The sequence below is a fragment of the Burkholderia sp. Ax-1719 genome (genome assembly GCF_011753055.1).
Taxonomy (GTDB): Bacteria; Pseudomonadota; Gammaproteobacteria; order Burkholderiales; family Burkholderiaceae; genus Paraburkholderia.
The window spans coordinates 114,489-162,557 of record NZ_VWWJ01000018.1 but is presented as its reverse complement, the minus strand read 5'-3'; the positions used below and the strand labels follow the sequence as shown (position 1 = coordinate 162,557).

45 protein-coding genes (1 of these 45 cut by a window edge) are annotated in these 48,069 nt (G+C 63.7%); 25 read left to right on the top strand and 20 right to left on the bottom strand.

The genetic code is table 11. The features are described from left to right. Positions 1-212: 212 nt before the first annotated feature. Together F3J17_RS25495 and F3J17_RS25490 are read right to left on the bottom strand one after the other, a co-directional pair. Entirely contained in the window at positions 213-881 is a 669-nt protein-coding gene (locus F3J17_RS25495; protein WP_167065612.1) for a DsbA family oxidoreductase, read from the bottom strand. 108 nt (positions 882-989) lie between these two features. Next, positions 990-1,463: a RidA family protein gene (locus F3J17_RS25490; protein WP_167065609.1), complete on the bottom strand. Its 474-nt coding sequence runs from the start codon at positions 1,461-1,463 to the stop codon at positions 990-992. A 372-nt stretch (positions 1,464-1,835) separates the two neighbouring features. Between F3J17_RS25490 and F3J17_RS25485 the strand changes: the two genes are divergently transcribed. From F3J17_RS25485 to F3J17_RS25475, 3 genes are all read left to right on the top strand, one after another. Continuing rightward, the gene (locus tag F3J17_RS25485; RefSeq protein ID WP_167065606.1) at positions 1,836-2,783 is read left to right on the top strand and encodes a LysR family transcriptional regulator; all 948 of its coding nucleotides are present in this window, start codon (positions 1,836-1,838) and stop codon (positions 2,781-2,783) included. 40 nt (positions 2,784-2,823) lie between these two features. Beyond that, a complete protein-coding gene (locus tag F3J17_RS25480) occupies positions 2,824-3,921 on the top strand; it encodes a nitronate monooxygenase (protein ID WP_167065603.1) in 1,098 nt (365 codons plus the stop codon). A 325-nt stretch (positions 3,922-4,246) separates the two neighbouring features. Then, entirely contained in the window at positions 4,247-5,713 is a 1,467-nt protein-coding gene (locus tag F3J17_RS25475) for a DNA-binding protein (RefSeq protein WP_167065600.1), read from the top strand. Between the two features lie 81 nt (positions 5,714-5,794). Here the strand turns inward: F3J17_RS25475 and F3J17_RS25470 are convergent, their stop codons facing one another. Together F3J17_RS25470 and F3J17_RS25465 are read right to left on the bottom strand one after the other, a co-directional pair. Continuing rightward, positions 5,795-7,087 (bottom strand): cytochrome c peroxidase, encoded by a 1,293-nt coding sequence (locus tag F3J17_RS25470; protein ID WP_240161160.1) that lies wholly within the window; start codon positions 7,085-7,087, stop codon positions 5,795-5,797. A gap of 106 nt (positions 7,088-7,193) precedes the next feature. Continuing rightward, the gene (locus F3J17_RS25465; RefSeq protein ID WP_240161159.1) at positions 7,194-9,842 is read right to left on the bottom strand and encodes an alkaline phosphatase family protein; all 2,649 of its coding nucleotides are present in this window, start codon (positions 9,840-9,842) and stop codon (positions 7,194-7,196) included. 233 nt (positions 9,843-10,075) lie between these two features. Here F3J17_RS25465 and F3J17_RS25460 point away from each other — a divergent pair, with 233 nt between their 5' ends. Beyond that, entirely contained in the window at positions 10,076-11,398 is a 1,323-nt protein-coding gene (locus F3J17_RS25460) for an MFS transporter (RefSeq protein WP_167065594.1), read from the top strand. Here F3J17_RS25460 and F3J17_RS25455 read toward each other — a convergent pair. From F3J17_RS25455 to F3J17_RS25445, 3 genes are all read right to left on the bottom strand, one after another. Beyond that, positions 11,395-12,420, bottom strand: coding sequence for a helix-turn-helix domain-containing protein (locus tag F3J17_RS25455; RefSeq protein WP_167065591.1), 1,026 nt, complete (start codon positions 12,418-12,420; stop codon positions 11,395-11,397). The two genes, F3J17_RS25460 and F3J17_RS25455, sit on opposite strands and share 4 nt — an antisense overlap. A 123-nt stretch (positions 12,421-12,543) precedes the next feature. Continuing rightward, on the bottom strand, positions 12,544-13,527 hold the full coding sequence (locus F3J17_RS25450; RefSeq protein ID WP_167065588.1) for an MDR family oxidoreductase: 984 nt from the start codon (positions 13,525-13,527) through the stop codon (positions 12,544-12,546). 36 nt (positions 13,528-13,563) lie between these two features. Continuing rightward, a complete protein-coding gene (locus tag F3J17_RS25445; protein ID WP_167065585.1) occupies positions 13,564-14,214 on the bottom strand; it encodes a TetR/AcrR family transcriptional regulator in 651 nt (216 codons plus the stop codon). A 149-nt stretch (positions 14,215-14,363) separates the two neighbouring features. On the opposite strand from F3J17_RS25445, the gene F3J17_RS25440 reads away from it, so the two are divergent. Both F3J17_RS25440 and F3J17_RS25435 read left to right on the top strand, forming a co-directional pair. After that, positions 14,364-14,624: a type II toxin-antitoxin system prevent-host-death family antitoxin gene (locus tag F3J17_RS25440; RefSeq protein WP_167065582.1), complete on the top strand. Its 261-nt coding sequence runs from the start codon at positions 14,364-14,366 to the stop codon at positions 14,622-14,624. Then, positions 14,621-14,887 (top strand): Txe/YoeB family addiction module toxin, encoded by a 267-nt coding sequence (locus tag F3J17_RS25435; RefSeq protein ID WP_167065579.1) that lies wholly within the window; start codon positions 14,621-14,623, stop codon positions 14,885-14,887. Before F3J17_RS25440 ends, F3J17_RS25435 begins: the two co-directional genes overlap by 4 nt. A gap of 175 nt (positions 14,888-15,062) precedes the next feature. Here F3J17_RS25435 and F3J17_RS25430 read toward each other — a convergent pair whose 3' ends face one another. The 4 genes from F3J17_RS25430 to F3J17_RS36060 form a co-directional block, all read right to left on the bottom strand. Continuing rightward, complete coding sequence (locus tag F3J17_RS25430) at positions 15,063-16,580, bottom strand: glycosyltransferase family 39 protein (RefSeq protein WP_167065576.1); 1,518 nt, start codon at positions 16,578-16,580, stop codon at positions 15,063-15,065. A gap of 60 nt (positions 16,581-16,640) precedes the next feature. Further along, positions 16,641-17,033, bottom strand: coding sequence for a GtrA family protein (locus F3J17_RS25425; protein ID WP_167065573.1), 393 nt, complete (start codon positions 17,031-17,033; stop codon positions 16,641-16,643). Between the two features lie 296 nt (positions 17,034-17,329). Then, positions 17,330-19,261 carry an SMP-30/gluconolaconase/LRE-like region family protein gene (locus F3J17_RS25420; protein ID WP_167065570.1) on the bottom strand — a complete coding sequence of 644 codons (1,932 nt, stop codon included), beginning with the start codon at positions 19,259-19,261 and terminating at the stop codon, positions 17,330-17,332. 233 nt (positions 19,262-19,494) lie between these two features. After that, positions 19,495-19,701 carry a hypothetical protein gene (locus F3J17_RS36060; RefSeq protein WP_205194953.1) on the bottom strand — a complete coding sequence of 69 codons (207 nt, stop codon included), beginning with the start codon at positions 19,699-19,701 and terminating at the stop codon, positions 19,495-19,497. A 217-nt stretch (positions 19,702-19,918) separates the two neighbouring features. On the opposite strand from F3J17_RS36060, the gene F3J17_RS25415 reads away from it, so the two are divergent. Then, the gene (locus F3J17_RS25415; protein WP_167065567.1) at positions 19,919-20,266 is read left to right on the top strand and encodes a hypothetical protein; all 348 of its coding nucleotides are present in this window, start codon (positions 19,919-19,921) and stop codon (positions 20,264-20,266) included. Here the strand turns inward: F3J17_RS25415 and F3J17_RS25410 are convergent. The 5 genes from F3J17_RS25410 to F3J17_RS25390 form a co-directional block, all read right to left on the bottom strand. After that, positions 20,208-20,570: a DUF971 domain-containing protein gene (locus F3J17_RS25410; RefSeq protein ID WP_167065564.1), complete on the bottom strand. Its 363-nt coding sequence runs from the start codon at positions 20,568-20,570 to the stop codon at positions 20,208-20,210. The two genes, F3J17_RS25415 and F3J17_RS25410, sit on opposite strands and share 59 nt — an antisense overlap. Then, the gene (locus F3J17_RS25405; RefSeq protein WP_167065561.1) at positions 20,567-21,526 is read right to left on the bottom strand and encodes a HEAT repeat domain-containing protein; all 960 of its coding nucleotides are present in this window, start codon (positions 21,524-21,526) and stop codon (positions 20,567-20,569) included. The genes F3J17_RS25410 and F3J17_RS25405 overlap by 4 nt, the downstream gene beginning before the upstream one ends. Before the next feature lie 64 nt (positions 21,527-21,590). Beyond that, positions 21,591-21,836: a ferredoxin family protein gene (locus tag F3J17_RS25400; RefSeq protein ID WP_167065558.1), complete on the bottom strand. Its 246-nt coding sequence runs from the start codon at positions 21,834-21,836 to the stop codon at positions 21,591-21,593. Positions 21,837-21,859: 23 nt separating this feature from the next. Further along, positions 21,860-23,599 (bottom strand): fumarate reductase/succinate dehydrogenase flavoprotein subunit, encoded by a 1,740-nt coding sequence (locus F3J17_RS25395; RefSeq protein WP_167065648.1) that lies wholly within the window; start codon positions 23,597-23,599, stop codon positions 21,860-21,862. A 25-nt stretch (positions 23,600-23,624) separates the two neighbouring features. Continuing rightward, a complete protein-coding gene (locus tag F3J17_RS25390; protein WP_167065555.1) occupies positions 23,625-24,392 on the bottom strand; it encodes a GntR family transcriptional regulator in 768 nt (255 codons plus the stop codon). A 225-nt stretch (positions 24,393-24,617) separates the two neighbouring features. Here F3J17_RS25390 and F3J17_RS25385 point away from each other — a divergent pair, with 225 nt between their 5' ends. The 15 genes from F3J17_RS25385 to F3J17_RS25315 all read left to right on the top strand — a co-directional run bounded on the left by F3J17_RS25385 (position 24,618) and on the right by F3J17_RS25315 (position 39,816). Beyond that, positions 24,618-25,613 carry a succinylglutamate desuccinylase/aspartoacylase family protein gene (locus F3J17_RS25385; protein ID WP_167065552.1) on the top strand — a complete coding sequence of 332 codons (996 nt, stop codon included), beginning with the start codon at positions 24,618-24,620 and terminating at the stop codon, positions 25,611-25,613. Positions 25,614-25,842: 229 nt separating this feature from the next. Continuing rightward, complete coding sequence (locus tag F3J17_RS25380) at positions 25,843-26,394, top strand: GNAT family N-acetyltransferase (RefSeq protein ID WP_167065549.1); 552 nt, start codon at positions 25,843-25,845, stop codon at positions 26,392-26,394. A gap of 62 nt (positions 26,395-26,456) precedes the next feature. Beyond that, the gene (locus F3J17_RS25375; protein WP_167065546.1) at positions 26,457-27,386 is read left to right on the top strand and encodes an ABC transporter substrate-binding protein; all 930 of its coding nucleotides are present in this window, start codon (positions 26,457-26,459) and stop codon (positions 27,384-27,386) included. A gap of 80 nt (positions 27,387-27,466) precedes the next feature. Then, positions 27,467-28,162 (top strand): energy transducer TonB, encoded by a 696-nt coding sequence (locus F3J17_RS25370; protein WP_167065544.1) that lies wholly within the window; start codon positions 27,467-27,469, stop codon positions 28,160-28,162. Positions 28,163-28,181: 19 nt separating this feature from the next. After that, positions 28,182-28,985 carry a MotA/TolQ/ExbB proton channel family protein gene (locus F3J17_RS25365; protein ID WP_167065541.1) on the top strand — a complete coding sequence of 268 codons (804 nt, stop codon included), beginning with the start codon at positions 28,182-28,184 and terminating at the stop codon, positions 28,983-28,985. An 11-nt stretch (positions 28,986-28,996) separates the two neighbouring features. Continuing rightward, positions 28,997-29,422: a biopolymer transporter ExbD gene (locus F3J17_RS25360; protein WP_167065538.1), complete on the top strand. Its 426-nt coding sequence runs from the start codon at positions 28,997-28,999 to the stop codon at positions 29,420-29,422. A gap of 57 nt (positions 29,423-29,479) precedes the next feature. Then, complete coding sequence (locus F3J17_RS25355; RefSeq protein ID WP_167065535.1) at positions 29,480-29,896, top strand: biopolymer transporter ExbD; 417 nt, start codon at positions 29,480-29,482, stop codon at positions 29,894-29,896. A gap of 111 nt (positions 29,897-30,007) precedes the next feature. Further along, positions 30,008-32,482 (top strand): TonB-dependent receptor, encoded by a 2,475-nt coding sequence (locus tag F3J17_RS25350; RefSeq protein ID WP_167065532.1) that lies wholly within the window; start codon positions 30,008-30,010, stop codon positions 32,480-32,482. A 189-nt stretch (positions 32,483-32,671) separates the two neighbouring features. Next, the gene (locus F3J17_RS25345) at positions 32,672-33,673 is read left to right on the top strand and encodes an LLM class flavin-dependent oxidoreductase (protein ID WP_167065529.1); all 1,002 of its coding nucleotides are present in this window, start codon (positions 32,672-32,674) and stop codon (positions 33,671-33,673) included. Between the two features lie 33 nt (positions 33,674-33,706). Then, complete coding sequence (locus F3J17_RS25340; protein ID WP_167065526.1) at positions 33,707-35,038, top strand: LLM class flavin-dependent oxidoreductase; 1,332 nt, start codon at positions 33,707-33,709, stop codon at positions 35,036-35,038. Between the two features lie 36 nt (positions 35,039-35,074). Beyond that, entirely contained in the window at positions 35,075-36,850 is a 1,776-nt protein-coding gene (locus tag F3J17_RS25335) for an amino acid ABC transporter permease/ATP-binding protein (RefSeq protein ID WP_167065523.1), read from the top strand. A 34-nt stretch (positions 36,851-36,884) separates the two neighbouring features. Continuing rightward, positions 36,885-37,829 carry an ABC transporter substrate-binding protein gene (locus F3J17_RS25330; RefSeq protein ID WP_345891250.1) on the top strand — a complete coding sequence of 315 codons (945 nt, stop codon included), beginning with the start codon at positions 36,885-36,887 and terminating at the stop codon, positions 37,827-37,829. Positions 37,830-37,860: 31 nt separating this feature from the next. After that, positions 37,861-38,910 carry an LLM class flavin-dependent oxidoreductase gene (locus F3J17_RS25325; RefSeq protein WP_167065517.1) on the top strand — a complete coding sequence of 350 codons (1,050 nt, stop codon included), beginning with the start codon at positions 37,861-37,863 and terminating at the stop codon, positions 38,908-38,910. 52 nt (positions 38,911-38,962) lie between these two features. Beyond that, positions 38,963-39,307: a DUF3088 domain-containing protein gene (locus F3J17_RS25320; RefSeq protein ID WP_167065515.1), complete on the top strand. Its 345-nt coding sequence runs from the start codon at positions 38,963-38,965 to the stop codon at positions 39,305-39,307. Further along, positions 39,307-39,816, top strand: a complete 510-nt coding sequence (locus tag F3J17_RS25315) for a GNAT family N-acetyltransferase (protein ID WP_205194950.1) — start codon at positions 39,307-39,309, stop codon at positions 39,814-39,816. Before F3J17_RS25320 ends, F3J17_RS25315 begins: the two co-directional genes overlap by 1 nt. A 20-nt stretch (positions 39,817-39,836) precedes the next feature. On the opposite strand, the gene F3J17_RS25310 is transcribed toward F3J17_RS25315, so the two are convergent. Both F3J17_RS25310 and F3J17_RS25305 read right to left on the bottom strand, forming a co-directional pair. Next, positions 39,837-40,535, bottom strand: a complete 699-nt coding sequence (locus F3J17_RS25310) for a carboxymuconolactone decarboxylase family protein (protein WP_167065511.1) — start codon at positions 40,533-40,535, stop codon at positions 39,837-39,839. Positions 40,536-40,760: 225 nt separating this feature from the next. Further along, positions 40,761-42,362: an APC family permease gene (locus F3J17_RS25305; protein WP_167065509.1), complete on the bottom strand. Its 1,602-nt coding sequence runs from the start codon at positions 42,360-42,362 to the stop codon at positions 40,761-40,763. Positions 42,363-42,911: 549 nt separating this feature from the next. On the opposite strand from F3J17_RS25305, the gene F3J17_RS25300 reads away from it, so the two are divergent. From F3J17_RS25300 to F3J17_RS25290, 3 genes are read left to right on the top strand one after another with little or no spacing between them, the layout of a single operon-like run. Then, a complete protein-coding gene (locus F3J17_RS25300; RefSeq protein WP_167065507.1) occupies positions 42,912-43,376 on the top strand; it encodes a (2Fe-2S)-binding protein in 465 nt (154 codons plus the stop codon). Continuing rightward, the gene (locus tag F3J17_RS25295; RefSeq protein WP_167065506.1) at positions 43,369-45,606 is read left to right on the top strand and encodes a xanthine dehydrogenase family protein molybdopterin-binding subunit; all 2,238 of its coding nucleotides are present in this window, start codon (positions 43,369-43,371) and stop codon (positions 45,604-45,606) included. Before F3J17_RS25300 ends, F3J17_RS25295 begins: the two co-directional genes overlap by 8 nt. A 47-nt stretch (positions 45,607-45,653) precedes the next feature. Continuing rightward, complete coding sequence (locus F3J17_RS25290) at positions 45,654-46,979, top strand: cytochrome c (protein ID WP_167065504.1); 1,326 nt, start codon at positions 45,654-45,656, stop codon at positions 46,977-46,979. A gap of 51 nt (positions 46,980-47,030) precedes the next feature. On the opposite strand, the gene F3J17_RS25285 is transcribed toward F3J17_RS25290, so the two are convergent. Next, positions 47,031-47,972 (bottom strand): ROK family protein, encoded by a 942-nt coding sequence (locus F3J17_RS25285; RefSeq protein ID WP_167065502.1) that lies wholly within the window; start codon positions 47,970-47,972, stop codon positions 47,031-47,033. 17 nt (positions 47,973-47,989) lie between these two features. Next, positions 47,990-48,069: the end of an APC family permease gene (locus F3J17_RS25280; protein ID WP_167065500.1), read on the bottom strand. Its footprint extends 1,393 nt past the window's final position; the window shows 80 of its 1,473 coding nt (coding positions 1,394-1,473); the start codon falls outside the window, past its right edge; its stop codon occupies positions 47,990-47,992.

The following is a 48,069-nucleotide window of genomic DNA, read 5'->3' as shown; positions in this document are numbered from 1 at the left end:
CGACGGGCGGCAGGCCCGGCGCGAAAGCCATCGCCGCGCCGCCGACCAGCAGCGCCGCGGCGGGCGGCAGTCGCAGCCGCCGCGCCAGCAGTTCCAGCGCGACGATGGCGATGAGGGAGAGCAGGACGAGCTTGAAAGCCGAGACGGCGGACATGATGGTTTCCCGGGATTCTTGTGTTTATCGCCAGTCGGGGCTTGGGGCTCGTGCGCGCTTAACCTTCCTGTTGAGGCTCAGCCAGAATCTGACGGATGGCGTTTTCGAACGTTTCGACCGGTTGGCCGCCGCTGATCAGATATTGCTGATTAAACACAATCGCAGGCACGGATTGAATGCCCATCTGCTGCACCTGAGCTTCTTCGGCGCGCACTTCATCGGCGTATGCGCCGCTTTCGAGCACCTTGCGCGCGGCGTCGCCGTCCAGACCGGCCGATTGGGCGGCCTGCACTAGCACGTCGCGATCGCTCACGTCCTGGCAATCGCCGTGATACGCGCGCAGCAGCGCGAGTTTGAGCGCGAGTTGCTTGCCTTGCTGGCCTTCAAGACCCGCCCAGTGCAGCAGACGATGCGCGTCGAACGTGTTGTAGACGCGCGTGCGCGGGCCAAACGTAAAGCCCACGGCCGCGCCGCGCTCGCGGATCGCTTCCTGGGTTTCGGCGATCTGCTCGGGCGTACGGCCATACTTCTTGCCAAGATAGTCGACCAGCGATGCGCCGCCTGCGGGCATGTCCGGGCTCAGTTCGAAGGGATGCACGGCGATCCGGGCGTCGACGGCATCGCCCAGGTTTTCGACTGCGCGCAACAGCGAAGAAAGACCGATCGCGCACCACGGGCAGGCGATATCGGAGATGAAATCGATTTGAAGCGGGGTGGCTTGCGTCATGGTGGTTCCGTAAAAAGGGGGCGCTGCGCGGCGCAGCGCGAATCCGCCGATTCTCTCATGTCGCTGCGTAGCGCGTGGTTAGCGGGTTGGCGCCGCGTCTGCCGTGAATCAGGCCGCGCGCAAAGACGCGATCACCACCAGCGCGACCGCCGCATTCGCGGGCAACTGCGAATGCGAGAACGCCGATCTCGCGTGCCCGGCTTGCTCGCCTAGCACCTGCGCAAACAGTTCCGACGCGCCGTCCAGCACGCCCGGCTGATCGTAAAACCCTTCGGCGCTGCTCACGTGGCCTTCCACACGCACGATGCGCTCCAGCCGATCCATCTTGTCTGCGCCGCCCAGATGCCGGGCGATCTGCGCGAGCACATTGAGGGCGGTCGCGCGCGCCGCTGCACGTCCTTGCTCGACGCTCAGGTCGCGCCCGACCTGGCCGGTGAACGCCATCTTGCCGTCGACGAGCGGCACCTGGCCCGAGATGAACAATAGGTTGCCCGCTTCGCTCACCGCCGTATAACTGCCGAGCGGTTGGGGCGGGTTGGGCAGTGTCAATCCCAGTTCGGCGAGTCGTGTTTCGATAGACATTCAGGGTTCCTCTACTTGTTGAATTGCGTGACAGGCATGGATTGCGGCGATCGGGTCCGCCGTTGCAACGCACTTTATCCACGCCATGTGGGGATCGCCAGTCACGCTCGCGCAATTGTCTTTGTACGCTGCGTAACAAGCGTATGCGCAGCTTTCGTGGTTATTCCGTCGTGTAACAAGTCATATGCAAAGGGCTGTGTTTATCGGCTCGTGCATTCCCCTTAAAGTGCGCTGCAGGGACGGCGCCACGGGCGCGCCGTCGGAACCGGAGGCTCGGTTATCATCATGACGCGCTTGTTCAGTTCGACCGATTCAGCCGGTTTGTCTGGCGACGCTCAGGCGCATGAACCGATGCCACGGCCGGAATACCTCATGCAACGCAACTTCGACGATTTGTTATTGGGCAGCATCGAACTGTTCTGCCTCGCCGCCGAACTGGGCAGCTTCACGCTTGCCGCTACCCAGGCGAGCGTGACGCCCGCTGCCGTGAGCCGCTCGGTAGCGCGCCTGGAAGCGCGGCTGGGCGCGCGCCTGTTCGTGCGCACCACGCGCCAGATCCGCCTCACCGACCCAGGCCGCCGCTACTTCGAGCAATGCCGCGAAGCGCTCGGGCAACTGCTGGACGCCGAGCGCGAAGTCACCGGCCAGCAAACCACACCGGCGGGCGTGCTGCGCATCAGCATGCCGACGCCCTACGGCCACTATCGCGTGCTGCCTTTGCTCGCAGCATTTCGCGCGCAATATCCGCAAGTGGAAGTGGAAACGCACCTGAGCAACCGCAATATTGATTTCGCCGATGAAGGCTTCGATCTCGCCATTCGCGGACGCGCGCCCGACGATTCCAACCTGGTGGCGCGCAAGCTCGAAGACGCGGAACTCGTGATCGTCGGCACACCCGCGTACCTGAAGCGCGTGGGCAAACCGCGCAGCATCGAGGATCTGCAAGGGCTGGATTGCATTCAGTTCGAACTGCCAAGCAGTGGTCGCAATATCCCCTGGCTGTTTACCGAAGGCGAAAGCGAACTGGAACTGGCGACCCAAGGAGGCTACGGCACCTCGGGCGATGTGCTGGCGGGCGTCACGCTCGCGCGTCATGGCGCAGGGCTGTTCCAGACGTATCGATTCATCGTCGCGGAAGACCTGGCCGCCGGTCGGCTGGTGGAAGTGCTGCCGGAGAAGGGCGGCCGCTCGCGACCTTTCTTTTTGCTGTATCCGCATGGACGTTACCTGTCGTCGCGCGTGCGGGTCTTCGTCGATTTCCTGGTCGATCAACTCGGGCCGAAGCCGCTTGGTGCGAAGCCTAAAAAGCGCACACGTTGATATTCCCAACGTTGCGCGCTCAATCCATTGAGGTGTTTCTATGAACGCATCCCGACTCCGCCTGCTCGACAGGCTCCAGATGACCTTGCCCATCGTGCAGGCGCCGATGGCAGGCGTGAGCACGCCCGCGCTGGCCGCAGCGGTCTCGAATGAAGGCGGCTTGGGGTCGCTCGGCATTGGCGCGATGAATGTGGAAGCCGCACGCAAAACGCTGCGCGAAACGCGCGCACTGACTGCGCGGCCCTTCAACGTCAACGTGTTCTGCCACCAGCCCGCGCGTCTGGACGCCGATGTCGACCGCCACTGGACTGAATGGCTCGCGCCGCGTTTCGCGCAGTTCGGCGCGCAGCCGCCCGCGTCGCTCAAGGAGATCTACGTGAGCTTCGTGGACGATGCCGCGATGCTGGCCATGCTGATCGAGGAGCGTCCGGCCGTGGTGAGCTTCCATTTCGGGCTGCCGCCGCAAGCGGCCATCGATGCACTGCGCGCCGCGGGCATTCTGCTGTTCTCGACCGCGACGAACCTGGACGAAGCGGCGCAGGCCGTGGCGGCGGGCGTGGACGTGCTGGTCGCGCAGGGCATCGAGGGCGGCGGCCATCGCGGCGTGTTCGACCCCGACGCGCGCGACCCGCTGCTCGGCACCTTCGCGCTCACGCGGCTGCTGGCGACGCAATTCGACGTGCCGGTGATCGCGGCGGGCGGCATCATGGACGGCGCGGGCATTGCGGCGGCGCTCGCGCTGGGCGCGCAGGCGGCCCAGTTGGGCACGGCTTTCGTCGCGAGCACGGAAACCGCGATCGACGACGGCTACCGCCGCGCGCTGCTGGGCGAGGGCGCGCGCGCGACTACGTTCACCTCGGCGATTTCGGGGCGCACGGCGCGCAGCCTCGTGAACCGCTTCACCGAACTGGGCGAGGCGGCGGACAAGCCCGCCGTCCCCGCCTATCCGGTGGCCTACGACGCGGGCAAGGCCTTGCACGCGGCGGCGAAGGCGCACGGCGAGTTCGGCTACGGCGCGCAATGGGCCGGGCAGGCCGCACCGCTGGCGCGCGCCTTGCCCGCCGCCGAACTGGTGCGCACGCTGCATCAGGAAACGCAGGCGGCGCTGGCCGATGTGCGCAAGCGCCTTGGAGAGTGACGCAAACGCTGGCGCTGACGCTAGAATCCTGGGTTTATCAGGCTGGCTGCGGGTATCGGGCGGGTCGGGCGGATCGGGCATATCAGGCGGCGCGAAATAAGATGCGACCCTGAAATCGGCTCTATCGGCGGCAATCCCGGCTCCATCAGGTCTCGAACTTGCGCCCATCTCGCGAATAGCTCCCTGTAAACCCGGCTTTTCGGTCGATCAAGCGGAACGCGCTTCCCCGACAATCTCCCGTATTGCGCGGATCAGACTGCGCTCGCTCCAACCACTGATCGACGAAAGGTCTTCGTCACCCTACTTACGCGTTATTGAGGCGGATATGTCTAGCAACAACATTGCGATCACCGATGAACTCGTTGCTGAAATCGCGGACCGCATGGCCGAGGAAGGCCAGCCGGTGTCGCCCGTGGCCATCTGGTCCGAAGTGCATACCGGATCGGTCGTGTCGGTCGCCGCATCGCTGCGCAAATGGCGCGAAGCGCGCGCACCGCGCCCGCCGCAGGTCGTCGAGCGTCCCGCTCTGCCCGAAGCCGTGACCGATACGATGCGCGATGCGCTGGACCGCCTGTGGACTTCGGCGCAGGACGAAGCCGAGCGCGCGGTGGCTCGCCGCCTGGGCGCAATGCGCCAGCGCGTGGACGACGCATCGAGCGAACGCGATGACGCGCTCGCCGAACTGCAGAACACGGTGCAGGAACTGGACACGCTGCAAGGCCAGCTCGACCGCGTGACGACCGCCTACGAGGCCAAGGTCGACGTGGTGGCCGGTCTGGAAGAGGACATCGCCCTCGCGGTGCAGCGCACCGATGCCGCCGAAAAGCGCGTGCAGGAACTCGCCGATCGCGTCGCGGCTCTGGAAGCTGAGCTGGAAAAGGCCATGGCCGAACTGAGCGCCGAGCGCGAAGCGCGCGCCGCCGCCGAAGCGAACATTGCAGCCGCACCGCAGGCCGTGCAGGAAGAGGCGGTGGCGGAAGAGCCCGCAGCGGTCGAGGCGATCGAGCCCGTTGAGGCTGTCGAGCCGGTTGAAGCGGTTGAGGCCGTCGAACCGGTCGAAAGCGTCGATCACGAAGCGCAACGCGCCGAACTGGAAGCTGCCCATTCGGAAGCCGTGGCCCGCCTTGAAAGCGAAGTGGAAGCGATCCGCGCCGCACTGCAAGCCGAACAGGAAGCCCACGCGGCCCAGCGCGACGAAGTCAGCGGCGCCCAGGCTGCACGCGACGCCGCTGCCTCCGAACTGCGCAACGTGCAGGCGCAGATGGCCGCTCTCGCTGACGAACGCGACGCTGGCGCGAGCGAAATCGCCCGCCTGTCGGCCAGCCTGACGCAAGTGCAGGAACACGCCGCCGAACTCGCCCAGAGCGTGGCCGCGAGCCAGACGAAGGAAAGCGAAGAGCCGGCCGCAGCCGTTCATGTCGACGAAGAAGCGCTCGAAGCCCTGAAGGCTCAACTCGCGCTGGAAGCCCAGACGCACGCTGCCGCGCTCGCCGAAGCGCACGACAACCTGAAGAAGTGGTCCGACTACGCGAACGGCCTGAAGCAGCAACTGGTGCAGGCCAACGAGCAGATGATGCTCGTGCATGCCCGCGGTGTGGGCGAGGCGTCGCTGAGCCGCCGCCTGGCTGCGGAACTCGTCGAGCTGAACCCGGAAAACGAACTGCTGCGCAAGGAATCGCAGCAGCGCGTGATCGTCGAAACCATGAGCGCGCAACTGGCGCAGCAGGGCTATCACTACGATATGGCCACCGGCGCCGTCACCAAGCTGAGCACGGAAAACGCATCGGCTTGATGGGCTTGTAGCTGGGCCGGGTGCTGTATAGCCCGGCGAGGCAAGAAAACGCGCGGCGTAGTTGAGCCGCGCGTTTTTGCTTTAATGCGCCTCGTGAAGCGCCGGGCCGCCCGAGGTCGCTGAAAATCCGTCGTTCAGGGTTTTCATGAACGCGCTTAGATCCTGAATGTCGGCTTCGCTCAGCGGGGCCGGCTCGCCCGGGTGGTGATTGAGGAAGGGCGGGTCGAGCTGGTCGATATTGTCGCGATACTTCGGCGGCAGATCGTCGTATCGCACCAGCTTGCCATTCTTGCGTGGATACCACTTCTGCGGAGCCGTATCGCGCTCGGCGTAGAAGTGCAGCACCTCGTCCAGCGAATGGAAGCGGCCATTGTGAAAGAACACCGAACGCGTCGCGACGTTGCGCAGCGTGGCGTCCTTGAACAGGCCGCAGAAGTCGGTTTCATCGGCGAGATCGCGACGATAGGGGCCGCATAGCCCCATGTCGTAATACTTAGGATTGCGATTCGCTGGAATCTCCGCGTTGCGTGGTACGCCAAGCGCCGCATACTGGAAGTCCGAGAATTGCGCCGGGCGACCGCCGGGGCCCGGCTGGTCGAAATGGCATTTCGCACAGTTGCCCTTTAACGGGTTGTTGAATAACTGGTAGCCGCGCAGCTCCTGGGCGGTGAACAGCGCATTGCCCGACATCACCGAATCAAACTTGCTCGTGTAGGGGTGAAAGCTCGCGTCCTCGGTTTCGAAGGCCTGCAAGGCCATGCCGATGCTGTCAAAGGCCGTGTCTACGTTAGCGAAAATCTGTGCGCCGAATACCTGCCGGAACGTGTCCGCATAGGCGCCACGCTGCACCTTGTCGACCACCACGGCGCGGCTGGTGTTGGCCATTTCGTTGGGGTCCAGCATCGGATGGCCGGCCTGTTCGTGCAGCGAGGCAATCGAGCCGTCGCGCATGAAGCCGCCTGCGGGGCCTTCGTCTTCGGTGTCTTCGGAGCCGGGGAAATAGTAGTGCCGTGTAAATTCCGGCGTGAACGTCATATAGCGCAGCGTGGGCACCGCACGCGTGCCGGGGCGTTTTAGATCAGGGCCGCCAAGCTGCACGGCGAGTCCGTTGGGCGGTCCGTAGGCGTGTTCGGGGCTGTGGCATGACGCGCAGGCCATCTTGCCCGACGCCGAAAGCGTGGCGTCGAAGAAAATCCGCTTGCCAAGCGCGGCCTGTGGGCTCAATTGCGTGGGCACGGCCGGATAGCGCACCCAGCGGCGCGTAGGCAGCTGCATGGGCGGCGGGGCGGAAAGATGCGGTGTATCGGCGAGACTGGGCACACAGGTGAGCGCGCTGGCCACGAAGCCGCCAATCGTTAGCGCGGCTAACGCCATCCATCCGGCGCGAGGCGGGAGACCGTTTCGAATCATGGGTGTAGAGCGGAAAAGCAGGAAAGCGTGAGGCTTCGCGCCGGTACTGCGTGCGCGAAGCCTCGACGCATCAGAACGCGAACATCGTCATCAGATCGCCAATTGCCGGTGTGCCGTTGGCGGGCACGTACGACACGGCCTGCATCGACGGATTCGGCAAACGGTCGCGGCTGCGCGACGACAAGGCCGTGAGACGCCAGTTGCGCTCGATGAACTTGAGAATCGACGCGTGATCGTTGTACGTGTGATCGACGGACGCCTTGCGCGCGTAAGGCGAAATCACCAGCATCGGGATGCGCGGGCCGTCGCCGAAGAAGTCGAGCGGCTGGATCGGGCCGGTGTCGAAATGGCCGCCGCCTTCGTCGGTCGTCACGAGAATCGCGGTGTTCGACCATTGCTTCGACGCGGTCACGGCTGCCACCACCTGGCTGAGCCACTGCTCATAGGCCGCGGGCGAAGAGAAGCCCGGGTGGCCGCTGAAGGTGTTCGGCGGCACAACGAAGGACACGGCCGGCAGATTGCCCGACTTCGCGGCGGTGATGAATGCCGTGAGGTCCTGCAGATTGCCCTTGAGCGAGGACGTCATGACCTTCTGCGAGCCAACCAGCGGATCGCCGATGTTGTTGTACTCGGCCTGCTGCAGCAGACCGGCGAGGCTCGACGCAAGCGTCGTGCTGCCCGTCAGGCTGGTCGCGAGCGAAGTGGCCTGCGCCTGCACATCGGTGGTGTCGCGCGCCGTGGTGTACCAGCCCCACGACAGCCCCTTGGCGGACAGCGCCTCCGCGATGGTCGGCACGCTTTGCGGCGGATAGTTGTAGTTGTTTGCGCCGATCGGCTGGGTGTTGCCGCTCAGGTCGTAGCCGGGGTTGTAGTTGTTGACCAGATAGTACTTGCCGGCGTCGCAGTTGCTCGCCACATGCTTCGACGACAGAAAGCCGAGGATCGCGCCCACGCCCGGCTGCGAGCTGTCCGAGCAGTTGACCCACGAGCCGCCCTGATAGCCGTCCTGGGTGTAGAAGTTCGTGGTGCCGGCGAGCGGATTCGGGTTCTCGATCTGGTTGGCAGGCGGCGTGGCGATCGCGCCGCTGCTGTTGAACCAGGGCAGGTCGCCCGTGGCGATCGAGAAGAAGTTCATGCCCGTGCCGCCCATCACCGCCTGGTGATAGTTATCGCTCAACGCGTATTGCTGCGCGAGCGATTTGAGGTACGGCGCGTCGCCTGCCGACATGTTCATGAAGCCCATCAGCTCGCCGCCCTGGCCGGGGTTGGTCGGGCTGACCTGCGGGCCGCCGGGCACGTTTTCGACCGTATCGCCGCCTTGTCCCGCCGTGGAAGCGACCCACGTGAACAGATCGAGCTTCGCGTTGTCACCGCCGGTCTGCTGCCACATCTGGAAGAAACGGTGCACCGGGTCGCCTGTCGTCGCAACCAGGCCGAGGGACGAATAGAGCGTGCTGAGCGTGGCGTAGCTGGCGTTGGTGGCCGCCGTGCCGACCAGCGCCGGCGCGGGCTGGCTGTAGCTCACCAGCGACGAACTCGCCGACGACGAGGTGATCTGGAACGGCCCATTCTTCAGCGTGACCGGGAAATCCGCATCGGCTGCGCCGTAGAGATAGGAGGTCGGCGCGGCGGTCGGCGTCTTGCCCTGCGCGACCGAACTGATATACGCCGGCAGGTTGTTCAGCGTGAGCATGCCGGTGTTTTCCGGCGAAGGCAGCGAGCCGTATGCGCCCGCGCGGGTCGGGTTCAGCGTGTAGGCGCTGGGCGCGGCGGCCTGGTTCTGCGCCGCGAGCGCGAAGTTGGGGCCGGGCGAGCCGTCCGCGTTGATGATGCCCTCGGACAGCAGGTTCTTCACCGTTTGCCCGGACGGCGGCGCGTAGGCGCCGAACAGGCCGTCGAAGGTCTGGTTTTCGCCGACGATCACGACGAGGTGCTGAATCGGCGTGGTTGTCGCGCTCTGGGTCTGCGCGAGCGCGGCGGCGACCGGGCCGCTCGACAGCGGCGCGGGCATCGACCCGCTCACGGGCAACTGGAGCGTCTGGTAGGTGGCGGAATTCTGCGTCGGCGCACCGTTGTTATTGCCCACGTTGACCGTGGCGTTGTGCACGGTGAAGCGCGTGTTGTCGAACAGGCTGTCGAGCGCATTCGACGAATTGGCCTGGTAGGTGGCCGAGCCGATTGGGTCCGCCACGAGCGCGGCGGGCACATTCAGCGCGGTGAAAAGCGGCTGCAACACGGCATCGACGGCCTGGACCGCCTGGCTGATGCTCGCCGCGCTGACATTGGCCGAGGTGATCTGCGAGGCGGTGGGCGCAGTGGTCAGCGCCGCGCCAAGCGCACGCTGCGTGATCAGCGAGGTGAGCGGATTCAGATTGACGTTGAGCGTTTGCGTACCGTCGCCCGTCGATGGATCGATGATCGAGGACAGCACGGCGGGCGTGCCGTCGGCATCGGTGACGGGAACGGTCAGCACGAACGGGGCGTGTCCCGAGACCGCAACGGAGAATTGCCCGTTGGAGTCGGTCACGGCGGATTGCGTGACAGCGCCGGTGCGGTCCGTCACCGTGACGGCTACGCCGACCACGGCCGTACCCTGGCCCGCGATGCCCGAAATCTGCAGATGGGCGGTGTCGCTGATGCTGCTGCCGCAAGCCGCGAGACTTGCCGCGATCCCCGAAAAAGCCAACCTGCAGGCGAGCGTCATGGCGCGCGTTTTCATGTCAGGTTCCTGTAATTGTTGTGAAATCGTAGGTGTAGTGCGCCGATCGCCGCACAATGGAGTTGGTTGCGCGCGCAATCGATCGCGACGTGATGGTGTCGGATCGATATGACATGCATATGCGATGGACAAGCAGAAAATCAGAGCAATACTTCTAGCAGCGGCGCTGCGTGGTATCGTGCAACGCTGCGCGGTTCATCGCGACCGCTGAATCACCGGGTTTTTTGAAAAGCATGCTCACGCCACTTTCCGCGCCGCGCGAACGGCCTGCGGGCAATCAACAGGATGGGAACAACCTGGACGATCGCCGCGAACTGATTAAAACCGTTGTCGCTTCATCGCTGGTGACGGGTCTGGAAATGTTCGATTTCACCGTCTTCGGATTCTTCGCGGTGATGATCGGCGATCAGTTCTTTCCTGCGAGCGATCCGCTCACTTCGCTGCTCTGGGCCGTCGGCACCTTTGGCGTGGGTTTTTTCATGCGGCCGGTCGGGGCGATGATGATCGGCGCCTACGCCGATCGTATGGGCCGCCGCGCGGCGCTCACGCGCACCACCGGGTTGATGGCGCTGGGCACGGCCGCGCTGGCGCTGTGTCCGTCGTACGCCAGCGTTGGCGTGCTTGCGCCGTTCGTCATCATCGTAGCGAGATCGTTGCAGGGTTTTGCGGTGGGCGGCGATATCGGCGTGGCGGCGACGTTCGTGCTGGAGGCGGGACCGGCGTCCCGTCGCGGCTCGCGCGTGTGCTGGCAGCCCGCGAGCCAGGGCGCGGCAGCGCTGCTGGGCGCAAGCCTGGGAATCCTGATTATCCACACGCTGTCCCCTGCGGCGGTGGCGTCGTGGGGGTGGCGTATTCCGTTCTGGATTGGGCTGCTGATCGCGCCGCTTGGGCTCTATGTACGGCGGCGGCTTCGCGATGTGCCGATGCCGGAGCGATCTGCACAACCTGCCCGCACGCCGCTGCGCGAGTTGTTCAGCGACCACGGCAAGACGATTGTGCTGGGGATGCTGATGATCATGGGGCAGACCATCCCGGTCTATTCGATCGTCTATTTCATGCCGAGCTACGCGACGCGCGTGATGCATATGCCGGCTCTGACGGGCTATCTGGCGTCGGCCTCGTCGGCGTTCCTGTTGATGGCGATTCCGCCGCTGGCTGGGCGTCTGCTCGACCGCCTGCCGCGTCGCAAGCCGGTCGCGCTGGTGGCGTCGGGCTGCACGACGCTGATGGTCTTTCCGGTCTTTCTGATGGCGACCCGCGCCACCAGCGCGCTGCCGATCATCGCCGGCGCGGCGCTCGTGAGTGTGACGATGGCGTTCAGCGCTGTCGCAATCGCGTTGCTGGTGCTGGAGGCCTTGCCCGCACGGGTGCGGGCGAGCGGCATGGCGGTCGCGCAGGCGTTCAACGTGGCGCTGTTTGGCGGAACCGCCCAGTTCATCGTGACGGGTCTGATCAAATGGACCGGCGATCCGCTCTCGGCCGCGTGGTATGTGGCGCCCGCGTGCGCGACCAGTTTCTGCGCAATCGTGCTGTTCAGGGAGCGACGCGGCAGCTAGGCCGCCATTCTCCGGCTCACCAGCGCCCGGAAATCCAGCGGCGCCATTTCGAAGGCGCGCCGGAACGCGCGCGTGAAATCGGACGCGCTTTTGAAGCCCAGCCCATAAGCAATCTCGACGACCGCGAGGTGCGGATGCCGAATCAGGTCGTCGGCGGCGCGGCGCAGACGCTGCTGGCGGATATAGGCATTCACGCCGCCTTCGTGCTGGAACAGGCGATAGAGCGTCGGGCGCGGAAATTCGAAGGCGGCCAGCACGCTTTCAGGGGATAGTTCATCGTCGGTCAGATGCGCCTGAATATAGCGCCGGATCTGGCCAAAGGTCGCTGCCCGCGCCGCTGCGCGCGCGTCGCCGCTCAGGCGCGCCTGGCGGCCGAAGGCGGCAACCGTCAGCCGTCCCGCGGCGCGGATCGCATCGTCTGCTTCCAGCGCGTTCATCGAGCCGATGGTCTGGCTCAGCGTCGCGACGTGGTCGAGAATCAGCCGTTCGAGCGGCAGGGAACCGTCGAGCGTGCGGCCGTGGATGGCCTCGGGATCCGGGAAAACTTCCTGCACCAGCGTGGCCGGCACGAAAAACGTGATCAGCCGGCATGCGTGCCGCTGCATGCGAAAGGGCTGATTCATATCCAGCGCGAGAATGCGGGCGCGCGCGTCGGACGCGTCGCGGGACGCCGCCGACGAGGCGCGCACGGAAACGTTGTCTGCGCTACCTTCCAGGAAGACGTGAAAAACGAAGTCGCGCACCCGGTCCGTCGAGATGCGGGCGAGCGAGCGGTCGAGCAGCATCAGATCCGAGCGGCAATCGGTCATGACCAGATCGCCCACCTGAAAGCGGTCGATTGACGCCTGAAACGGCCGCTCCAGATCGGCGCGCGAAGGCAGTACGTCCACGATATGCCCAACCCGGTCCCGCCAGGCGAGCAGGCGCCGTTGCGGTGCTTCATCCGCCACGCTGAAGCGACTATGGGCGATGTCGCGCGCGGGCTGGGCGAGCACATCGAACGAAGGGACGCGGGAATTCATGCAAAAAAGTGCTGTGCTGGAGTCGACGCCTTGGGAATGTAGCCGAAATTTTCGCTCCGGTGTTTTTTTGAAAAACGGGGCCGAGGCGAATTTCAGACGTCGACTGAGGTGAAAAAGGCGTCTTCAGCGATTGACGTCGACGACAATGCGCCCACGCACGCGACCTTCCAGCAGATCGTGCGCGGCGGGAATCGCCGCTTCCAGGCCGATTTCCGTCGTGATGGTGTCGAGTGCCGCCAGGTCGAGCGTGTCGGCCAGCGCTTGCCACGCCTGCTGACGCTCGGCAAACGGGCGCGTCACGCTGTTGATGCCCAGCAGGCTGACGCCGCGCAAAATGAAAGGCGCGACGGTGGCCGGAAAATCCATACCCTGGGCGAGGCCGCAGGCGGCAACGGCGCCGTCCGCGCGCAGGCTTGCGCATACGTTGGCGAGCGTATGGCCGCCGACTGAATCGATGGCTGCCGCCCAGCGCTCCTTCTGCAAGGGCTTGCCGGGCGCGCCGAGCGTCGCGCGGTCGATCACTTCGGCGGCGCCAAGCGCATGCAGATAAGCGGATTCCTGCAACTTGCCCGTCGATGCCACCACGCGATAGCCGCGCCGAGCGAGCAGCGCAATCGCGAAACTGCCGACGCCGCCGCTTGCGCCCGTCACCAGCACATCGCCATGACTCGCGCCGACGCCATGACGCTCCAGTGCGAGAATGCACAGCATCGCCGTATAGCCCGCCGTGCCGACGGCCATCGTTTGCCGCGCCGTCAAACCCTTGGGCAGCGCAATGAGCCAGTCGCCGCGCACACGCGCCTTCTGCGCCAGGCCGCCCCAGTGCTGCTCGCCGACGCCCCAGCCGTTGAGCACGACCGCATCGCCCACGGCGTAGCGCGGATCGGCGCTTCGCGCGACCGTGCCCGCGAAGTCGATGCCCGGCACCATCGGAAAACTGCGCACCACCGGGCCTTTGCCCGTAATCGCGAGACCGTCCTTATAGTTCAGCGTGCTGTACTGCACATCGACGAGTACGTCGCCATCGGGCAGACGTGCTTCGTCGATATCGCTTACCCGGGCCGAATATGTTTCGGATTCCTTCTCGATGAGAATGCCTTTGAACATGATGAGTGTCTCGCTGTTGATGTGACGTCAGGCGATCTATTGCGCCGAAGCTGGACAACCGAGCCCGGCGATGAATCCCTGGAAAAAGGTCTGCAAGGGCGCGCCGTCGCGAACGACACGCGCGCGCAACACCGCGCCTTCCCAGCCGATCCAGAAAAACGCGGCCAGCGCGTCGAGGTCGGCGTTCCTTGCGATGCGGCCTTCTTGCTGCGCTTCGGCAAGACAGGTGCGTACGCGTGCCTGCCAGCCTTGCAACGCAGCCTCTAGCCGTATGCGGTAGTCGTCGGGCAGGACACCCACCTCCAGCCCCAGATTGCCGACGAGGCAGCCGCGGGTGTAGTCGTAGCGCGCCATGCCGGTTTTGGCGTTATCGACGAAAGCGGCCAGACGCTCCAGCGCGGGCCGCGCGTCGTCGAGCAGCCAGCGGTCGAGCATCGCGCAGAAATAGGCGTCATAGGCGTCCATCAGCGCGCGGCCGAAGGCTTCCTTGCTGTCGAAGTAGTGATAGAACGAGCCTTTGGGAATGCCCGCGAGCTTGAGCACGGTGTCGAGACCGGTGGCGGTGAAACCCTGGCTTGTCAGCAATTCCAGACCCGCGCGGATCAGCGTTTCGCGGGTATCGCTGTGCGCACGCGGATCTTTGGGCGGACGGCCGCGGCGCGGCTTCGTGGTGGAGATCGTGTCCATGTCGGGGATATTAGACCGATCGTCTCAATAAATCAACGGGGTGAGTTTCTGTACGAACTTATCTTGATATGTACGATAAATTGTACATGTCTGAGGTGTGTGATAGACTTGTACGAATACCAGTACAGGTTAATGGTGAAGGAGGAAATATGCGCACGATTCCCTTTTCTGACGCACGAGCCAACCTCAAGCGCGTGATCGATCAGGTTGTCGATGATGTCGACGTTACGCTCATTACCCGCCGCGATGCGCCGAACGCGGTGGTCATGTCGCAAGAGCATTACGACAGCTTGATGGAAACGGTTCACCTGCTGCGCTCTCCCGCCAACGTCGCGCATCTGGAGCGTTCAATTGCTCAGGCGAGGGCAGGCAAGCTCAAACCTCGCAAGCTGGTTGAAGACGGGCAATGAGTGGTGCTCTGAACATCATGTGGACTGCCGAAGCCTGGGATGACTATGTCTATTGGCAGGGGCAGGATAAGAAAACGTTAAGGCGTATCAATCAACTGATAAAGGATACGCAGCGTTCACCGTTCGAAGGTATAGGCAAGCCTGAGCCATTGAAAGAAAACCTGACGGGGTTCTGGTCGCGCCGCATCGACGAGACCAACCGCCTTGTCTACGAATTAAACGGCACTCAAATCAACATTGTTTCGTGTCGCTACCATTACTGACACGATGGAAATCGCTTCGTTTTTAGCTGAAGCGTGCGATGTACCGTGAACGGCCATGCGTTGCGGCACAGGTGACGTTAGCCATGGTACGGATGCGTTGGAGCCGCCCCAAAAACAAAAGCCGCCCGGAACCTTCATCCCGAACGGCCTGATCACATCCGCATCCGCATCCGCCTCAACTCTGCGGCGCCACCACAAAAAACACATAGTTGCGCGCCGCAAGCTCGCGTCCCCACGCGTGCTTGTGCACGCTAACCGGCTCTGGCTGCTCCCCACTGATCCAGCGCGCCTGCACGATGCAGCGCACGTCGCCCAGACGGCAGACGAACAACGCGCCGCGGCGGTCGAGGCCCGCGAGGTGCAGCCACGGCGTCGTTTGCGGCTCGCCCATATTCCAGTACTGCGTCTGCCCGCGGCTATAGAACGCCACCGACTGCGCTTCATGCGCCGATCCCGCCACAGCCGGCACATCGCGCCCGAAACGCTGGTTCCACATGCTTTGCGCAGCCGCTGCGAGTTCCGCGCGCGGTTCGGCGGCTTCGTCGCTGTTGTGGCGCGCGCCCAGATAGCCGATCGTCGCCGTGACCGCGAGTACGATGAGCCAGTAGCCGCCCAGCAGGCGCACCGCGCGCGCCGGCACCAGCGCGATACCTGCGCGATTGAGCACGGCGAGCCACAGCGGTGCGACGGCGAACCACTGCGCCATACCCCAGACCGATGCCATCTGCGTGCGCGCAGCGCAGGCGATCAGCCCGACAGCGAACAGCGGGGCCAGCGTGAGCCACCACAGGTCCGGATTGAGCGAGGGCTTCAGCACGCTGGCGGCCATCAGTCTGGCCGCTTCGCCGCGTCGCTCGCGCACCATCAGCAGCATGGCGACGAAGCTCAGCGCGAGATAGCCGATCTGTGCAAGCGTGTAGATACCGAATCGACCGAGCGCCGCGCCGATGGAGCCGCCCGTGCGTTTATCGGCGTAGGCGAAGGTCGGGAAATGATTGACCACGAGCCAGTACACATGCGGTGCGAGCGCGGCGCCGAAAGCCAGTGCAACCAGCAGCGTGCGGCGTTCGAAGAGGCGCGCGCGCCATGCCGGGCGTGCAAGCGTTGCGAAAACCAGTGCGGCCAGCAGCACCACCGAAAAATACTTGCCCAGCACCGCCGCCGCTGCAAATACGCCCAGGGCAAGCGCGTCGCGCGCTTCGCGCTTCTGCATGTAACGCACGAAGAAGTACGCGGTCCACGGCCAGATCGAGAGCAGCACCGAATTCGCGTTGAACTTGATGGCGAGGTTCGAGTAGAGCGGCGAGACCGCCATCGCCACGCCCGCGAGCAGCGCCAGGCGGCGCGGCACGAAGCGCCCGGCCAGCGCGACGATGCCGAACAGTCCCGCCATCGCGTTGAGCGAGGACAGCGCGAAATAAGCGATGTCCGTATGCGGAAACACGCGGAACCAGGCGGCCGTGATCCACGCGAACAGCGGCGGATGCTTGGCATAGCCGGCTTGCCATTCGATGCCCCAGACGTAGTTTTCGACCATGTCGCCCGGCGTGTCGAGATTGCTGCGCGAGAGCCACGCCGCGAGGGTCCAGACGATGGCGTGCAACGGCAGCAGCCACAGCAGTTTGCCGGTCTCGTTCGACTCGCGCAGGTTCGAGGCCGCAAGCGGCGGCTGAAGGGTAGAGGTCTGTGACATCGGTGATTCGTTCTACGTGACGGGATGCCGTGGCATGCGGCGTATGCCGCACGCGTGCCTTCAGGCGCGGCGGGTCTGGAACGTCCAGAGCGAATTGGCGCTGTAAGTCAGGATCAGCACGCAGGCCGTGGTGATGCATTGGGCCAGCAGCCATGCGGTCGCGAAGCGGTGGATCAGCAGGAACATGAGCGCGCTGTTGATCGCCACACCGACTGCCGCAACGGCAAAAAAGCGCGGCGCGGCTTCGCGGTGCGAACGCGTGGCGCGAAAGGTCAGACGATAGTTCAGAACGTAGTTGACGATGGCCCCGGCAATCGCGCCGATCGCCGATGCCGCCACGGCCCCGCATGCGTGCACCAGCACGAGCGCGCTGAGGACGCCGTACTGCACGGCAGTCCCAGCCGCGCCAACGCAGGCATAACCGGCAAAGCGCCGGATCTGGGCGAGCTTCATGCGGCGCGCTTATCCGACTGATTGGCAAACGGCCCGCACGTCACGCGCGGCGCGCCATTGAATCGAAGCGGCACGGCGGGCGAGAAGCGCGGACATGCGAAGGTATCGTGGTTCACTTTTTTCTCGGGCAGGGTCGGACGCCCTTTATTGGGCGGTCCGCCGGAACAACGCGCGCCGGACCGCCATCTATCTGGCACTCACTATCGGCCGGTTCGCCGGAATATTTAGATAAAGCGGCGAAATTCTACCCTGGGCCTTGCTCGCTCAAGCGCCTTTCATCGAATGAAAAAAACGCCTTACGGCATCCAGCGATGCACGATCACACTGGTGCCGTTGTAATTGTCCTTGGTGATGACGTACTCGCCGGTCGAGCGTAGATAGACGCGCAGCCCGTACATCGAGTCGACATCGTTGCCCACATCGACGGTGCCGGGACTCGCATTGGTGAGCGTGGTGACGAGCTGGCCGGTCGTAAGGTTGTAAATGTCGATATTCGGCACCGTGTGCACGTAGCCGACAAACAGATAATTGCCGGCCGCGGCGATCGACTTAGGGTTCGCACCGGTGAGCGTGATGACCGGGCTGGGCTTGCTGATATTGCCTGCCGCCCAACCGTGATAGACCTCGATATAGCCGTTCATGGCGGTCCAGTCCCAGTTGCCCGCGAGACCTTGCGCGAGGATCATCGTGTCACTTTCGGCCTGGTAGAGAATGCGCGCGGTGGGTCGCACGCTTTCGGGCGTGGAGATCGTCGATGCCGCGCCCCATGACGGCTTGCCGGTGCCGTCAAAGCCGTTGAACGGGTAGTGGTAGATGTGGTTGGTGCGGTCGAGCCCGGCCCAGATATCACCGCGATTGTCGAGGCAAAAGCCGCCTGTCACCTGCAAGGTCGTGTTGAAGGCGGTGCCGGGCAGCGAGGCGTCGGGAATGGCGATATAGCCGCTCGCGGTATTGAAGTGATAGAGGTAAAAGATACCTGGATTCTGGCCTGACGCCACCAGGATGCGGTTGCCGCCCACCGTCACGAGCTGGCCGAAGTGCTCGTCGCGCTGCGTGTCGTTCATGTTCAGGCGCGGATCGTTCGGGTAGGTGAAAGGATCGACCGTGTTGGCGACGAAGGTGCCGCCCGCCGTCCCCGTGAATATGGCCGTGCCGCTGTAGAAGAGCGTGGAATCCGTGAGCGGGTCGGGCGCGGCGACGCCTTCGAAATTGAGCGCCTGGAGCTTGTAAAGCAGTGTGCCGGTCGCGTTGTAGACATGAATATCGGTGCCGCCGTTGCGGCCCAGATCCCAACCGCCGCCCCACGGATTGTTCAGTACGTAGAGATTGCCCGCGCTGTCCTTGCCGATGCCGGTAATGCGCGTGAAGCGCTTGTCGCCCACCTGGCCCTTGATGCCGGTGGTGCTGTCCAGATAACCGCCGGTGACGCCGAAGGTGCCGGTGAGCGTGGGCGCGCCCGCGATGTTGTAAAGCTTGATGTTCTGGTCGGGGCCTTCGTCGCCCACCATCAGCAAGCCGGTGGACGCATCGAAATAGAGCGCCGAAGGCTGTGCGCCCGCCGCCATCTGGATCGTCTGCAAAGGTGCGCCAGCCGCACTGAATTCGTTGATGACGCCGGTGCTTTTCTGCGCGACCCAGAGGTTGCCCGCGCTGTCGAGTGCGAGCGCGCCGGGACTTTTGAGCGGGATGTCGCGTTGCCAGACGCCGTCGGTGCTGAACACGCGCACGCGGTTGCTGAAGAAGTCGCTCGCAAAGAGCAGGTTGCCTGCGGTGGCGAGGCCGGTGATGGCGTCGGCGCGGCTTACCTTGTTCCAGACGCTCACGTTGATGGTGAGGTCGCGCGTGCCGTCCGCGCGGTTATAGCGGCCGACCGTGCCGCTGCCGTACGAGGTGCCCGATTGCAACACGGCGAAAATCGACGTGGCGTTGCCGGTGATCGCGCCGCCCTGAAACTCGTCGTGGATGCCGATCGAGCCGACGCTTTTGCCGTTCTGATAAATCGCCACGCCGCCCTCGTTTTCGTCCCAGAACGAGGCGGTATAGACGACGCCTTCCGGCGAAACCCACATCGAACGCGCGCCATTGCCGACATGCGCGGCGAGCGTGCCATAGGTGTTGGCGAGCCAGTCGGTGGTGTATTGCTGCGCCGGCGCGCAAGGCGAAAAGAGGGCGAGGGCTGCTGCGGACAGCAGCGTGGCCTGGAGGGCGCGCGTGCGCTGGGTGAACATGGAAAGCACTCCTGATGCACTCATGCAATGAGGCGATGAGGGTTAAATAAGGGTGATGAAATCCGTCGCGCATCGGGCTTGGTAACCGGGTTGCGCGGCCCGGGCGCGCGCAAGCGGCATGCCACCATGCCATACAAAAGCAAACGTTTGCGATGAAAGAAAATCGCACAAAAATCGCGAGGCGCAGCCATAGGGCTTGGCTCATGCAAACCGAATCAATTTATTTTCTTTTTTTAGCTTTCTGCAGCGCGGGTTTGGCGGCGAAGCGCGCCTGCAATGGAATTATTTGCAGGCGCAACGGAAATTTTTTGCAGGCCGTGGCGGGTCGCGCGGCTGTCATCGAGCGACGGTAAATGCCAGGTATGACTAACTAATCTTGACGGCTGGCCGGATCGTGCTGCACGGCTGTCGCATTTTCGACGCAATTCCTGGCGCATCATTCCTGCATGCTTGATTGGCTCGATGAGGGCGTTTTAGCGTCAGCGCGGCCCGCAGGCGTATAGTCGCCATTTGCGCCTCGCGCGGCGGCGGGTTGCTGGCGGAATGAGATTCACGTTTCTGCAACAAAGCCCGCTTCCGATGCACAATGCGCTCTTTGCTTGCTTTTGCGACGTCCGGCCATAGCTATGGAGCCTATGTCTGGAAACCAGGGACAGCATGCCAGTGAAAACGGAATTTATCGAAGCGAGCAGTGCCCGCCCGGAATTGCTCTGTTATCTCGTGGCGATCGCCGCGTCGTCTTACGCGTTGACGCAGGAATGGCGCGTCGATCATGTCGTGTCGTGCTGTCGCGAATGGCTGCAGAAGGCCGGCGCGACGATGCACTGGCTCGACCGCGTGCGTCTGGGCCAGCTTGCGCTCAAGATCGCCAGCCGTGACCTGCTGGGCGCGGGCATCGCCGTACGTCTGTCGAGCGTCTCGGCCCTTTTTACCGATGAGATGGAACTCAACGAGGCATCCACGATGGTGCAGCGGATGATGTCACTGTGTCAGGAGGCGCTGTGAGCGTCGCCGGTTCACCGTTTTCCTGCGCGGCGAAATTTTCGAGCCAGTTCCACGGGTAAATGCCACGATCGTGGCCGTCGCTGAACGCGAGTTGGACGCCATAGCCCATCGGCGCGATGCCAGTGAGGCTGAGATCGATAGGGATCGATCGAGCAGGGTCTACGCCACGCAGTCGCGCAGCGCGGCAGTGGCCACAGCGGCAAGCAGCCCGTAATGCAGCCAGCGGCAGGCGCTGTTGGGCGCCGTCGGGCCATACCAGCACGAGCGCCGCGTTTTCTGCGCGCAATTCGACTGGAACCTTCACGATGCGCCGCCTTCGAGTTGCTGTAAGGCGATGCGCACGGCCTTGCGCACTTCGGGATCGCGATCTTCCAGTGTGGCCTGCAACGGAGCGATGCTTGCCGTCGACCCAAGTTCTCCCAGCGCTAACGCCGCTTCCTTGCGCAGATTGCTGATCGAATGCGTGAGCAGGGCGCTAACCGCTTCGGCCGCGTGCGGGTCGGCCAGACGCCCGAGCGCGCGGGCCGCACGCAGACGCACCTGCCAGTAGTCGTCGTCGAGAGCGGCGACGAGCGCGTCGCGCGCCGCCCGGCTGCGCAGTTTGCCAAGCGTCGTGGCGGCTTCCTCGCGCACCTGCCAGTCGGCGTCGCGCAGGGCGTGAAGCAGGGCGGCCGCGGCGTGTTCGTCATCGGCGGTAGCGAAGCCTAGCGCGCCCGCCGCAGCGCGCCTGACGGCGACTTGAGTGTCCGAAGCCAGCAGCGCGGCAAGCGGCGCGAGTGCGCGCGCGTCCTTGAGCCAGCCCAGCACGGCCACGGCTTCGATCCGCACTTCGGCGTGAGCGTCGTCGAGCGCCGCGCGTGCGGGCTCGAAAGCGGCAGCGTCGCGCAACTCGCGCAGTCCTCGCAGTGCGGCGCTGCGCGCAAACGGTTCGGAACGCGCAGCCCAACGCCGCAGCACGGCCGCCGAAGCGGGATCCTTGAGTTCGGAAAGCGACTGCTGGGCGGCGTCGCGCACATCGCCATCCGCGTCGAGCAGCGCCACGCACAGTGCTTCCACCACGTTTTCCTGTTCCCACGCGGCCAGCACGGTTGCGGCCTCGCGGCGCACTTCGGGCGCGGAATCGCTTGTCAGCGTCGCCACCAGCGCGGGGACGAGCGTTTCATCTTCGAGATCGGCAAGGTCGAGCACGGCGATGCGGCGCACGGCGGCGTCAGCATCATTCAATCGCGCAAGCGCACTGGAGTCTGAAAAATCGGTCATTTTGATAATCGATTGGGAATGCAAATTATTGTGCTGCGTCACCGTGCTTTGAAAACACGGTAATTCAGCGCAGCAAATAGGGGATGTCGACCTTGACCGCGCCAGTCGGGCAATCGCGCTCGCAGGGCATGCAATACCAGCATTCGTCGAACTGCATATAGGCTTTGCCTTTAGACGTGTCGATGGCGAGCAGATCGAGCGGGCACACATCGACGCAGACGGTGCAGCCTTTGTCGGCGATGCAAAGGTCTTCGTCGATGGTGACGGGGGCACTGCTGCGCTGGAAAATATCGTGGGGCGTGAAGGACATGATGGTTTTTCTCCGTACGCTTTTTAGTGTGCTTCGACCAGTTCCTGCGCGGGCCGGATGCGCATGCGGCCATAGGCGTCCTGCTCGTCCGCGCCAATCGGCACGACATAGGGTTTGACGGCGCGCTTCTCGCAGATCATGTTGCCGCTCTCATGCTTGCGCAGGTCGGTGTGGCAGAACCAGTTGGCGTCGTCGCGCTGCGGATAGTCGACGCGATGGTGATAGAGGCCCCACCGGCTTTCCGTGCGAAACAGCGAGGCGCGCGCGGCCATTTCGGCGCAATCGCGAATCGCCCGTACTTCGGCGGCGCGCATCAGTTCATGCGGATTGTTCGCCTTGATCGATTCGATATCCTCAGCGATGGCCTCGAAGCGTTGCAGGCCGATTTCCATCTTGCGCGTGACCTTGGGCGGCTGCAGATAGTCGTTCACCATGCGGCGCAGTTTGTATTCCACCTGTGAAGGGGCGAGGCCGTCTGTGCGGGCGAGCGGCGCGTAGATGCGCGCGCGTTCGGCGTCCAGTTGCGCCTGATCGAGTGGCGCGTGCTCGCGGCCCGCCACGTAATCGGCGGCGTCGTGGCCCGCGAACCAGCCATAGGTGAACGCGCCCAGCATGTAGTTGTGCGGCACGGCGGCCATATCGCCCGCGGCATACAGTCCCGGCACGGTCGTGCGCGCACGCGCATCGACATACACGCCCGACGCGCTATGCCCGCTGCAAAATCCGATCTCCGAGATATGCATTTCCACCATCTGCGAGCGGTAGTCGGTGCCGCGTCCGGCATGGAAACGTCCACGGCTGGGGCGCTCATTGGTGTGCAGAATCTGCTCGATGGTCTGGATGGTTTCCTCGGCAAGATGGTCGAGCTTGAGGAACACCGGGCCATTGCCGCTTTGCAGTTCCTGATAGAACTCCCACATCATCTGGCCGCTCCAGTAATCGCATTCGATGAAGCGTTCGCCCTTGCCGTTGGCCGTGAAGCCGCCAAGCGGGCCGGTCACGTAGGCGCAGGCCGGGCCGTTATAGTCCTTGATCAGCGGATTGATCTGGAAGCATTCGAGGTTGGTCAGCGCAGCGCCCGCGTGATAGGCCATCGCATAGCCATCGCCTGCGTTGGTGGGGTTTTCGTAAGTACCCATCAGATAGCCGGAGGAGGGCAAGCCGAGTCGCCCCGCAGCGCCGCAGCACAGTATCACAGCCTTGGCGCGTACCACCACGTTGTGCGCCGTGCGGCAGTCGAAGCCGATCACGCCCGACACAGCGCCTTGCGCGTCCTTGAGCAGACGCGTAGTGACGACACGGTTGGTGATGTCCACACGGGCGCGCTTGAGCTGGCGGTACAGCACCTTCTTGATGTCGTGGCCCTCGGGCATGGGCAACACGTACGCGCCCATGTGATGGACCTTTTTCACGGCGTAGTCGCCATTGCCGTCTTTTTCGAACTTTACGCCCCAGCGGTCGAGCTGTTCGATGGTGGTGAAGCTGTGCTGCGCATACGCGTAGACGGCGTCCTGATCGACGATACCGTCATTGGCGATGGTAATTTCGCGCGTGTATTGCTCGGGCGTGGCATGGCCCGGAATGATGGCGTTGTTCAGGCCGTCCATGCCCATCGAAATCGCGCCGCTGCGCTTCACATGCGCTTTCTCCAGCACCAGCACGCGCAGCGCCGGGTTGCGCTCCTTGGCCTTGATAGCCGCCATGGGCCCGGCAGTGCCGCCGCCTACGACAACTATGTCGTACTCCATAATTTCTGTGGGGATCGTTTCCGTATTCATTGCGTCATCCTTATGGATTGCTGATGTGCGAGGCGTTCTTGTCGCGATCCACGCGCAGGCGGTACTGGAACGCGTCGCCGCGAAAGTAGAGATACTCGTAGTCGATAGGGGCACCGCTGGCGTCGTGCGTGGTCCGCTCGATGCGCAGCACCGGGCTGCCTTCCTGGACGCGAAGCGCATTGACGATATCGTCGTCCGCAAGCATCGCGTCGATCGACACGTCCGCATGACCGAGCGCCACGCCACAATCGTTTTCCAGAATCAGAAAGATGTCGCGCGTTGCCAGATCGGCCCCGGCCAGGCGCTTGCCCAGCGCTTCGGGCAGCCACGTGAGTTCGAGCGATACCGGCTCGCGATTGAGCAGACGCACGCGATGAATCTCAACTACGCTATCGCCCTCGCTCAGGTGCAGTTTTTGCGCGACGTGGCGACTGGCCTTGACGACGCGAAACGAGCGCAACTGGTTGACGATCTCGTAGCCCATCGACGACATCGCCTCGGCGAAGCCCTGTAGCGAGGTCACATTCTGGAACGCTTTGGGCTTGGACACGAAGGTGCCTTTGCCGTGCAGGCGAAACACCAACCCCTCTTTCTGCAGGTCGCCCAGAGCCTGGCGTACAGTGATGCGGCTCACGCCAAATAGCGCGCACAGGTCGTGTTCCGATGGCATTTGACTGTGCGGGGCATAGGTGCCGTCAAGGATGCGCGTGCGCAGCGTGTCCTTGATCTTCGCGTAAAGGGGTTGCGGCGGCAGGGCGACGAGCTTGTTCTGGGGCATGGGTAACTTGTTATAACAAGATGGAGCCCAGTCTAGTGAGCGGGCGTGGCGGCGTCAAAGAAGGATTTCTGCTATCGACCTTCCATCTCGCGCTTAGTGAAAGCGCAGCTTTCATATTCATTCGTGCAATGCTTGGTAGGCGCGGCGGTGCACATCGTCCAGAATGGCCCGGTTTAGCTATCGCGATGGGTAGCGCTAACGACTATCCCCTGAACAAGGAGCAGCATGGTCAACCCGATCCGCAGTGAAATCGATTTCGACGCCAACGGCCGCCATACCGGCTATCTGCGTCTGCCGCATTCGGTGCATCGTTCGGCTTATGGCTGGATTCCCATTCCGGTCGGGTCGATCCGCAATGGAGCCGGGCCCACGGTGCTTTTGATGGGCGGTAATCACGGCGATGAATACGAAGGGCAGATTCTCGTTTCGCAACTGCTGCGCGAAATCGAACCGCAGTGGGTGCAGGGCCAGATGATCTTCCTGCCGATGACGAATTTCCCGGCCGCCGATGCGGGGCTGCGCACATCGCCGCTCGATGGCGGCAATCTGAACCGTAGTTTTCCCGGCGATCCACACGGAGAGCCCACCGCTGTTATTGCGGATTACATTGAGCACACGCTGCTTTCACGTTCGCAATATCTACTCGATTTCCATTCGGGCGGCAGTTCGCTGATTTATCACGGTGCGAATATGCTGGCAATCGAGCCACGCGATGCAGAAGAAAACACCCGCTTGCGCAGCGCGCTGGCGGCCTTTGGCATGCCGCGCGCGTTTTTGCATCCAGAGAATCCGCTGCATTCGGCCAGCGCCGCGCGCCGCCAGGGCGCATTGTCGATCGTCACGGAACTGGGCGGGGCGGGCATCGTGCAAGCACGCTTGCTGCGCGAGGCGCGCGAAGGTGTGCTGCATCTGCTGGGCAAGATCGGCGTACTGAATGGGCCGCTCGTGCCCGCTGCGCCGCCGGGGGACACACGCTTCTACCGCGTCGCGGGTGCATCGCACTATGTCTACGCGTACGAGCGCGGCGTGTATGAACCGCTCGTGCAACTCGGTCAACGTGTAAGCGCGGGCGAGCCTGCTGCGCGCATCCACTTTCCCGATACGCCGCTGCGCGAACCGGTTACGGTAACTTTCAAAGCCGAAGGCGAAGTCGTATGCCAGCGCGCGATGGCGGCCGTGCAACGCGGCGATTGTCTTTTCCATCTGGCGCAACCCGTATAACCGTCAATGCAACGCCATCCAGTGCTAATCGAATGACGAAAAACATGTGGCATCGGATAGAAAAACCGCTTGTGTGAATATCTACGCAATCCATAAAACGGATTCGATAAAGATATTAGAAATGCTTGGTTAATCTGCATTCGTTGAAGGGCTAATCTTGTCGCAACTACAACGGTCGTCAAATTGACCGACGACGTTGCGATAACAGACCACTACGAATGCAACGACCATGAGCTACCGCATATTCGACACGTCGCCGCTCGACCCCGTCGCGCAGCCTTTGATCGACGCGCTGACGCAGGAATACGCCACGCGTTACCGCGCCTTTCGTCCTGATAGCGACGCATCGGCGGCCGCGGAACTGGCGCGCTATCCCGCCGAACTGTTTGCGCCGCCCGAAGGCGCGTTCATCGTCGTCGAGCGTGATGGCGAAACCGTCGGCGGCGGCGCATTCAAGCGTTACGACGCCTATACCGCCGAACTCAAGCGCATCTGGACGCGCGAAGACCAGCGCCGCCAGGGACTCGCACGGCGCGTGGTGGAAGAGCTCGAAGCACGCGCGCTGCGCCAGGGCTATCGGCGTGTGTATCTCACCACCGGTTTCAAGCAACCGGAAGCATGGGGCCTGTATATCGATTCGGGCTATACGCCGCTATTCGATCGTGCGATCGCGCCCGAAGTGCATGTGCATCTGCCGTTTGCCAAGGACCTCGTGAATCCGCGCGCTGTCGACACGCTCGAAGACCTGCGCCCGCGCGAGACGCTGGGCGCGCAGCACTGAACAAGCACTAAGCGCGCTTCACCGAGCGTTTCCTTATTTCCAGACCTGCCTGTATCGCCATCATGAAACTCAAATACACACTTGTTGCGCTTGCGGGCGCACTCACGCTGGGCGCAGCCAGCCTCGCACTGGCCGCGACGTCGTTCGACCTGAGCCCGGAACAGCATGGCCGTGTACGCGCCAGCGCCGATCCGGCCATTATCAAGACCGTGCCGGCGAACTTCAATTTCGTCGACAAGGACACGCTCACGATTGGCATCGTGCCCGCGCTGCCGCCGATCAGCACCTACGCCACGGATGCGAAAACGGTGGTGGGCTTCGACGTCGATCTGTCTCAGGTTGTGGCCGACAGCCTGGGCCGCAAGCTCAAGCTCGTGGTGCTCGCGTGGCCAGACTGGCCGCTCGCGCTGCAGTCGGGCAAGGTCGATGCCGTGGTCTCCAACGTGACCGTTACCGAAGAGCGCAAAGCGAAATTCGACTTTTCGACTTATCGCCGCGATGAAGTGGGTTTCTACGTGCGCAAGGACAGCCCGATCAAGTCGATCCGCGAGCCGAAGGACATCGCGGGCCTGCGCATCATCACCGATGCGGGCACCAATCAGGAGAAGGTGCTGCTCGAATGGGACAAGGAGAACGTGGCGCACGGTCTCAAACCGGTGAGCGTGCAGTACTACGACGACGATGCGGTGCGCACGCTCGCGCTGCAGTCGGGCCGCGCCGATGCGATCTTCAGCGTCAACGCCGTGCTCGCATGGCAGGCGGCGACGCAGGGCAAGACGCGGCTGGTCGGCACCGTGAGTGGCGGCTGGCCGCGTACCGCCGAAGTGGCGATCACCACGCGCAAGGGCAGCGGCCTGGCTGATCCGCTTACGCAGAGCCTCAATGAGCTGATTCGCGACGGCAAATACCGCCAGGTGCTGGATCGCTGGAATCTGGATTCGGAAGCGATCGAGCGCGCGGCCACCAATCCGCCGGGCCTGCCGAAGACCTGAGGCAGCATCCGCGTCGTACGGCTATCGATCGGCGCGGTTTACAAACAGTTTGCAGTCCATAGAAATAGAAGGAGCGCTTCATGTCGGACTCAGTGGTCGTCGCGGGGAAGTGGGCAGCGCGCCCGCGGCAATACGGGGCGCGCAAGCAGGGATCGGTGCGTCGCTACGCGGGTATCGCTATCGTGCTGCTGCTGCACGTGGTGTTTATCTGGGCCTTGCTCAACGGCCTTGCGAGCAAGGTAGTGCAGGTGATCCAGAAGCCCGTCGAAGTGCGGATTCTGGAAACCATCAAACCGCCGCCACCGCCGCCCATCCCTACGGTGAAGCTGCCGCCGCCCAAGCCCATCGCGCCGCCCAAACGTGTGGCGCCTTATGTGCCGAAGCCGGAGGTGCCGGTCGTCGCGCCGCCTGCGCCGACCATCACGCATCAATCGGAAACCCCGGCTCCGCCCGCGCCGCCTGCACCGGTTGCGCCGCCGGCTCCGCCCGCGCCCGCGAAACCCGTGAGTCACGAAGCCGGCGTGGTGTGCCCGAACTCGGACAAGGTACGCGCCGCGATGGTGTATCCGGAGGAAGCGCAGGACAACAACATCACCGGCGATGTGCTGATCTCGTTCGTGGTGGACGCGCAGGGCCATGTGACGGAAGAGAAGGTCGAAAAATCCGCCGACCCCTTGCTTGACCGCGCCGCCTTCAACACCGTCAAGAAGTTCAACTGCATCTCGCAGGGCCAGCCCGTGCGCGTGCAGGTGCCGTTTTCGTTCAACCTGAATTAAGCGTTTTTCTGGAGCAAACATGAAGAAGCAAACCCCTGCCGTGCGTTCCGCCGGCCTCGTTTCCGCTGTGGCTGGCGTGGTGACGCTCCTCGCATCGCCGCTCGTGTGGGCACAAAGCGCTCCGGGCGCCGCTGACGCCAATCCCTATGGCCTGGGCGCGCTGTGGGCCAACGGCGACTTCGTCGCGCGTTTCGTGCTGGTCGTGCTGGTGGTGATGTCGATGGGCAGCTGGTACATCATGATCACCAAGTTCGTCGAGCAGGCGCGCGCCGCCCGCCGCGCTAAATCGGCCGATGCGCAACTCTGGAACGCACCGTCGCTGGCCGTGGGCGTGGCCGACCTTGACGACAACTCGCCGTTCCGTTTCATCGCGGAGACGGGCATCGAAGCCGCCGAACATCACGACGAAGCGCTGCTCGAAGAAGTCGACCGCAACACGTGGATCCAGGTGTCGATCGACCGGGCCAGCTCCAGTGTGTCGAACCGTCTGCAGGACGGCCTCGCGTTTCTTGCCACGGTTGGCTCGACCGCGCCGTTCGTCGGGCTGTTCGGCACGGTCTGGGGCATCTATCACGCGCTCACGGCCATCGGTATCGCGGGCCAGGCGTCGATCGACAAGGTAGCCGGCCCGGTGGGCGAAGCGCTCATCATGACCGCCGTGGGTCTGGCCGTGGCCGTGCCCGCTGTGCTGGGCTACAACTTCCTCGTGCGCCGCAACAAGTCGCTGATGGAGCGCGTGCGCGGCTTTGGCGCGCAACTGCATACGGTGCTGCTCGCCGGGGGCCGCAAGCGCCCGGTGCGCGCGGTCGTCAACGCCCACTGAGCACCTGCGCCATGGCCATGAACGTAGCGCAGGACGGCGGCGAAGACGAAGTCATCGCCTCCATCAACACGACCCCGCTCGTGGACGTGATGCTGGTCTTGCTGATCATCTTCCTCATCACGATCCCGGTGGTCACGCATACCGTGCCGGTGCAATTGCCGAAGGAGACCGTCAATCCGCTGCAAACGAAGCCGGACAGCATCGAAATTGCCGTGGATAAGGACGGTGACCTGTTCTGGAACGAGAAGCGCGTGGATGTGGGAACGTTGCTCACGCAACTGAAAAGCATTTCTCAGCGCGACCCGCAACCCGAAGTGCATGTGCGCGGCGATCAGGCCACGCGCTACGAATACATCGCGCGCGTGGTGAGCACCTGTGAGCGGGCCGGGATCGCCAAGGTTTCGTTCATTACACAGCCGCCCGCGCGCGGCGGCTAAGCGGCTGTATCGGTCTAAAAAGCAGGCCAAAACCTGCTCAAACAAGGAGTCAAGACGATGGCGATGAACGTCCCATCGGGCAACGACGAGCCGGACGTGATGGTGGATATCAACACCACTCCGCTCATCGACGTGATGCTGGTGCTGCTGATCATGCTCATCATCACGATCCCGATCCAGATGCACGCGGTCAAGATGAATCTGCCGGTGGACAGCCCGCCGCCGCCCGCCACGCCGCCGCCGGTGGTGCAGATCGATATCGGCCCGAGCGGCGCGCTGCAGTGGAACGGCGCACCGCTCGCAGCAGGTGCGGATCTGGAGCACCACATGGCCGAAGTTGCGGCCCAGGCGGATCAGCCGGAGATTCATCTTTCGCCGGATAAGGCCGCGCCTTATAGCGCGGTGGCACAGGTGATGGCGGCCGCACAGCGCGAAGGCGCAACGAAGATAGGGCTGGTGGGCAACGAACCTTGAGTGCGCATCCGGGAACGGGCGCCGACGTTCCCGGATTTCGCTAGAAGTCGCGAGTAGCGGGGATGTTGGCGCGTAAGAAAAAAGTAGTCATCAAATTAATAAGTTGTTCGAATGAAAACGAAAAACAATATTCATGCTTCGGGTTTTGGGTCGGCGAGAACAGCACTAAGCGCGCGACATGCGCCACGCCTGCGTCGTACGACGCTTTCCGCTGCGGTGCTGGCGCTGGCCTGCAACGGCGCGGTCTGGGCTCAGGAAGCGGCGGCCCCGGCGGTCGGTGCAAGCAGCAGTGCCGCCAACAACACCGTGCAGCAAGACACCGTCGTGGTCACTGGCAGTCGGACGGAAACGAAGGCGAGCAAGAGCCTGACGCCTGTCGATGTCATCAGCGGTCAACAGTTGCGCTCGACTGGCCAAACCAATCTGCGCGACGCGCTCGTGCAACTTTCGCCTTCGATCGGTCACGAGACCTACGCGGGCGACGCGGCCATGCTCACCAACACGCTTTCGCTGCACGGCTTGAGCCCCGATCACGTGCTGGTGCTCGTGAACGGCAAGCGTCGCCACACCACGGCGAATATCTCGCTCGACGGCGGGTTGAACCAGGGCGCGACGGGTGTCGATGTGGACACGATTCCCATCGCGCTGATCGATCACATCGAAATCCTGCGTGACGGCGCCGCGGCGCAATATGGCTCCGACGCCATCGCAGGCGTCATCAACATCATTCTCAAGCGCGCCTCGCACGGCGGCGAAGTGACGTCGACGACGGGCCAGACTTACGCGGGCGATGGCCTGAAAAACGCGGAATCGGCGAATATCGGCTTCAATCTGGGCGATAAAGGCTTTCTCGATCTGAGCGCGGAATACGCACGCCAGAACCATACTGTGCGCACCGGCCCCGACGATTATTTCGGCAGCTTCCCGCAAGGGCAGGGCTATTACAACCGCATGCTCGGCGATCCGTCTGCCACGCGCGAATCGGTGGGTTTCAACGCGGGCTATTACCTGGGCGATAACGTCGAGTTGTATGGCTTCGGCACCTATGCGCACCGCAATGCGAGCGCGTACCAGAACTATCGTCCGCCTTCAGTGCTGCCGTCGATCTATCCGAACGGCTTCACGCCGCAGGAAACCGTCAACGAGAACGACTACTCGATCACGGCGGGCATCAAGGGCGACAATCTGTTCGGCTGGTCGTGGGACTTGAGCACGACCTACGGCGGCGACCATGACAACATGGGCATGGTCGATTCCGCCAACACCGGCCTGTACGCGGCGCAAGGCTTCACGCCCACGACGTTCCACCTGGCGACCGTGAGCAATACCCAGCTCACTAACAACCTGGACTTCTCGCGCGCCTTCAATCTGCCGCTGCTGGCCGGACCGCTGCACGTGTCGTTCGGCGTGGAGGAGCGACGCGAAACCTATACCGTTGGCGCGGGCGATCTGTATTCGTACCTCGATGGCGGCGCGCAGGCGCTCCCGGGCCTCGCGCCCGTGAGCGCGAGCGACAACTCGCGCAATGTCTTCGGCACCTATATCGATCTGGCGACGAAGATTACGCAGAAGTGGCAGATCGATCTTTCTGGCCGTTACGAACACTACAACGACGTGGGCGACACCACCAACGGCAAGATCTCGACGCGTTACGACTTCACGCCTCGCTTCGCCATTCGCGGCAGCGTAAGCACGGGTTTCCGCGCGCCGTCGCTCGCCGAGGAGTACTACACGAATGTGAACGTGTCGCCTGCTTCAGCGCAAGGTTTGCTGGCCGCGAATTCGGCGGCGGCGCGGCTGATTGGCGCGCAATCGCTCAAGCCGGAGGAGTCGACCAACTATAACGTTGGCTTCGTGCTGCAGCCGGCCGATAACCTGCACCTCACGCTCGATGCGTACCAGATCGATATCCGCAATCGCATCGTGATGGGCGGTACGGCAGCAGGCGCGGATGCGCTGGCTGCGATCGAGGCGGCGGGATTGTCGGTGCCCAGTTCGGTGCCGCTTTCGGCGGTGTCGGCCAGCTATTTCACCAACGGCGCAAGCACGCGCACGCGCGGCATCGATCTGACCGGCACGTATCACACGGGCTTCGGCAGCTTCGGGCAGGTGGACTGGGATCTGGGCGTGAACCTGAACACGACTTCCGTGCGCGATGTGGCGAAAAACGCCAATGGAACAGCGGCGCTCAATGCGCAACAGATCGGCTGGCTGACCACCTCGACGCCGAAGAACAAGATCATCATCGGCGGCACCTGGCACCGCGACAAGTGGGCGGTGAGCCTGCATGAAACGCGCTACGGCTCCACCTCCAGCGAACTGACCTATATCGTCGGGCCGAATGCATTTTCGACCACGCAGTTCCAGCACGTCGAAAACGCCGCGCGTTACGTCACCGATGTGGAAGTGCGCTACGACGTCACGAAGAAATTCCAGATCGCGGTGGGCGCGAACAATCTGTTCGACGTCTATCCGTCGAAGATTCCTTACGTGAATCAGCTCGAAGGCGTGCAGTACGACGGCTACGCTTCGAATATCGGGGTGAACGGCGGTTTTTATTATCTGCGCGCGCGTTATCAGTTTTAATTCGATTCAAAACCGGCTCTAAACATTCGTGCGCCCGCACAGATATGCATAGCAGAAATTGCTCGTACGCTCCGGCGCATTGCGTCGACATAATGTCTGGAGCGTATCGAGCGGTCTGCCAATACACCCACTCGTCACCGCTTAAAACCGTTCGACCTGTGCGCAATGAGCGCATGGGGAAGGAGTGATATGGTCTGGTCTCTTTCCATTCTCGACAAAAGCCCAATCGCCGAAGGCGCGAGCGCACATGATGCACTGCGCTTCACGATTCGCCTGGCGCAACGCGCGGAAGCCCTTGGTTACCAGCGTTTCTGGATCGCCGAGCATCATGGCGCGCCGGGTCTCGCGAGTTCCGCGCCTGAAATCGTGGTCTCGCATCTGCTTGCGCATACTTCGCGTATTCGCGTGGGTTCCGGCGGCGTAATGCTGCAGCATTACAGCCCGTTCAAGGTAGCCGAATCGTTCCGCGTGCTCGCATCGCTCGCGCCTGGCCGCGTGGATCTGGGCGTGGGCAAGGCGCCGGGCGGCCTGCCGCTCACCACGCGCGCACTGCAATGGTTCCATGACAAGGCGAAAAAGCCTGATTTTGCGGGGCAACTCGCAGAACTGGACGCCTTCCTCAAATGGGGAGTCCCCGAAGATCACGCGCTGGCCGGTGCCGTGGCGCTGCCAGTGCCGCCCGAAGCACCGCAGCGCGTGCTGCTGGGCGGCAGCCCGGATAGCGCGCGCCTTGCCGCAAAGCACGGCTGGGACTTCTGCTACGCCGGCCATTTCAACGGCGACGAAGCCAATATTGCGCGCTCGATTGACGCCTACCGCGAACTCACGGGCCGCGCACCGTTGCTTGCGCTATTCGCGTTCGCCGCCGCCACACGCGAAGCAGCACGCGCCCAGGTTGGGGCGCTGCGCATCTTCAAGCTGCAACTCGCCACGGGGCAGAGCGTCAATCTGCCCAGCCCCGAGGCCGCGGCGGAATTCGCGCGCCAGACCGGTGTTTCCGAATATCGGCTCGACGAATTGCATCCCCATGTGATCGCAGGGACGGCCGACGACGTACGTGCGGAACTCGACGCCTTGCACACGCGCTTTGGCGTGGAAGAGTTTGTGATCGATACGCCAGTTGCGGATTACGCGCTGCGCCTCGATTCGGTCGAGCGTCTCGCACCGCTCAAACAGGACGCCCGTGTCTGACCACCCGCATCCCCACTATTGAAGGAATCCGAAATGACTGACCAGGCAAAACGTAATCTCACCTTCGGCATCATGCTGCATGGCGCGGGCGGCCACATGAACGCGTGGAAGCATCCGGGCGGCCCGGCCGATGCGAGCGTCAATATCGATTTCGTCACCGGCATCGCGCAGAAGGCGGAAGCCAATGGCGTGGCCTTCGCGTTCGTCGCGGACGGTCTCTATATCAACGACAAGTCGATCCCGCACTTCCTCAACCGCTTCGAGCCGATTTCGGTGCTCTCGGCGCTGGCCACGGCGACGACCAAGATCGGCCTCGCCGGTACGCTGTCCACTTCGTACAGCCATCCTTTCACGGTGGCGCGCCAGTTCGCGTCGCTCGACCTGATTAGCGGCGGGCGCGCGGGCTGGAATGTGGTGACATCGCCGCTCGAAGGATCGGCGAAAAACTATGGCGGCGAGCATCCGGATCACGAATTGCGCTACGAAATCGCCGACGAATATCTGGACGTCGTGCAAGGCCTCTGGGATAGCTGGGACGACGACGCCTTCGTGCGCGACCGCGAGAGCGGCCGCTTTTTCGAGCGCGACAAACTGCATACGCTCGATCACAAGGGCCGCTTCTTCGAAGTGGCGGGGCCGCTCAATATCCAGCGCTCCCCGCAAGGTCAGCCGGTGATTTTCCAGGCAGGCTCGTCCGATTCGGGCATCGACCTGGCCGGCAAATACGCCGATGCCGTGTTCACGCATTCGCCCTCACTGGAAGAAACCCGCGAGTTCGCCGAGCGCGTGCGCGCGAGCGCCGTCGCGCATGGCCGCGCGGCTTCTGACGTGAAGATCTTCCCCGGCATTGGGCCAATCGTCGGCACCACGAAGGAAGAGGCCGAAGAAAAGTATCGCGCGATTCGCGACCTCATCAGCATCGAAGACGCGCTCGCCTATCTGGGCCGCTTCTTCGAACATCACGACTTCTCGCAATATCCGCTTGACGAGCCGTTCCCCGAACTGGGCGATCTTGGCACCAACAGCTTCCGCTCGACCACGGACCGTATCAAGAGCGAAGCACGCCGCAACGGCGCGACGCTGCGCGAAGTGGCGCTGGAAGTGACCACGCCGAAGACGCAGTTCCTTGGCACCGGCGAGCAGATCGCCGAAGAACTGATTCGCTGGATCGACGCGGGCGCTGCGGACGGCTTCATTCTGGGCTTCCCGGTGCAAGCCGAAGGCCTCGACGACTTCGTCAAGCACGTCATTCCGGTGCTCGAAGCACGGGGGCGCTACAGCCGTCGCCTGAGTGGCGACACGCTGCGCGACCACCTCGGACTGCCGCGACGCGAGAGCCGTTACGCGCTCGCCAAAGCCCAGTGACGCCATGAACGCCGAATCGAGCAGGAACATCGAACCATGAGCGACACGACCCACATCGCCGTCCCTTCGTCCGCGCGCGGCGGTAACGCCGCGCACGATGTCAACGATTACGCACATTTTCGCGTCGTGCCGGCGCGGCATCGCGCGCGCACTGCGGGCACCGTGCTCGCAATCGCGTTGATTGCGCTGGTGCTGCATTCCGTGCTAGGCAACCCGCGCTGGGAATGGAGCGTTTTTGCGCAATGGTTCTTCGCGGAACCGATCCTCGAAGGGCTGTCGCGCACCTTGCTGTTGACTCTTGTGGGCGCGGTGATCGGCTTTGCGCTGGCTGTGCCGATTGCGCTGGCGCGGCTTTCGCGTTCGCCGCTGCTGGCGGCGTGCGCGTGGGCGTTCGTCTGGCTGTTCCGCTCGATTCCGCCGATTGTGCTGTTGCTGCTGCTGAACAATCTGGGCTATCTCTACGAGACGGTATGGATTGGCGTGCCGTTCACGCATCTCACGTTCTATAACGGCCCGACCACGGATCTCATCAGCCCGTTCCTGGCGGCGGTGGTGGGGCTGTCGCTCAATCACGCGGCGTTTGCCGCAGAGGCGTTTCGCGGCGGCATTCTCTCGGTCGATCAAGGCCAGCGCGAAGCCGCTGCTGCGTTAGGCCTTCCGCATGCCCGTCAGGCCTGGCGCATCGTCTTGCCGCAAGCGATGCGCGCGGTGTTGCCGACGGCCTTCAACGATGTGATCGGGCTGGCGAAGGGCACGTCGGTGGTCTACATCCTCGCCATGCCGGACCTGTTTTATACCGTGCAGATCGTTTATCACCGCAATCTGGAAGTGATTCCGCTGCTGATGGTGGCGACCATCTGGTATCTGGTGATTCTCACGGTGCTTTCCGCGATTCAGGTGCATATCGAGCGCCACTATGCGCGCGGCGCAACGCGCTCGCAGCCGCAGCGCCCGGTGCTGGTGTCGTTGTTGCTCAAACCGTTCCAGCGCTCGAAGAACACATCGGCAGAGCAGGCCGCGCCGATCGGCGACGCGGGCTGGGCCCAGCGTCGCAACGGCGGTCGTGTAGGTATCCATAATGTTTCGAAGAGCTTCGGAACGCTCAAGGTGCTCGACAATGTTTCGCTCACGGTGCCGTCTGGCAGCGTGACGGTGATTCTCGGCCAATCCGGCTCGGGCAAATCGACCCTGCTGCGCTCGATCAATCACCTCGAAAGCGTCGACGACGGCTTTATCGATATCGATGGCGAACTCGTTGGCTATCGCCGCGAAGGCCGTACGCTGTATGAACTGAAGGAAAAAGACATTCTGCGTCATCGTGCCGAAGTGGGCATGGTGTTCCAGAACTTCAACCTGTTCCCGCATCTGAGCGTGCTCGACAATATCACCGAAGCGCCGATTGCCGCTGGTGTACCGCGTGCCCAGGCGCAGGCCGAAGCGCGTGCGCTGCTCGCCCGTGTGGGTCTCGCGGGCAAGGCCGATGCGTGGCCGCGCCAGCTTTCCGGTGGCCAGCAGCAGCGCGTGGCGATCGCGCGTGCGCTTGCGCTCAAGCCCAAGGTGCTGCTGTTCGACGAACCGACTTCGGCACTCGACCCGGAACTCGTCAATGAGGTGCTCGATGTGATTCGCCAGTTGGCGCGATCGGGCACGACGCTGGTGATCGTTACGCATGAAATCGGCTTCGCGCGTGAAGTGGCGGACACCATCGTCTTCATGGATGGCGGGCGCGTGGTTGAAGCGGGGCCGCCTGCCCAGGTGCTCGGCAACCCGTCCCACTCGCGCACGCGTGAATTCCTTTCCAAGGTGCTCTGATATGAAGCCAGACGAATTCGTTGCGAGCGCAAATATTCCGGAAAGACGCGATTTCCTGCTGAAACTCGCGGCCTTGGGCGCAGCACCGCTCGTGTTTCCCGTGCGGCGAGCGCAAGCCGCTTCGGTCGCCGATTTCGATTTCAGTCCGCAGCAACGTGGTCGCCCGCGTGCGCAGCACGACGCAGAAGCGCAACGCGCGGTCGCGGGTTACCGTTTCGTCACGCCTGGCACGCTGACCGTGGCGGTCGCGCCATTCGCCCCGCCGATTGCGACTTATGCCACGGACGCGCGCAGTATCGTCGGCGCGGATCCCGACTACGCACAACTGCTGGCCGACGCGCTAGGCCTGAGCATCAACTTCGTACCCGTTGCGTGGGCCGACTGGCCGTTGGGCCTCACGAGCGGTAAATACGACGCAGTGATTTCCAACGTCGGCGTGACCGAGGCGCGCAAGCGCAAGTTCGATTTCACGACCTACCGGTTGGGGCTGCACGCGTTTTACGTGGGCTCGAACAGCCGCATCCAGTCGATCCGTGAGCCGAAGGACATCGCTGGCCTGCGCGTCATTACGGGCTCGGGCACGATCCAGGAACGCATCCTGATCGAATGGAATCGCCGCAACGTAGCGCAGGGTTTGAAGGCTGCGCAATGGCTTTATTTCGACGATAGCGCGTCTTCCCGCCTTGCGCTGGTCTCGGGCCGTGCCGACGCCGAACTGAATCCCGACGCGCCGCTCGCCTACGAGGCCGCCACGCAGGGCGGCATCCGCAAGGTCGGCACCGTCAACGCGGGCTGGCCGTACAACGCGGACGTGGCCGTCGCCACGCGCAAGGACAGCGGCCTCGCGCCCGCGCTCACGCTGGCGACCAACAAGCTGATCCAGAGCGGCCAATATCGCGCGGCACTGGCGCGATGGGCCATCGAATCCGAAGCAGTCGACCGCGCCGAAACCAATCCGCCGGGTCTGCGCGACGCCTGACACCTTCCACTCTCTTTCAAACAACGAACGTATGTGCGCAGCTCATATCGATCACATCGCCTTTCTCACGCCGGCCAATTATCGCGATGATGCGCCGCGCGCGGGCATCGAAGCCGCGCTCGAACTGTTTCAGACCGGCGAGTCGCTGGGTTACGACAGCGCCTGGGTGCGTCAGCGCCATCTCGAACACGCGGTATCGTCGGCGGCGACTTTTCTTGCGGCGGCGAGCCAGCGCACCACGCGCATTGGCCTGGGCGCTGCGGTTATCCAGATGGGTTACGAAAATCCTTTCCGACTCGCCGAGGATCTTGCGAGCGTGGATGTGCTTTCGGGCGGCCGGCTCAACGTGGGTCTGAGCGCGGGCGCGCCAGGGCACGGTGGCTTGCTGGGCGAACGCCTGTTCGACACCGATCCCGCGCAGATCGACTTTACTCATGCGCGCGTCGAGCGCTTGCGCCGCAATCTGAGCGGCGAGTGGCTGGGCGATGAGGAGAGCTTCGTCGAATCGGCGGCTGGACGCGTGCGCCCGCGCATCACGCCGCATGCGCCGGGCCTTGCCGCGCGGCTCTGGTATGGCGGCGGCTCTCAGCGTTCGGTCGAATGGGCCGCGCGTAATGGCTTCAATCTGCTAATCGGCAATATCACGACGGGCGAGGGCACCGACGATTACCGCGAGGCCCAATTGCGTCAACTGGAGAGTTATCGCCAGCATTGGAGTGGCGCACAGCCGCCGCGCGTGGCGCTTGGCCGTGTGATCGTGCCGTTCGACAGCGCCGATGCCGACACGCGCGAGCGCTATCGCGCGTTCGCGGCGGGCCGCCACGAGCGCACGCTCGCGCCGCGCGGCGAGCGGCGCACGGTTTTCGTGCCGGATATCGTCGGTACGTCAGAGGAAATCATCGCGCAATTGCAGGCTGATCCGGTGCTTGCGCAGGTGCGCGAACTGCGGCTGGAGTTGCCCTACGATCTGCCGTTCGAGAACTATCGGCAGATTCTTGAGGACTTCGTCACGCGGATTGCGCCTGCATTGCAGTGGCATCCGTCGGTACAAACGAATCCGCCCGCGCAGATTGCGGCCTGATGAGTTAGCCAGAAATAAATCGTTATCCTGACAAAAAAAGGAGTTGCTCGACATGAGCCAGGACTTGTTGCTGTTGCTGGAACCCGCTTTCACCGATCCGAAGCACCCGGGCGAACAGTTCGTCTGCCCGCACGGACTTTCCATCGAAGGCTTGCTGGCGAGCGATCCCGCGCGTGCGGCGAGGCTCGAAGTGAAGCGTGTTGGATTCGCACGTCCGCGTCCCGATGTGATTGCGGCGCTGGATGAAGCGCATCAAGGTTTGCCCGCGCTCGTGCTGGGCGACGAACATCCGCTGCCCGACGACGCGCTGGCGCTGGGCGACAAACGCTTCGTTACCGACCCGAAGCGCATTCTCGCCTTGCTGGCTGAACGCCACGGCTTTCCGAAGGTGCATTGATGGCGCACGAGGCGTTTGTCTACGTCCCGGTGCGAGACCCGCGTGCGCAGCCCTTGTTCGCCGAGCTTGCCGAGGAGTATCGCAGCCGCTATGCGGATGTGATTGCCGCGGAAGATCTCGAACGCGAAATGACGCGCTATCCCGATGAGGATTTCCTGCCGCCGCGCGGGGCCTTCGTGCTGTTGCTGCGCGATGGCGTGGCGATAGCGGGCGGGGCGTTCATGCCGCATAAGGAGGCTGGCACGGCGGAATTCAAACGCATCTGGGCCAGCCGTCATGAGCGCCGCCAGGGGCTCGCGCGCCGCGTGCTGGTGGAACTGGAAGCGCAGGCGGCGCGCCAGGGTTATACGCGGGTGTTTCTGGGCACCGGGCCGCGCCAGCCCGAAGCGGTGGGCTTGTACACCACAAGCGGATACACGCTGCTTTCGGCGCACGACTTCGGCGATGTGCATCCGCCTGGCTATCACTTCGAAAAGCTGCTGCCTGTGCTGCAGGAAGCCCAGGCATAACGTTCGCCTCGCGCGTCGCGTTAGCCGACGCGCTTGCTGAACACCTCCTTGAATACCGGCATCGCCGAAAACGCCATCGGCCAGCCTGCGTAGAACGCGAGCTGCGTGAGCGCTTCGGCGGCTTCTTCCTGGGTCAAGCCGTTGTCCATCGCACGATTGAGGTGATACGGAATCTGTGCGCTCTGGCCATTGGCGACCAACGCACTCACCGTGACGAGGCTGCGATCGCGCGGCGCGAGATCCGGGCGCAGCCAGAGATCGCGGAACAGCGCTTCGGTGGTGTAGTGGAGCACGCCCGGCGCGGTCGCGCCGAAATTCTCCTCGACCAGTTTGACGCGCTGAGCTTCTGCCGCTTCGTTGAGCGGCAGCGCATCCACGTCGGCGTGCGGCAATTGATCCGCGCCAATGCCGCGTTCCTCGAATGCCTCGCCGACGATAGCCGTAGCCGCCGTCGCGGTGCCCCAGCCCGAGTAAAACGCCAGGTGCGTGACGATCTCCGAAAGCTCGGCGGGCGTCACGCCGTGATCGAGCGCGAGTCGCACCTGAAACGGCAGTTCGGCGGTGTGATGACGCGCGATGAGCGCCGAAACCGTCACGATGCTGCGGTCGCGCGGCGAAAGCGGCGCGCGCTTCCATACACCGTCGAGCACCGTGTCCGTTGTGTAGCGGGCGAGCGCGGGCGAGACGGCTTGCGTAGCGTTGAAAGTGGTCATCGGCATGATTCGGAATCCTGTGTTTGTGCGGAGCGTGCGGTAGACGTAATAGACGTTTGAGACGTAAAGCAAACGGGATGGCCATTGGCATGAAGCCGGCCATCCCGTCTTTGTACTTCAACGATTACGTCATTACCGCTTTCGACTCTAGCACCGCGCAGGCGCCCGATTAAGGTGCTGCGGCTGCATGCCCTTATCGATGTGATTCATGAATCGATGCCGCGCACGCCTTTAAACTTTGGCTTCGGTGGGCAGCGCTTCATATTCCGCGTGGCTTTCGCGCTCCGCCAGATACGGCGTGCGGTAGCCCGAGTTCACGCCCCAGAAGTAGAAGCCCAGCGAGAAGGCCGCCACCACCAGCATGTCCCAGCCGTAAGGGATCAGATCGTAGCCGCCAAACTGCTTGCTGCCGATCAGCGAGAGCACCGCCATCACCGGCAGGTAGGCGCACAGCCACCATGCGGCCTTCAGATCGCGGCCCCAGCCTGCCCAGCCTTCCTTGCCCTGAAAGTAGAAATAGACCGGCAGCGCAACAACCATCAGCAGAATGATTTCGCCCGTCAGCGGCCATTTGGCCCAGTACAGGATCATCGATGCGCAGACGAAGGCGAACGGTGCGATGACCTTCATGAACGGCACGGTCAGTGGGCGCTCGATGTCCGTTGCAGCGCGCTTCAGGGCCATCAGGCTGATCGGGCCCGTGAGGTACGAGATCACGGTTGCCACCGAAATCACCGCCGCCAGCGAACTCCAGCCGCGGAAGAAGAACATGAAGATGAACGACACCGCCAGGTTGAACCACATTGCCTGACGCGGCACGCCGTAGAACGGGTGCACGTTGCCAAACATCGCCGGCATCGTGTTGTTGCGCTCCATCGCGTAGATCATGCGCGAGGTCGTTGCCATGTAGGTCGTGCCAGTGCCGCTCGGGCTCACGAATGCATCGACATACAGCAGGATCGCCAGCCAGTTCAGGTTCAGCGCGATCGCGAGTTCCGCAAACGGCGACTTGAAGTTGAAGGTATTCCAGCCCTTCATGACATCCGAAGGCTCGACCGCGCCGATATACGCCACCTGCAGCAGCACATAAATCACGAGCGCACACAGGATCGAGCCGATCACCGCAAACGGCACGCTCTTCGACGGATTACGCGCTTCGCCTGCGAGGTTGATCGGGCTCTGGAAGCCGTTGAACGCAAACACGATGCCGCTGGTTGCGACCGCCGTGAACACTGCCGACCAGCCATACGGCGCAAACGTGCTGGCTTCGCCGAAGTTTTCGTGGTGGAAGCCCGTTGCCATCAGGCCGGCGATCGTCAGACCCGGGATGATGAACTTGAAGATCGTGATGGCGCTATTGGCGCGTGCGAACACTTTCACGCCCCAGTAGTTCAGCATGAAATAGACGATCACGAGCAGCGCGGAAAGGAACAGCCCGGAGTGTGTCAATGAGCCATCGACGAACAGTGCATGCGCCCACGGATAGGGCCAGGTGCTCATGTACTGGATAGAGGCTTCGGCTTCGATAGGAATCACCGAAACAATGGCGATCCAGTTCGCCCATGCGCTGATAAAACCGACCAGCGCACCATGCGAGTAACGGGCATAGCGGACCATGCCGCCCGATTCCGGGAACATCGCGCCGAGTTCGGCATAGGTGAGCGCAATCGCCAGAATCACCACGGCGCCGATGATCCAGGCACACACCGCGGCAGGACCGGCGATCTTGGCCGCCTTCCATGCGCCAAACAGCCAGCCGGAGCCGATGATCGACCCAAGGCCGGTAAACATCAGTGCGAACGGGCCAATATGTCGTTTTACAGAACTGCTCACGTCATCTCCTCATGTCCAGATCGCGGGAGTTCGCTGCGGGTTGCGCGGCGATTCCCGTCGTCGTTACAGGCATTCGCGCCGCCTCTTACGTGCGTGTATGCGCGATGCGTGGCCGCCTTTGGGTAGGGGCGACCGGCTGGCTTGAATGCCGAACGCGGATACTCGGGCGATGCATAGATCGCGTCCAATGCTGAATACACATAGCGTCATGCGTAATTTGCATGACATGAGAAAAAGTGCAGACAGGTCAGCAGATTCTCGCGCGTGATGCGCATTCACGTTCATCAATGTGATGCGCCATGTTTAGCGCAGCGAGAGGGCGTCCCGGGCTCCATTCGAGATTTTCAGGCAGGTAATACGGATTTTTCGGCATGGCCGATTCGGTTCCCTGCCACTAGACTCGGAAGGTCGTGCGCGAACGGGCGTGCTGCTTTTACTCGCCTTGTTTGCTGCATCCGCATTCACGTCACTCACGTACTCCAACAACACAGCGCCGGTCCGCGCGAGCGCGCAGGGCCCAGCCATTCCCCACAAGAAAGGTCCACGATCATGGTTGAGATAGTGATTAACGGTCAGCACCATCAATTCGATGGCGATCCCGAGATGCCGCTGCTCTGGTATCTGCGCGACGAACTCGGCCTCACGGGCACCAAGTTCGGCTGCGGTATGGCGCTGTGCGGCGCCTGCACCGTGCATCTGGACGGCCAGCCCGCGCGCGCCTGCGTGACGCCGGTTGGCGCGATCTCGGGGCGCAGCGTGACGACCATCGAAGCGATCCACGAGCAGAAAGTCGGCGCCGTGGTGCAGGCCGCGTGGATCGAGAAACAGGCGCCCCAGTGCGGCTACTGTCAGTCTGGGCAGGTGATGTCGGCGGTCGCGCTGCTTAAAACCAAACCCAATCCGACCGATGCCGATATCGACGACGCCATGAGCGGCAACATCTGCCGCTGTGCGACCTATCAGCGGATTCGCGCCGCGATCCACGAAGCTTCGGAGGCGCTCAAGCATGCGTGATCCGAAACTCACTGACGATGGCGCACGCGCGACGATCTCGCGCCGTCAATTTCTCGCTGGCATGTCGGCGCTTACGCTCGCGGTGGGTTTTCGCGGCGGCCTGGCGGTTGCGGCCACGCTCGATCCCGCGAAGAACGCCACGCAGTTCAGCTTCGAGCCGAATGCGTTTATCCGCGTGGACGCCAGTGGAGCGGTGACGGTTATCGCTGAGTATCTGGAGATGGGCCAGGGCACCTTCACGGGCCTCGCCACGCTGGCCGCCGACGAACTCGATGTGCCGCTCGACAAGGTCAGCGTCGAAGCCGCGCCCGCCGACGTGAAAAAGTACGCGAACCCCATGTTCGCCGCGTTCGGCTGGACGTTGCAGGCCACCGGCGGCAGCACGGCGATGGCCGGCGCGTGGAAGCAGATGCGCGAAGCCGCCGCTGCGGCGCGTGTGATGCTCGTCAGCGCCGCCGCGAAGCAATGGAAGGTGGACCCGGCCACGCTGCATGTGGAAGACGGCGTAATCGTTCACGCGGCTTCGGGCCGCCGCGCGGGCTACGGCCAGTTCGTGGCCGCCGCTGCGCGCGAGCCGGTGCCCGCCAACGTCGCGGTCAAGCAACCGGCCGATTTCAAGCTGATCGGCAAGCGCGATACGAAGCGCGTCGATATTCCGGCGAAGGTGAATGGCTCGGCCATCTACACGCAGGACATGAAACTGCCGGGCATGCTGGTGGCCGTGATCGCGCATCCGCCGCGTCTGGGCGGCAAGGTTCGTCATATCGATGCGAGCAAGGCGAAGGCGATTCGCGGTGTGGTCGCCGTCGTGCAGATTCCCGGCGACGATGAAGTGCAGGGCGGCGTGGCCGTGCTGGCGCAGAACACGTGGATCGCCCGCCAGGGCCGCGACGCACTGAACATTACGTGGGACGACAGCCACGCGTTCGCGCTCAGTTCAACGGATATCTTCAGCCAGTTCCGCACGCTCGCGGACCAGCCCGGCAATGTGGCCGAGCAGCGCGGCAAGGTGCTCACGGCAGCGCCCGAGGGCGGCAAATATATCGAGGCCGTCTACGAGCAGCCCTATCTCGCGCACGCGCCAATGGAGCCGATGAACTGTCTGATCCAGTTCCAGGGCGATCGCTGCGAGATCTGGAACGGCGAGCAATGGCACACCGCCGACCAGGCGATGGCGGCGAAGGAACTGGGCCTGAAGCCCGAGCAGGTGACGATTCATCAGCTTTATGCGGGCGGCAGTTTTGGGCGTCGCGCCAATCCGCATTCGGACTTCGTGCGGGAGGCCGCGCGTGTGGCGCGCGCGGCGCACGCTCAAGGCGTGACGGCGCCGGTGAAACTCGTGTGGATGCGCGAGGACGATATGCGCGCGGGCTATTACCGGCCTCTCACGGTGCACAAGGTGCGCGTGGCCGTGGACAAGGCCGGCGCGCTGGTGTCGTGGAATCACGATGTGGTGGGGCAAAGCTTCATGCAACTGCCGAAGCCCGATTCGATCGATCCGGTGCTGGTGGAAGGAGCCGCCGATATTCCCTATGCGATTCCCAATTTCCGCGTCGCGCAGCACAAGGCGAAACTGCCGGTCCAGACGCAGTGGATGCGCTCGGTCGGGCATACGCATTCGGCGTTTGTCGGCGAAACCATGATGGATGAAGCCGCGCGTGCAGCCGGTAAGGATCCCTATGCATTCCGACATGCGCTGCTCGGCAAGATGCCGCGCCATCGCGGCGTGCTCGAACTCGTTGCGCAGAAGTCAGGCTGGTCTACGCCGCTCAAGCCGGGGCCGCAAGGCACGCGGCGCGGGCGCGGGATTGCGCTGCAACTGGCTTTCGGCACTTATGTCGCGCAGGTGGCGGAAGTGACCGTGCAGCCCGACGGCGCGTTCACGGTGGACCGCGTGGTGTGTGCGGTCGATTGCGGCATGGTGGTGAATCCGGACATCGTCGCGACCCAGGTGGAGGGCGGAATCGGCTTCGGCCTGACGTTCCTGCGCACGGCGATCACGTTCGACAAGGGGCACGTCCGGCAGGGCAATTTCAACGACTACCCGGTGCTGCGCATGAGCGGCATGCCGGTGGTCGAGGTGCATATCGTGCCGTCGAAGGAAGCGCCAACCGGCATCGGCGAACCGGGCGTGCCGCCCGCTGCGCCCGCCGTGGCCAATGCGCTGGCCGCCGCCACGGGCGCGACGATCCGCTCGCTGCCGCTGGGCGATTCGCTGCGCCCGGCGTGAGCCTCCCGCTTGCTTCTAACCGATAACACCCAACGCACCCATACATCGTGAAAATTCGCAGAATCATCGGCTATACGGCGCTCGCGGCGGTCGTAGCCGCCGCCGTCCTGTGCGGCCGCGCCTGGCTCTCGCCCGCGGGCAGCGAGCCGCAACCGCCCATCGCGGGCACGCCCGCCGATCTGGCGGCCACCGTGGCGCACGGCGAATATCTCGCCAAAGCCGCCGATTGCGTCGCCTGTCATACGGCGCAAGGCGGCACGCCCTACGCGGGCGGGCGGCCGTTCAAGCTGCCCTTCGGCACCATTTACGCCACCAATCTCACGCCGGACAAGGACACCGGCATCGGCAACTGGAGCGACGACGCCTTCGTGCAGGCCGTACGCGCGGGCATCGGCTCGCATGGCAATCTGTACCCGGCGATGCCGTACACCTCGTACACACAGCTAAGCCGCGACGACGTGCTGGCGATCAAGCAATATCTGCTGAGCTTGCCGGCCGTGCATCAAGCGCCGCCCGCGAACACGCTGTCGTTCCCGTACAACCAGCGCGTGGGCATGGGCGTGTGGAACGTGCTGTTCTTCCATGAGCAGCGCTTTGCGACCGATCCGGCGAAGAGCGTCGAATGGAATCGCGGCGCGTATCTCGCGACGGCGCTCGGCCATTGCGGCGAGTGCCACACGCCGCGCAACGTGGGCTTCGCGATGAAGTCGCGCGACTATCTGTCGGGCGCGGAAATCGAGGGCTGGAAGGCGTACAACACCACCTCGGACCAAAGTTACGGGATTGGCGCGTGGAGCAATCAGCAGGTTGCGCAGTATCTGTCGCAAGGGCATGCGCCGGGGCGCAGTTCGGCGGCGGGACCGATGGCCGATGTCGTCGAACATAGCCTGCAGTATCTGACGCCCGGCGATATCACGGCGCTTGTCACGTATCTGCGCAGCGTCGCGCCCGCGACCGGCGCACAGACCAACGAAGCCGCGACGATCAACCTCGATCCTTCGGCGGCGCGCGCTTCGAATGCGGTGCTGCCGGGCGCGTCTGCTTCGGGCCCGGCGCTCGAACGCGGCCAGCGGCTGTTCGCGGGCGATTGCGTGGGCTGCCATCAATGGAACGGCGCGGGCCGCCAGAGCGACTATGCCTCGCTGGTGGGCAGCCACGCGGTCAACGATCCATCGGGCGCTGCGCTCGTGCAGGTCCTGCTCAACGGCACTTCGCTGACGGTCAACGGCCGCTTGCAGCAGATGCCGGGCTTCGCGGGCGCGTACACCGATTCGGATATCGCGGCGGTCGCCAATTTCGTGCTGAGCCATTTCGGCTCGAAGCAGGGCACGGTGACGGCGGAGCAGGTGGGCAAGCTGCGCGCGGCGCAGTGAAGGCATGCGGGCGCGGGGCGTGATGCGACGCCCCGCACGCATGCGCGAGGACTATCGCGACGTCAACGCATCGGCAGCGGCGACGATCGCGCCTTGCAGCGCCGCGTCATGACCGAAAGCGGCGATGCAGACTTCAGGCGGATACGGCAAGGCGCGGCGCACGAGCGCTTCGATGCGCGTCGCCACGGCGGGCACGCGCGCCATGCCGCCGCCAATCGCGATGCGTGCGGGGTCGAGCATGATGGCGACGTTGGCCACATGCAGGGCGAGCGCATCGAGTGCATCGTCGATCAGCGCGGCCACGTCCGGCTGCGTTGCCGCGAGCGCGAACGCTTCCCGCGCGCTCACCGCCCGCCCGAGCAACGCCGACGCCCGCGCCGAAATCCCCGCGCCCGAAACATGCTCTTCGAGCGGCGCAGCGCCATCGGCAAAATGGCGCTCACCGGGCACGCCGCGCAACAGATAGCCGATCTCGCCCGCCGCGCCGTGCGCGCCGCGCAGCACGCGGCCACCCACCACCGCGGCGGCCGCCAGACCCGTTCCCACGTTTACGTAGAGCCCGTAATCGACGCCTTTGAGCGCGCCGTCGCGCGCCTCGGCGAGTGCGGCGGCTTTCACGTCGGTTTCCACGCTCACGCTCGCCACATCGAAGTGATCGCGCAGCACGTCCTTGAGCGCAAGCCGCTCCCAGCCCGGATTGTTGGGCGCGAGGCGGATGCCGTCCGGCTCGACGATGCCGGGCGTGACGGCGGCGATGGCGCGCAACGTCTGGCCGGTTTGCGCGGTAGTTGCTTCGACCAGTTCGCGCGCCGCCGCGAAAGTGCGCTGCATGACGCGCTCCGCGCCTTCACTCGCGAGCGTGGGAATCTCGCGCGTGCCGAGGCGCAGTCCCGCGCCGCTTGCCGTCGCCATCGCGATCTTGGTGCCGCCGAAGTCGATGGCGAGCGCGAATGAAGAAGGCGAAGGCAGGTTGGAGGTTTCGATGTCTTTCATGATGCGATGAATGCGGTTTAGTGCTGGGCGGCGTCTTCGGCGCGCTGGCGTTCGAGGAACACTTCGCGCACGTTCTTCGGCCCGAACGGCCATTGTC

What these genes read in the sequence shown, in the direction of transcription:
- F3J17_RS25470 (WP_240161160.1), bottom strand. Translation starts at nt 7,087, where the DNA reads ATGGCGTTAGCCGCGCTAACGATTGGCGGCTTCGTGGCCAGCGCGCTC.
- F3J17_RS25300 (WP_167065507.1), top strand. Translation starts at nt 42,912, where the DNA reads ATGGTTGAGATAGTGATTAACGGTCAGCACCATCAATTCGATGGCGAT.
- F3J17_RS25430 (WP_167065576.1), bottom strand. Translation starts at nt 16,580, where the DNA reads ATGTCACAGACCTCTACCCTTCAGCCGCCGCTTGCGGCCTCGAACCTG.
- F3J17_RS25360 (WP_167065538.1), top strand. Translation starts at nt 28,997, where the DNA reads ATGGCCATGAACGTAGCGCAGGACGGCGGCGAAGACGAAGTCATCGCC.
- F3J17_RS25385 (WP_167065552.1), top strand. Translation starts at nt 24,618, where the DNA reads ATGGTCAACCCGATCCGCAGTGAAATCGATTTCGACGCCAACGGCCGC.
- F3J17_RS25420 (WP_167065570.1), bottom strand. Translation starts at nt 19,261, where the DNA reads ATGTTCACCCAGCGCACGCGCGCCCTCCAGGCCACGCTGCTGTCCGCA.
- F3J17_RS25315 (WP_205194950.1), top strand. Translation starts at nt 39,307, where the DNA reads ATGGCGCACGAGGCGTTTGTCTACGTCCCGGTGCGAGACCCGCGTGCG.
- F3J17_RS25370 (WP_167065544.1), top strand. Translation starts at nt 27,467, where the DNA reads ATGTCGGACTCAGTGGTCGTCGCGGGGAAGTGGGCAGCGCGCCCGCGG.
- F3J17_RS25450 (WP_167065588.1), bottom strand. Translation starts at nt 13,527, where the DNA reads ATGTTCAAAGGCATTCTCATCGAGAAGGAATCCGAAACATATTCGGCC.
- F3J17_RS25405 (WP_167065561.1), bottom strand. Translation starts at nt 21,526, where the DNA reads ATGACCGATTTTTCAGACTCCAGTGCGCTTGCGCGATTGAATGATGCT.
- F3J17_RS25350 (WP_167065532.1), top strand. Translation starts at nt 30,008, where the DNA reads ATGAAAACGAAAAACAATATTCATGCTTCGGGTTTTGGGTCGGCGAGA.
- F3J17_RS25475 (WP_167065600.1), top strand. Translation starts at nt 4,247, where the DNA reads ATGTCTAGCAACAACATTGCGATCACCGATGAACTCGTTGCTGAAATC.
- F3J17_RS25445 (WP_167065585.1), bottom strand. Translation starts at nt 14,214, where the DNA reads ATGGACACGATCTCCACCACGAAGCCGCGCCGCGGCCGTCCGCCCAAA.
- F3J17_RS25340 (WP_167065526.1), top strand. Translation starts at nt 33,707, where the DNA reads ATGACTGACCAGGCAAAACGTAATCTCACCTTCGGCATCATGCTGCAT.
- F3J17_RS25400 (WP_167065558.1), bottom strand. Translation starts at nt 21,836, where the DNA reads ATGTCCTTCACGCCCCACGATATTTTCCAGCGCAGCAGTGCCCCCGTC.
- F3J17_RS25375 (WP_167065546.1), top strand. Translation starts at nt 26,457, where the DNA reads ATGAAACTCAAATACACACTTGTTGCGCTTGCGGGCGCACTCACGCTG.
- F3J17_RS25490 (WP_167065609.1), bottom strand. Translation starts at nt 1,463, where the DNA reads ATGTCTATCGAAACACGACTCGCCGAACTGGGATTGACACTGCCCAAC.
- F3J17_RS25285 (WP_167065502.1), bottom strand. Translation starts at nt 47,972, where the DNA reads ATGAAAGACATCGAAACCTCCAACCTGCCTTCGCCTTCTTCATTCGCG.
- F3J17_RS25465 (WP_240161159.1), bottom strand. Translation starts at nt 9,842, where the DNA reads ATGAAAACGCGCGCCATGACGCTCGCCTGCAGGTTGGCTTTTTCGGGG.
- F3J17_RS25335 (WP_167065523.1), top strand. Translation starts at nt 35,075, where the DNA reads ATGAGCGACACGACCCACATCGCCGTCCCTTCGTCCGCGCGCGGCGGT.
- F3J17_RS25440 (WP_167065582.1), top strand. Translation starts at nt 14,364, where the DNA reads ATGCGCACGATTCCCTTTTCTGACGCACGAGCCAACCTCAAGCGCGTG.
- F3J17_RS36060 (WP_205194953.1), bottom strand. Translation starts at nt 19,701, where the DNA reads ATGATGCGCCAGGAATTGCGTCGAAAATGCGACAGCCGTGCAGCACGA.
- F3J17_RS25295 (WP_167065506.1), top strand. Translation starts at nt 43,369, where the DNA reads ATGCGTGATCCGAAACTCACTGACGATGGCGCACGCGCGACGATCTCG.
- F3J17_RS25495 (WP_167065612.1), bottom strand. Translation starts at nt 881, where the DNA reads ATGACGCAAGCCACCCCGCTTCAAATCGATTTCATCTCCGATATCGCC.
- F3J17_RS25325 (WP_167065517.1), top strand. Translation starts at nt 37,861, where the DNA reads ATGTGCGCAGCTCATATCGATCACATCGCCTTTCTCACGCCGGCCAAT.
- F3J17_RS25425 (WP_167065573.1), bottom strand. Translation starts at nt 17,033, where the DNA reads ATGAAGCTCGCCCAGATCCGGCGCTTTGCCGGTTATGCCTGCGTTGGC.
- F3J17_RS25320 (WP_167065515.1), top strand. Translation starts at nt 38,963, where the DNA reads ATGAGCCAGGACTTGTTGCTGTTGCTGGAACCCGCTTTCACCGATCCG.
- F3J17_RS25380 (WP_167065549.1), top strand. Translation starts at nt 25,843, where the DNA reads ATGAGCTACCGCATATTCGACACGTCGCCGCTCGACCCCGTCGCGCAG.
- F3J17_RS25365 (WP_167065541.1), top strand. Translation starts at nt 28,182, where the DNA reads ATGAAGAAGCAAACCCCTGCCGTGCGTTCCGCCGGCCTCGTTTCCGCT.
- F3J17_RS25355 (WP_167065535.1), top strand. Translation starts at nt 29,480, where the DNA reads ATGGCGATGAACGTCCCATCGGGCAACGACGAGCCGGACGTGATGGTG.
- F3J17_RS25455 (WP_167065591.1), bottom strand. Translation starts at nt 12,420, where the DNA reads ATGAATTCCCGCGTCCCTTCGTTCGATGTGCTCGCCCAGCCCGCGCGC.
- F3J17_RS25390 (WP_167065555.1), bottom strand. Translation starts at nt 24,392, where the DNA reads ATGCCCCAGAACAAGCTCGTCGCCCTGCCGCCGCAACCCCTTTACGCG.
- F3J17_RS25345 (WP_167065529.1), top strand. Translation starts at nt 32,672, where the DNA reads ATGGTCTGGTCTCTTTCCATTCTCGACAAAAGCCCAATCGCCGAAGGC.
- F3J17_RS25485 (WP_167065606.1), top strand. Translation starts at nt 1,836, where the DNA reads ATGCAACGCAACTTCGACGATTTGTTATTGGGCAGCATCGAACTGTTC.
- F3J17_RS25310 (WP_167065511.1), bottom strand. Translation starts at nt 40,535, where the DNA reads ATGCCGATGACCACTTTCAACGCTACGCAAGCCGTCTCGCCCGCGCTC.
- F3J17_RS25460 (WP_167065594.1), top strand. Translation starts at nt 10,076, where the DNA reads ATGCTCACGCCACTTTCCGCGCCGCGCGAACGGCCTGCGGGCAATCAA.
- F3J17_RS25480 (WP_167065603.1), top strand. Translation starts at nt 2,824, where the DNA reads ATGAACGCATCCCGACTCCGCCTGCTCGACAGGCTCCAGATGACCTTG.
- F3J17_RS25435 (WP_167065579.1), top strand. Translation starts at nt 14,621, where the DNA reads ATGAGTGGTGCTCTGAACATCATGTGGACTGCCGAAGCCTGGGATGAC.
- F3J17_RS25415 (WP_167065567.1), top strand. Translation starts at nt 19,919, where the DNA reads ATGCCAGTGAAAACGGAATTTATCGAAGCGAGCAGTGCCCGCCCGGAA.